A 57,371-nucleotide genomic window follows, 5' to 3' on the forward strand; every position below is an offset into this window, starting at 1 on the left:
GTGTTTTGAATCGGTTTTTTTTCGTACCTTTCGCACCCCAAGGGTATTTCCTGCGGGGCATGTTTTTCGTGGACTCAATTTTCGCAGTTTTAAGGAATCATTGAATGTTAGGTTTTAAGTTGGCGGTAGTGGTTTTGGCGTTGGGTTTGAGCGCTGTGGTTGGTGCTACGGTGAGTGTGAAGGACGATGTGGGCGCAACGGTGACATTGCTGCAGCCTGCTAAACGCATCATTAGCCTAGCGCCGCATGTGACCGAGGATTTGTTTGCGATTGGCGCGGGTGATTTGATTGTCGGTACGGTCAATTACAGTGATTATCCATCAGCGGCGAATCAAATCGAGCGCATTGGCGGTTATAACGGTTTTGATTTGGAGCGAATTCGCGCACTTAAGCCTGATTTAATCATCGGCTGGGCGACGGGCAATCCGCAGCGGCAATTGGATCAAATCAAAACTTTGGGTATCCCGATGTTTTTGACTTTTTCCAAAAAAATGAGCGATGTACCCGGTGTGTTAGAGCGCCTTGGCGAATTGACAGCGCAGCCTGCGGGCGCGGCTAAAGCGGCAAAGCAGTACCGCGAGCAGTTAGCAATATTAGAAAAAACCTACGCAGGCCGCAAGCCGGTGCGGGTGTTTTATCAAATCTGGGATAGACCCCTGATGACGATTAATAACACGCAAATTATTTCTGACGTAATGCGCACGTGTGGTGCGGTGAATGTGTTTGGCACGCTGCCCGATTTAACGCCGAAAGTGGATGTTGAAGCGGTGCTGGCGGCGAATCCCGATGCGATTATGACCAGCGGCGAGCCTGGCGTGAAAAGCGATGCATTGGCGAGCTGGCAGCGCTGGAAAAATCTATCAGCCACAAAAAACAATAATTTTTATCTATTGCCCAAAGACAGTGTGAATCGCATGGGACCACGCTTGGTCGACGGCGCACGCGCGATGTGCGAAGCAGTAGAAAAAGCCCGCCGTTGATTTTTTTTAAGGTCAAAACCTTGGATCACAAAAGGCACACCGCAGAGCAAACCCAAGTCTTGAAACACGGAGAACACAGAGAAGACGGAGTTTTACGGAGAAAAACCGGGGTTTTCTCCGCGTGCCTCTGTGTCCTCTGTGGTTCAAGGTTTAGGTTTTAAGTCGCCAGCTGAAACGTAATTAGGCTCTATTTTGCTTTTTATTTGTGTATTTCGTGATCCTGTTTGTTAAATAAATGGAAATGTTATGACGCTATCTCGGCTTACGCCGCAAAAAGCGCTGGCTACTTTGGCTGTGTTGTTGCTCGTGCTGTTGTGTGCGGTGTTGACTAGTCTGTGCGTTGGAAGTACGTCGCTTAGGCCTTGGCAGCTTTGGAATGGTAGCCCTGAAGCGGCGCTGGCGCGTGACGTGGTGTTGGAATTGCGCTTGCCGCGCACGCTGGCGGCATTGGCGGTGGGTGGCTTATTGGCATTGGCAGGTACTTTGCAGCAAGTGCTGCTGCGTAATCCGTTGGCTGATCCGTATATCTTGGGTACTTCTGGCGGAGCCAGTGTGGGTGCGCTGTTGGCGCTATTACTGGGGGTGGGTACTTTGGGCGTCAATGCAGCGGCGGGAGCGGGCGCTTTGTGCAGTATTTTGATCGTGTTTTTGCTGGCAGGGCGCGATCATTCGGCGACGCAAACGCGTTTGCTGTTGACTGGTGTTGCACTGGCGGCATTTGCGGGTGCGTTGTCGTCTTTATTGCTGAGCATGGCGCCCGATGGCTTGCTGCGCGGCATGGTGTTTTGGTTGATGGGTGATTTGGCGGGCGCACATTGGCAGTCGGCTGCCGTGGTTTTGGTGGGTTTGCTTTTGCTGATTTGGCCTTTGGCGCGTGAGCTCAATATTATGGGGATGGCTGCAGAATCGGCGCATTCGCTGGGTTTGAATCACCGTGTGCTGCGTTGGGTGCTGTATTTTGCTTCGGCCTTAGCCAGCGCTTTGGCGGTGACGACGGCAGGGATGATTGGCTTTGTGGGTCTGATTGTGCCGCATGCTTTGCGGCTAATGCTGGGGCAAGATTTGCGCTTGTTGTTGCCTGCCGCGGCTTTGGCTGGCGGGATTGTGTTGCTGCTGGCCGATATCATTGCGCGTACTTTGATTGCACCACAGCAGTTGCCAGTCGGTGTCGTTATGGCATTGCTGGGCGTGCCAGCATTTTTGTATTTGCTTAGTAAAAGGGCGCGTTGATGTCGCAATTATCAATAAACCCACAATCCACTGCGGCACCGCAGCTGAGTTTGAAAAACTTCAGCATTGCTCAAGGCGAGCGGGTGCTGGTGAAGGACTTAAATTGGTCAATTGGCGCAGGTGAAGTGTGTTTGGTGCTCGGTGAAAATGGTTGCGGCAAAAGCACTTTGCTCTCGGCGATGGCAGGTTGGCATCAGCCCGTGCTTGGTGAGTTGATGTTGCAACAGCGTGCATGGCGCAGCTGGCCAAGCCGCCAACGCGCGCAAATGCTGGCATGGCAAACGCAGCACGATGAATGCCCGTTTCCGTTGACGGTATTGGAAAAAGTACTGACGGGTCGCCACCCGCATTTATCCCGATTTGAATGGGAAAGCGCGGAGGATGTCGCGCTGGCGCGGCAGCAATTGGCGCGCGTGGATTTGGCGCATTTAGAAAGTCGAGATTTAGCGACTTTATCGGGCGGCGAGCGCCGCCGCGTGGCGTTGGCAACTGCGTTGACGCAGCAAGCGCCCGTGCTCTTGCTGGACGAACCGCTATCGCAACTTGATGTACGGCATCAGCAGCAAGCTTTGCAGGTGCTGGCCGAGGAGGTTGCTGCAGGGCGTTCGGTAGTGATGGTGAGTCACGATCCAAATCACGCGCAGCGCTTTACCGCAGAATCTTGCCGCGTTCTACTGCTGTTTGGTGATGGCCGCTATTTGGCGGGGGCAAGTCGTGACGTATTGACTGCGGAGAATCTCACTGCGCTTTATCACTATCCCGTGCGCGAAGTGAATGTGGATGGTCTTCCGTGGTATATCCCTGCGTAGCTTATTAAATAATGGCTAGAAGCCAATACATATCCGCATCATCAACTTATAAATCTGAATGAGTCGCAAACATGCCCACTCTAATGATTCAAGGCTGCACGTCTGATGCAGGTAAATCGACTTTAACTGCAGCTTTGTGCCGCTTGCTACATCGGCGCGGTATTTCGGTGGCACCGTTTAAACCGCAAAATATGGCGCTCAATTCGGCGGTGACGCAAGACGGTGGCGAAATTGGCCGCGCGCAGGCGGTGCAAGCGTTTGCTTGTGGCCTCACGCCGCATACCGATATGAATCCGGTGTTGCTCAAACCATCCAGCGATTGCCGCGCGCAAGTGATTATTCAGGGTAAATCGATTGGTAATTTGGATGCGGTTGATTATCACGCCTACAAAAAAACCGCCAAAGCGGCGGTGTTTGAATCGTGGCAACGTTTGGCGACGCAGTACGATTGGGTGCTCGTCGAAGGGGCGGGCAGTCCCGCCGAAGTGAATTTGCGCAAGGGCGATATTGCTAATATGGGCTTTGCCGAAGAGGCTGATTGCCCGGTGTGGCTGGTGGGCGATATTGATCGCGGTGGCGTGTTTGCGCACTTTATCGGCACGCTGGCGTGCTTGAGCGAATCAGAGCAGGCGCGGGTTAAAGGTTTTATCATTAATCGTTTTCGCGGCGATATTGCGCTACTGCAGCCTGGTTGTGATTGGCTGGAAGCGCAAACGGGCAAGCCAGTGCTGGCTGTTGTGCCGTATTTGCATGGGCTGGATATTGCCGCTGAAGACGCCGTGCCGCGCGCCGCCAGTGGCGTGGATGGCGATTTTAAGATCGTTATTGCCACGCTGCCGCATATTTCCAATCACACCGATTTTGATCCGCTGCGGCGGATTGTGGGCGTGAATTGCCTCTTTGCGCATCCGCATCAGCCATTGCCTAGCTGCGACTTGCTCATTTTGCCTGGCAGTAAAAACACGCAAGGCGATTTGGCATGGCTGCGCGAGCAGGGCTGGGACGCGCAAATTGCGCAGCATCTACGTTACGGCGGTAAATTACTGGGGGTTTGTGGCGGCTATCAAATGCTGGGCGAAGAGATATTCGATAGTGAGGGTATTGAGTCACAGCAATCATCCAGTAAGGGATTGGCTTATATACCTATGGTGACGCGTTTAGAGCCAGAAAAGCAGCTGCGCAATGTGGTCGGTCAGTTTATTGCTGGCGGCGCGCCTGTGGTGGGTTATGAAATTCATTTGGGGCAAAGTGAAATTCATGGCGCTGAATTTGCACCGTTATTTCAATTGGCCGATGGGCGCTGCGATGGCGTGGTGTCGCCTGATGGGCAAATCATCGGCACCTACTTGCATGGCCTATTCGATCAGCCAGAAGCTTTGGCGCAGTTAATGCAATGGGCTGGGTGGCACGGCGCAGGAGTGGGGCTGCCGGATGCCGATGAAATCCTAAATCGCGAGATCGACCGCCTTAGTGATGCGCTGGATGCTGCAATGGATTGGGAAAAGGCGAGCGCGGCGGGCTGGCTTTAATCAAAATTTGCAGGTGCTGCGCGAGTCATTGCCTCGTGTAGCCCTTATTTAGCTGGATTAATTTGATGTAAAAAAGCAAAAAGCCCTGATTTCTCAGGGCTTTTTGCATAATAAGATGGTGCCGATGGCAGGAATCGAACTCGCGACCCCCTGATTACAAGTCAGGTGCTCTACCAACTGAGCTACATCGGCAACAGGCGTGCATAATACCTAGCAACTGCGCGGGTTGCAAGGGTTTTTTTCGCTGAAATCAGATATTTTTAGGTGTCTTGTATTTTGCCTTGATTTCAAAGAGAAAATACTTGAGGTATTGCAGGTGGTGGGGAGTCTGCATGCAGCATGCTATGAGGATTGGCTGTTGCTAGAGATTGTGTTTTTTTGCTGAAATGAGGGCTTTTATTTGTTTGGCGGTCTTTTTTGAGGCTGTTGGGCGGGTAGGTTTGGCCTGAGTCGTGACGATTAATGAAACAAAATTTTATTTTTACTTGTTGCCTTGGCTTGCAGGGACGGGTTTGCGTTTTATTTTTTGATGAAATCAGTGATTTTTATACTTATATCAGCAAGGATGCGTGCTGGTCTGATAAAATCGACCTCTAGTATTTCATACCGTATTAAGGAAGTTTGATGACGACCGCTGATTTGCAGCCTGCTTCACCGATAAGTGCCCCGGCATTGTTGAGAGAATTACAAAAAAATAACCCAGTGTTTCGGGATTGCTTGCCGCTGGCGATTGGGATTGATAAGCAGTTGTTTGCCGCCAGACCAGAGCTAAGCCATCGTGTGTTGCGCCAAGCCTTGGCGATGCACACTCGCTCGCTGCGCTATATGAAAGCGATGCAGGTCGCTAAAATGCGATTCAATTTGGATGGTAGTCCAGCTGATGAAGTGACGGAAGAGCAGCGCGTGTTTGCAGCCAATAGTCTGCACGAATACTTTAAGAAGGCTGCAGTTCAGCGTAAAGAGAAAGAGGCGGCAGAGGCTGCGAAAATCGCTGAAGAGCAAAAGCTTGAAAAGCTGAATCAACTGGCGGCGAAGTTCGCGCGCGGTTAATTTTAGCTCAGCATTGATTTTGCTTTGATCGATAATAAAAAAGCCCACTACGATGTAGTGGGCTTTTTCGTGTTCGCTTTAATTAAGCAAGCAAGTGTTTTACTGCATCACGTTCTTCAGACAATTCTTTGGCCGTTGCGTCCATGCGTGAGCGGCTAAATTCGCTGATTTCCAAGCCGTTAACGATGTTGTATTTGCCATCTTTGCAGGTTACTGGGAAGCCGTAGATCAAATCATCGTAGCCATATTCGCCGTTCGCAGGAACGCCCATGGTCACCCAGTCGCCTTCCGGTGTGCCCAATACCCAGTTACGGATATGGTCGATGGCGGCGTTGGCAGCAGAAGCTGCTGATGACAAGCCGCGTGCTTTAATGATCGCTGCGCCGCGTTGTTGTACGGTAGGGATGAATTCAGCTTCTAACCATTTTTGATCGTTGATCAAAGTCGCTGCATTCGCGCCTTTAACTTCGGCGTGGAATACATCTGGATATTGAGTTGCTGAGTGATTGCCCCAGATGATCATTTTTTTCACGTCGTTGATCGTAGTACCAGTTTTTTGGGCAACTTGCGTCATCGCACGGTTGTGATCCAAGCGCATCATCGCAGTGAAATTGGCTGGATTGAGATCCGGAGCGTTTTTCATTGCGATGTAAGCGTTAGTGTTTGCTGGGTTGCCAACCACCAATACTTTAACGTCACGGCTAGCCACTTCGTTCAACGCACGACCTTGTGCAGTGAAAATAGCGCCATTGGCTTCGAGCAAATCTTTGCGTTCCATGCCTGGGCCACGTGGACGTGCGCCAACTAGCAAAGCAATATCCACATCTTTAAATGCTACTTTTGGATCGTCGCTTTGGATGATGCCTTGCAAGAGTGGGAATGCGCAGTCATCCAATTCCATTACAACGCCGTTCAGCGCTGGTAATGATGGTGTGATGTCAAGCAGTTGCAAAATGACAGGTTGGTCTGCGCCAAGCATCGCGCCAGAGGCAATACGGAACAATAAGCTGTAGCCAATTTGACCGGCAGCGCCAGTAACGGCAACGCGAATAGGTTGTTTCATCGAGCACACTCCAAGTTAGTGGCGATTGATCGCCATCAAGCAAATAATCTTTTTTACTTTATTAAGAAGTACAAAAGTTTTATAGCAAGGCGTCGAAGTCACAGGCAGTACATGTAGTACGGCAAGGCAAGACAACGATGCAAGAAAGCTTTTGCGTAACTACTTATTGCGGTTAAAGCGTCATTTTTCGATGCTTTACCGACTAATTTTATCACGATGGCGCTAGGGTGCGTAGTGCGTTGGCAAAAACAAAATTGAGAGTTATATCTTTTGTCTTATATAAGACTGTAGTAGACTCCGCTTCGACAACATGATAAAAAGACAAGGTTTAATGAAAAAGCTAGCGGCACAGCCTTTATATAAGCAAGTTATCCGTGAAGTGATGACCGCTGTAGAGGCGGGCGAATGGCACGATGACGAAAATCTACCCAGTGAAGTTGAGTTGGGGGTTCGCTTCGGCGTAAGCCAAGGGACGGTGCGTAAGGCGCTAGATTCTTTAGTCAACGAAGGCGTTTTATATCGCCGCCAAGGTGTAGGTACTTTTGTAGCTGGAATGAATGATTTTCTCGCGCGCGGGCTTTTTCAGCCTTTAACGGGCGAAGATGGCTTAACACCAAAAATCGAATTACTCGGCTGCGTGCGGATTCATGCGGGTGAGCAATTAGCAGATATTTTAGGTTTACGCCGTGGTGCGGCACTGTGGCAAGTACGGCGTTTGTTGCGTGTGGCGGGCAATGTGATTGGTTTGGAAGAAATGCTCTTGCCTGAGGCAGGCTTTCCCAATTTAGACATTCGGCGAATTCGGGAATTAAAAGGTAATCTGCGTGAGTTATGCTGGCGAGATTTTGGAATTCGCTTGCGAGATGGTGAAGTTAGGTACCGCGCGGTGGCGGCAAGCCAGAGCGAAGCCAGATTGCTGATGGTGGATTTGAATGAGCCACTGTTGCAGTTGGTGCGTTTAGCGCGAGATTTCGAAGGCAAGCCGCAGGTGTGGAGTGTGGCTTGGTTAAAAACCGATACTTTGGCGTTTGAACCCGCACCTTTTGCGTGATTTTAATTTAAAAACGGTTAGTGGCATTTGGCATTAATCAAACACCGCAAAGTTTTCGGACTTTGCTTACTTACCAGAGGAAATGAGCGCATGCAAAAAGCACGCCCAAAGCATCTGAACTTAGCGGTCATCAAGTTTCCGTTGCCCGCTATTGTTTCAGGTTTGCACCGCATTAGTGGTGCACTGTTGGCTTTATCAATCCCTTTTATGCTGTACGCCTTAGAAGGGTCCTTATCGAGTGCAGAGCGCTTTGCTGCATTCAAAGACTGTATCGCTCATCCCGTGGTTAAATTATTTTTACTTGGCGTGCTGTGGGCTTATTTGCATCACGCCTGTGCGGGGACACGCTTTTTGTTTTTAGATATTCATAAAGGCTTGGATTTAAAAACTGCACGCCTTACTTCTTATTTGGTATTGGCAGTGAGCTTGAGCTTGACCGTTGTTATTGGAGCGATCACATGGTAAATCGTCATGTTGTAGGCGCGCACTACGGTTTGCGTGATTGGCTGGTTCAGCGCGTGACTGCGGTCATTATGTTGGCTTACACCTTGGGTGTTGTGGCATTTATTCTTTTCGCCAACGGTGCTTCGTTTGAAGCTTGGCAAGCCTTGTTCGCCTGTACTTGGGTGAAGATTGTTACGACGATTACGATTTTTGCTTTGCTTTGGCATGCTTGGGTTGGTATTCGCGACATCTGGATGGATTACGTTCAGCATATCGGCGTAAAGCTGACCTTGCACGTGCTGACGCTGCTTTGGCTGATTGGCAGCTTGATTTACATGATTAAAGTTGTATGGGGTGTTTTATGAGCCAAGAATCTACTAAACGTCCGATTCCAGTTCGCAAGTTTGACGCGTTAATCGTCGGAGCGGGTGGTGCGGGTTTACGCGCTGCATTGCAATTGTCAGAAGCTGGCGTAAAAACCGCAGTATTGTCTAAAGTTTTCCCAACGCGCTCGCACACGGTTGCCGCACAAGGTGGCGTTTCAGCTTCATTGGGTAATTCTGAGCCAGATCATTGGACTTGGCATATGTACGACACCGTAAAAGGTTCGGACTGGCTGGGTGATCAAGACGCAATCGAATTTATGTGCCGTGAAGCGCCAAAAGTGGTCGTTGAGCTTGAGCATTTCGGCATGCCGTTTGACCGCAATGCGGATGGCACGATTTATCAGCGCCCATTCGGCGGCCATATGAGTAACTTCGGCGAAAAACCAGTTCGCCGCGCCTGTGCTGCCGCTGACCGTACCGGTCATGCGATGTTGCACGCTTTGTATCAACGTAACGTTCGCGCCAATACCCAATTCTTCGTTGAATGGATGGCGCTGGATATGATCCGTGATGAAAACGGTGTCGTACAAGGCGTTGTGGCGATGGAGATGGAAACATCTGAAATCGTGATTTTCCAAGCTAAAGCAACGCTGTTTGCTACTGGCGGTGCTGGGCGTATTTATTCGTCTTCAACCAATGCCTTTATTAATACGGGCGATGGTTTGGGCATGGCGGCGCGCGCGGGTGTGCCGTTGGAAGATATGGAATTCTGGCAGTTCCACCCAACGGGTGTGGCGGGTGCGGGTGTATTGATTACTGAAGGCGTACGTGGTGAGGGCGGTATTTTACGCAACGCCGATGGCGAACGCTTTATGGAGCGTTACGCGCCAAACGCCAAAGATCTCGCTTCACGCGACGTGGTGTCACGCGCGATGGTGACTGAGATTAACGAAGGCCGTGGCTGTGGCCCGAATAAAGATCACGTTTTGCTGGATATTACGCATTTAGATCCAGAAGTGATTATGTCGAAATTGCCAGGTATTCGCGAAATTTCGATTAAATTTGCGGGCGTTGATCCAATCAAAGCGCCGATTCCAGTTGTGCCAACTTGCCATTATCAAATGGGCGGTATTCCGACCAATTACAAAGGTGAAGTGGTAGTGGGCGACGCCACCGTGCCAGGTTTCTATGCTGCCGGTGAATGCGCTTGCGCTTCGGTACACGGCGCAAATCGCTTGGGTACTAATTCTTTGCTCGATTTGCTGGTGTTTGGTAAATCGTCGGGCAATTCGATGATTGATTACATCAAGTCACATCATGAATCCTTCCCAGAAATCACGATGAAAGACGTTGAGCGTTCGGTTGCGCGTGTGGCGCGTTTGGACAATCAAACCAATGGCACCAATGTCAACGAAGCGCGTTTGGCAATGCAGCGTACGATGCAAGCGCATGCTGGCGTATTCCGCTTTAAAGACATGCTTAAAGAAGGCGTGAAGAAGATTCTCGAAGTCGAAACAATGGTGAAAACCATCATGATCGCCGACAAATCGAAAACCTTTAACACCGCTCGCCTTGAAGCACTTGAGCTGGAAAATCTGATTGAAGTGGCCAAAGCGACAATGATTTCTGCCGAAGCGCGCAAAGAATCTCGTGGTGCACACGTTCGTGACGATGCGCTCGACGTGCCAGAAACGCCGAATGGTCGTGACGATGCAAACTGGTTGAAACACACCTTGTGGTATCGCGAAGACAATCGTCTTGAATACAAACCTGTCAATCTACAGCCACTGACCGCGCCGTCAGTTGCGCTGAAGACTCGCTCGTACTAAGGGGCCGTTATGACTACCCAATCCGTCAAATTCCGCGTTTATCGTTACGATCCAGATAAAGACGCTAAGCCTTACATGCAAGACATCAGTGTTGATGTCGATACCACGACTGAGCGTAAACTGCTCGATGCGCTGGTGAAACTCAAAGTCGTTGATGAATCTTTGTCATTCCGCCGTTCATGCCGTGAAGGTGTGTGTGGTTCGGATGCGATGAATATCAACGGCAAAAATGGTCTGGCCTGTATTACTGATATCGATACGCTCAAACAGCCTATCGAAGTGCGTCCATTGCCAGGTTTGCCAGTGATTCGTGACTTGATCGTCGATATGACGCAGTTTTTCAAGCAATATCACTCGATCAAACCATACGTGATTAACGACAGTCCAGCGCCCGATCGTGAACGCCTGCAAAGCCAAGAAGATCGTAAAGAACTTGATGGCTTGTATGAGTGTATTCTGTGCGCTTGCTGTTCGACCTCTTGCCCATCGTTCTGGTGGAATCCGGATAAATTCGTGGGGCCTGCTGGTTTGCTCGCAGCGTATCGCTTTATTGCCGATACTCGTGATGAAGCCACCAGCGCACGTTTGGATAACCTCGAAGATCCATACCGTTTGTTCCGTTGCCATAGCATCATGAACTGCGTTGACGTTTGTCCGAAAGAGCTGAATCCGACCAAAGCAATTGGTAAGATTAAAGACTTGATGGTAAAACGCATTAGTTAGAGGTATTGAGCTGTAGGCATTTATGGTCAATGCCTGCAGTCAAATACCCATAGAAAGGGATTAAGATGGATGAAGTAGAACTCAAGCGGATTATCTGGCGCTCACGTCGTGGATTGTTGGAATTGGATTTGCAATTAGAGCGTTTTGTAGCCGATGTTCTACCCACTTTGTCTGAGTCTGAGCTGGCGGTGTACGAGCAAGTTTTGATGCTGCCAGACTGGGATTTTTTAGAGTATGTCAACGGTAAGTCGGTGTGTCCCGATGCACAGCTTGCCGTAATCATAGAGCGCATCAGCGCCGCAAACAGTAAATAATGGCTTACGCCGAATTGTTTAACAGGAGTCTATAGATGGATAAGAAAGTCACGCTGACGTATAACGACGGACAAAATACCCTCGATTTCCCAATCTTAGAGAGCACTTTGGGTCCTGACGTTGTCGATATCCGTAAATTTTCGCAAACGGGCATGTTTACATTTGACCCAGGCTTTTTGGCAACATCAAGCTGCGAATCAAAAATCACTTTTATCGATGGCGACTTGGGCCAGTTGTACTACCGTGGCTATCCAATCGAGCAGCTTGCTGAGGATTCTGATTACCTCGAAGTTTGCTACTTGTTGATTAATGGCGAATTGCCAAACGCAGCGCAAAAAACTGAGTTTGAAACGACCGTCATGAGTCACACGATGATTCACGACCAATTGACTCGCTTCTTTAACGGCTTCCGCCGTGATGCGCATCCAATGGCGATGATGGTTGGTGTGGTTGGCGCATTGTCAGCGTTCTACCAAGACAGTTTGGATATTAACGATCCAGAACATCGCAAAGTGGCGATTTTCCGTTTGATTTCAAAAATCCCAACGATCGCGGCGATGTGCTACCGCTACAACCAAGGCTTGCCATTCGTTTACCCACGTAACGATTTGAGCTACACGGCGAACTTTATGCACATGATGTTCTCTACGCCTTGCGAAGAATACAAACCAAATCCAGTATTGGTTCGTGCGCTGGACGTAATTTTCACCTTGCACGCTGATCACGAACAAAACGCGTCGACTTCGACCGTTCGTTTGGCTGGCTCGTCAGGTGCGAATCCATTTGCTTGTATCGCAGCGGGTATCGCTTGTCTGTGGGGTCCATCGCACGGTGGCGCTAACGAAGCCGTATTGGTGATGTTGGATGAAATCGGTTCAGTTGAAAACGTACCGGCCTTTATGGACGGCGTGAAAGCGAAAACGCATAAATTGATGGGCTTTGGTCACCGTGTTTACAAAAACACGGATCCACGCGCCAATGTAATGCGTCGCATTTGCCACGAAGTTTTGAATGAAATGGGTCTACAAAACGATCCTAAATTCAAATTGGCAATGGAATTGGAAAAAATCGCGCTGGAAGATCCGTACTTCATCGAGCGTAAATTGTATCCAAACGTTGATTTCTACTCAGGCATCGTGCAATCGGCCTTGGGCATCCCAGTACCGATGTTTACGGTGATTTTTGCTTTGGCGCGTACGGTTGGTTGGATTAGCCATTGGAATGAAATGATTTCTGATCCAGGCATGAAAATCGGTCGTCCTCGCCAGCAGTACACTGGCGCAGAAAAACGCGATTACGTAGCAATGGACAAACGCGGCTAAGACCCCGTTCCTGCGCCCTTATGTGACAACATAAGGGCGTAGCTGCATTGACCGGCCTTGCTGCTTGCAGCGAGGCGGATAAAAACTGGAATACACGGCAATGATGAAAGAACTAGAAACGAATTCTCAGCTATTTGGTGGGAATGCTCCGTTCGTAGAAGATCTTTACGAACAATATTTATTTGACCCGACTTCGGTTGCTGCCGAATGGCGTGCTTATTTCGATAAGCTGCAAATGACCCCAGGCTCAGTAGTGCGTGATATCGCACGTGCGCCGATTGAAGAGTCATTCCGTCAGTTGGCTAAACAGCCGATTCGCGCTGCGGGCGTGATCGACGAAGTCGCGATTGAGCGCCAAGTGAACTTGCTGCGTTTGATTTCGGCTTACCGCATTATGGGTAGTCGTGGCGCTCAGCTTGATCCATTAGAAAGAATGGATCGAGAACCAATGCCGCAATTGGATCCAAAAACGCACAACCTATCCGATAGCGATATGGCGGTGAAATTGGGGACTAATATTGTTGGCCTTGAGCGCGCAACACCGGCTGAAGTATTGAGCTTTTTAAAGCAAACCTATTGCGGCAATATTGGCTTGGAATACATGCACGTTACCAACGCGGAAGAGCGCGCTTGGGTGCAAGAATTCTTTGAATCGCGTCGCTCGCAACCGAGCTTTAACGTTGAAGAGAAAAAACGCATTCTGAAGCAAGTCACTGCGGCAGAAACGTTAGAGCAATACCTGCATAAAAAATACGTCGGTCAAAAACGCTTCTCTCTCGAAGGCGGCGATTCGATGATCCCTGCTGTGGATTATCTGGCGCAAGCAGCGGGAGCGGCTGGCGTGCAAGAAATCGTCATCGGTATGGCGCATCGTGGCCGTCTGAATATGCTAGTGAATATTCTTGGCAAACAACCACGTGATTTGTTTGGCGAGTTTGAAGGTCGTTACGACACATCGCTGGCTTCGGGTGATGTGAAATACCATATGGGCTTTAGCTCGGACATTCCAACTGCGGGCGGCCCATTGCATTTGACTTTGGCGTTTAACCCATCGCATTTGGAAATCGTGAATCCAGTGGTTGAAGGTTCAGTCCGTGCGCGTCAACATCGCCGTAAAGATTTGACTGGCGCGCAAGTGTTGCCGCTGCTGATTCACGGTGATTCTGCGTTTATTGGTTTGGGTACCAACCAAGGTACGTTTAATCTGTCGCAAACTCGTGGCTATGGCACGGGCGGTACAGTGCATTTGGTGATTAACAACCAAGTGGGCTTTACCACATCGGATATTCGCGACAATCGCTCGACGATTTACAGTACCGACATCGCCAAAATGGTTGAAGCGCCGATTTTCCATGTGAATGGCGATGATCCAGAAGCCGTCTGTTTGGTGACCGATGCAGCGTTAAAATACCGTCAATTGTTTAAGAAAGACGTCGTTATTGATCTGGTTTGCTACCGCAAGCACGGCCACAACGAAGCGGATGATCCATTTGTAACGCAACCGATGATGTACCGCCAAGTGGCGAAGCATCCAGGTGCGCGTCGCAAATATGCTGATCGTTTGATCGCTGAAGGCGTCGTGACTGCGGCAGAAGCCGATGGCATGATTCAAGCGTATCGCGATGCTCTGGATCGCGGTGAGCATGTTGAAAAAACGACGCTCACTGATTACAAGCGTTCACACGCGATTGATTGGAGCAAATACCTCGGTACTCACTGGCGTCAGCCCGTCGTGACTGCGGTACCACAAGCTGATTTGGCGCGCTTGACTGACAAATTCACCGCAATCCCTGAAGGTTTCAAACTGCGTGCCAACGTAGAAAAAATCATCAAGGAACGTAAAGCAATGGTTGCCGGCGAAGTGCCAGTGGACTTCGGTATGGCCGAACATTTGGCTTACGCAACGCTATTGACTGAAGGTCATGGCGTGCGCTTGTCGGGTGAAGATTCAGGCCGTGGTACCTTCAATCACCGTCATGCAGTTTTACACGATCAAAATCGTGAGAAATGGGATCACGGCGTTCACGTTCCATTGCAAAACCTGTCGGATAATCAAGCGCCGTTCCGCGTGATCGATTCGATCTTGAACGAAGAAGCGGTATTGGCGTTTGAATACGGTTATGCCTGCTCTGAGCCGAATGAATTGGTGATTTGGGAAGCGCAATTTGGTGACTTTGCCAATGGCGCACAAGTCGTAATCGACCAGTTTATTACTTCCGGCGAAACCAAATGGGGCCGTTTGTGCGGTCTGACGATGATCTTGCCGCACGGTTACGATGGTCAAGGTCCTGAGCATTCTTCTGCACGTGTTGAGCGTTACTTGCAAATGTGTGCTGAGCACAATATTCAAGTGTTGATGCTGTCTGAAGCGGCGCAAATGTACCATGCGCTGCGTCGTCAAATGCTACGTCCTTATCGCAAGCCGTTGATTATCATCATGAGCAAAAAGCTCTTGAAAGCGAAAAATGCGGCCAGCCCAATTGAGCAATTCACGACTGGCGAATTCCGCTCAGTGATTGGTGAAGCGCAAGAATTGGATGCCAAAAAAGTAAAACGCGTGATCTGCTGTTCAGGTCAGGTGTACTACGATCTATTGGCAGGACGTGCCGAGCGCGAGATCAAAGACATTGCGATTGTGCGGATCGAGCAGCTTTATCCATTCCCAGCGGATGAGCTTAAAGCTGAATTGAGCAAATTCCCGAACGCAAAAGAAATTATGTGGGCACAAGAAGAGCCACGTAACCAAGGCGCTTGGCATCAATTGCGTCATCGTTTGGAAGATGTACTCGAAAGCAAGCAAACATTGCAATACACAGGCCGTCCATCGTCAGCTTCACCGGCCGTAGGTTATATGAGCAAGCACAATGCACAGCTCAAAGCCTTGGTTGAAGAAGCGATGAAACTGTAAATCCAACGCGGCGCGCATCGGGTGATGCGCGCTGAGTCTTGTTGAGTCACGACGCCAAAAGAACTCTGGAGATAAAAATGATTGTAGAAGTCCTAGTACCGCAACTGCCTGAATCTGTGTCTGAAGCGACGCTTGTTTCTTGGAAGAAAAAAGTCGGCGAAGCTGTTGCTCGCGACGAAAATCTGATTGATCTTGAAACCGATAAAGTGGTTTTAGAAATCCCTGCACAGCAAGCCGGTGTATTGGTTGAAATCGTTGAGCAAGATGGTGCGACTGTTGGTAGCTTGCAAGTGATTGCACGTATCGACACGACTGCCGTAGCTCAAGCCGCACCTGCGGCAGCACCTGCCGCTGTAGCTTCTTCAGCAGCAGCTCCAGTTGCGGCGGCCTCCGCTGCAGTGGGCATGCCAGCTGCGAAAAAACTTGCAGCCGATGCGGGTGTCAATCTTGCTGATGTTGCCGGTACTGGCCGCGATGGGCGTGTTCTGAAAGAAGACGTACAAAATCACCTGAGCAAACCAACTGCTGCGCCTGTTGCTACAGCAGCGCCAGTTGCTGCTCCAATTGGTGCTCGCGCTGAGCAACGTGTACCGATGAGCCGCTTGCGCGCTCGCGTTGCTGAACGTCTGCTGGAATCACAGCAAACCAATGCCATCCTGACTACGTTCAATGAAGTGAACATGAAACCAGTGATGGACTTGCGTAATAAATACAAAGACAAATTTGAAAAAGAGCACGGCGTTAAGTTGGGCTTTATGGGTTTCTTTGTTAAAGCTGTTGTTGCTGCACTGAAAAAATACCCAATCGTGAATGCATCGGTAGATGGCAAAGACATCGTGTACCACGGTTACTTTGACATCGGTGTAGCAGTCGGTAGCCCACGTGGTTTGGTCGTGCCAATTATTCGCAATGCCGATCAATTGTCTTTGGCGGATATCGAAAAAACCATCGCTGACTTCGGCAAACGCGCACAAGAAGGCAAATTGGGCGTTGAAGAATTGACGGGTGGTACGTACACGATTTCTAACGGCGGCACGTTTGGTTCGATGATGTCGACGCCAATCATCAACCCACCGCAATCTGCGATCTTGGGTATGCACGCTACGAAAGAGCGCGCAATGGTGGTGAATGGTGAAATCGTTGCCTTGCCGATGATGTACCTCGCACAATCTTACGATCACCGCATCATTGATGGTCGCGAAGCGGTTCTGGCTTTGGTGGCGATTAAAGATGCGATTGAAGATCCAGCTCGCTTGTTGCTAGATTTGTAATATTCATGGGTATATGGTGCTAGGCCATATATCCAAATGTTTGCATTGAAATACCCTTATGGGTTAAAGATGGAATTTAAAATGTCGAAATCTTTTGACGTTGTCGTGATTGGTGCTGGCCCTGGCGGCTATGTAGCAGCAATTCGTGCGGCACAGCTCGGTTTTAATACTGCGTGTATCGACGAATTTAAAAACAAAGAAGGCAAAGCATCGTTGGGCGGTACTTGCTTAAACGTAGGCTGCATCCCATCGAAAGCTTTGCTGGAATCATCAGAAAATGTCGAGCGCATCGAGCATAAATTTGCGGCGCACGGTATTACTGTTGAAGGCATGAAATTTGACGTTGGCACGATGTTGTCACGCAAAGACGGTATCGTGACCAAGCTGACGCAAGGGATTGCCTACTTGTTCAAAAAGAACAAAGTCGAAAGCTTGCACGGCCACGGCAAAATTATCGGCCGTGTTGGCGATGTGTGGCAGCTTGAAGTCGCCAATGGCGATCAAGTTGAAGTGGTTGAAGCCAAGCATGTGATTATCGCGACGGGCTCTACGCCGCGCCAATTGCCGCAAGCGCCAGTAGACAATGTTCTGGTTCTGGATAACGATGGCGCTTTGTCGATTCCAGCGATTCCAAAACGTCTGGGCGTCATCGGCGCTGGCGTGATTGGCCTAGAAATGGGCTCAGTCTGGAAACGTTTGGGTTCAGATGTAACGATTTTAGAAGGTGCACCGGGCTTCTTGCTGGCGGCTGACGAAGCAATTGCCAAAGAAGCACATAAGATTTTCACGAAAGATTTGGGTTTGAAAATCCAAACTAGCGTCAAAATCGGCGATATCACCAAGGGTGACAACGATGTTAGCGTTGCATTCGTTGATGCGGCTGGCGTGGCACACACCGAAGTGTTCGATAAATTGATCGTATCAATTGGTCGTTTGCCAAATACATGGAATCTAGCGGCTGAGACCGTGGGCTTGGCTTTGGACGAGCGTGGTTTTGTGAATGTCGATGGCGATTGTCGCACGAACCTGCCTAACGTTTGGGCGGTGGGCGATGTGGTGCGTGGCCCGATGTTGGCGCATAAAGCGTCAGAAGAGGGCGTTGCTGTGGCTGAGCGTATCGCTGGCCAGCATCCACACATCGATTTTAACAATGTGCCTTGGGTGATTTACACGAGTCCAGAAATGGCTTGGGTCGGTAAAACTGAGCAAACATTGAAAGCTGAAGGCATCGAATACAAGAAAGGCCAATTCCCATTTGGCCCGAATGGTCGTGCACTGGGTTTGGGTGAAACCGCGGGTTTCGTTAAAATGCTGGCTTGCGCGAAAACGGATCGTATTTTGGGCGTGCATATCATTGGCCCATTTGCTTCAGAATTGATTACTGAGGCGGTGGTGGCGATGGAATTTAACGCGTCAAGTGAAGATATCGCGCGCATCGTTCACGCGCATCCGTCATTGTCTGAGGCGATGCACGAAGCGGCGCTGGGCGTTGATAAGCGCGGCCTGCATTCGTAATTAAATAAGCAAAAGTTTTCTTGCATCGTTATCTCGTCTTGTCGTACTTGATGTACTGTCTGCGACGTCGATGCCTTGCCATAAAACTTTTGCACGATATTTATTTGTTGGCGGCTGTTGTTTGACAGCCTCCGGTGGTACCTAAAGAGGGTTACCTCAACCCTCGCTATAACACTCTCCTCAAAAAGGATTAATAGAGATGAATCTGCACGAATACCAAGCCAAGGAATTATTGGCTAAGTACGGTTTGCCAGTACAACGTGGCATTTTGGCGACAACTGGCGAAGAAGCGGCTGCGGCGTATGATGCGCTGGGCGGTAAATTTGCTGTTGTTAAAGCGCAAGTTCATGCCGGTGGCCGTGGTAAATCGGGTGGCGTCGTTGTGGTGAAAAGCCGCGAAGAAGCTGCTGCTGAAGCCACTCGTTTGATCGGCACTAACTTGGTGACTTACCAAACTGATGCGGACGGCCAGCCTGTTCACAGCGTATTGGTGTGCGAAGATATGTACCCAGTACAACGCGAGTTGTACCTTGGTGCCGTAGTGGATCGTGGTTCACAACGTATCGTATTTATGGTTTCAACCGAAGGTGGTGTTGAGATCGAGAAAGTGGCTGAAGAAACACCAGAAAAAATCATCAAAGTAACAGTTGATCCTTTGGTTGGCATGCAACCATTCCAAGCGCGTGAATGCGCGTTTGCATTGGGTCTGGAAGGCAAGCAAGTTACGCATTTCACTAAAATGATGTTGGGCGCGGCTGAAGCATTCATTGCTAACGACTTCGCTTTGTTCGAAATCAACCCATTGGCACTGCGTGAAAACGGCGAATTGTGCTGCGTGGACGCCAAAATCGGTTTGGATTCGAACGCTTTGTACCGTCATCCAGCATTGCTCGCACAGCGCGACAAATCACAAGAGAACGAGCGCGAAGTGAAAGCTTCTGAGTTCGAACTCAATTATGTGGCTTTGGAAGGCAATATCGGCTGCATGGTGAACGGCGCTGGTTTGGCTATGGCGACGATGGACATCATCAAACTCAAAGGTGGCCAACCGGCTAACTTCTTGGATGTGGGCGGCGGCGCAACGAAAGAACGCGTAATCGAAGCATTCAAATTGATCTTGGCTGATTCTTCAGTGCACGGCGTGTTGATCAACATCTTCGGTGGTATCGTGCGTTGCGATATGATCGCTGAAGCGATTATCGCCGCAGTAAAAGAAGTGAACGTGACTGTGCCTGTTGTGGTTCGTTTGGAAGGTAATAACGCTGAACTTGGCGCAAAAATCCTCGACGAATCTGGCTTGAAACTCGTTTCAGCTCAAGGCCTGAACGACGCAGCTGAGAAAATCGTTGCTGCTGTTGCAGCTTTGTAATCACGGCACAAAGGAAAAAAAATGAGCGTTTTAGTAAATAAAGACACCAAAGTGCTGGTGCAAGGCTTCACGGGTAAAAACGGTACTTTCCACGCTGAGCAAGCGTTGAAAGTAGGCACTAAAGTCGTTGGTGGTGTAACACCAGGTAAAGGTGGTTCAACTCACCTTGACTTGCCAGTGTTCAACACCATGCGCGATGCTGTGTCCCAAACTGGCGCGGATACGTCTGTTATCTACGTACCTGCTGCGTTTGCCAAAGATTCAATCTTGGAAGCCATTAGTGCTGGCGTTCAATTGATCGTTTGTATTACTGAAGGCGTGCCAACGATTGACATGCTGTACGTGAAAAAAGCGATTGATGAAGCGGGCATCCGTTTAATCGGTCCTAACTGCCCAGGTATCATCACGCCGGGCGAGTGCAAGATCGGTATTATGCCGTGGCACATCCACAATCCAGGCCGTATCGGTATCGTTTCACGTTCTGGTACATTGACTTACGAAGCAGTTGCACAAACAACAGCACTCGGTTTGGGTCAATCGACTTGTATCGGTATCGGTGGCGATCCTATCCCAGGCTTGAGCCATATCGACGCATTGAAACTGTTCCAAGATGATCCTGATACCGATGCCATCATCATGATCGGTGAGATCGGTGGTTCGGCTGAAGAAGAAGCGGCTGAATTTGCTAAGTCTTATGTGACTAAGCCAGTTGTGGGCTACATCGCCGGTGTGACTGCGCCAAAAGGTAAACGCATGGGCCACGCTGGTGCGATTATTTCTGGTGGTAAAGGCACTGCAGAAGAAAAATTCAAAGCGTTTGAACAAGCTGGCATCGCGTACACACGCAGCCCAGCTGAAATCGGTAAAACAATGTTTGAATTGCTGAAATCAAAAGGCATGATCTAAGCTTTTTAGATCAAAGTCTAAATCAAGCCACTCTTCGGAGTGGCTTTTTTATTGGCCGAGCTTGAACTGGCTCTCTGGCTTTTGAAGTGGGAAGTAAAGATAGACCTAGCTTCATTCTGGGCTATAAATTTTACAGACTCATCTGAAATCAAACGGGGGTGTTTATGCTAAAGCTGATCCAGTATTTCTTGCTAATTGCGCTGTTTACGCCGATTGCTCAGGCTGAAACCATTGTTATTAATGCTGAAGACGATTGGGCGCCATTCTCATCAATCAGTGCCAATAAGCAGGGCGCGGAAGGGCTTTCAGTGGATTTGGTGCGTGCCGCATTTGCTACCCAAGGAATCGAAGTGCGATTTATGCCGGTGCCTTTTGCACGGTGCCTGTATGAAGCCGAGCATGGTCAAGTCGTTGCTTGCTTTAATGCATCTAGAACAGAAGAAAACAAAGACAAGTTTCTTTGGCCTAGCCAACCTTTATTCACTGAAGGGTTATCGATTTTGGCTTTGAATGAGTCCAAATTGAAAAATCTCAGCCCAAAAGATTTAGAAGGTCACATTGTCGGCATCACCAATGGCTACACTTATCCAACGTCATTTATGAATAATAAGAAAATTATTAAGGATGTTTCGCGAACGGATGCGGTCCAGCTTAAAAAAATATTAGCAAAACGGATTGAGTATGGCGTGGTCAATACAACGCCTGCAACATTGATGATTAATGCAAACCCTGCGACTCGCGGAAAAATTAAAATTGTGGGGACCGTTGAACTTAGTCTTTTGTATTTGAATTTTTCTAAGAAGCACCCTGATGGTCAGCGTTTACTTGGTATTTTTGAAAAAGGCTTAAAAACGATTCAATCTAACGGCACTTATGCGCGCATTCAGCATGATTTTAATGTACGGCATGGCTTACTGCCACGAGCGGTAAAATAACGGTGAATTACAGTAGTATTTTTCAACTGTATATATTACCTGTGCAAGGCGAAGTTCTCCTGCTAGTATTGTCTTTCGATTTCCATATCTAATTAGGAGTTTCTTATGTCACAAGTTGAATCGGTGTTAATTGATGAAACCAAAGATGTTCTGCGTGAAACTGCTGAATTGATTGAGGCTGCAGCCAATGCAAGCCCCGAAGAATCAAAACGCATCTATGCCAAAATTGCAGAAAATCTGCAAGGCGCAAAACATCGCTTAGTTGAAATTGAGTCCGTTGCAGTAGAAAAGGCTAAAGTTGCAGCGAAAAAAACAGATGAATACGTGCAAGCTCATCCTTGGCAAGCCGTTGGTGTTGGCGCTGCTGTTGGTTTATTGATTGGCTTTTTGGCGGCGCGCCGCTAAATGAGTTCGACCATCCGTGATGCATTGGGTGGCCTTATCGCCACCCGTTTTTCATTATTTGGCCTTGAATTTCGCGACGAGCTTGATCGACTTGCGCTGATGATTGCATTTGCGATTGGGGCGGCATTTTTACTGGTGATGGCTTTAGGCTTTCTTGGGTTGAGCGTTTTATTTGGCTTTTGGGAGTATCGAATCGCCATTTGTGCTCTGTTTGCTGTGCTTCTTGCTGTGCTCGGCGGTTTTGCTTGGTGGAAACTCAATGCATTAATGACGTGTTTAAGCTCGCCTTTCCCATTAACCAGTGCAGAGTTTTCTCAAGATAAAAAACTAATCAATGCCGCATTTTCAGCGCCCGCTACTGATCGAGAATCGACCTAATGGAACCTAGTTAATGAACCCAATTCGCGAGCAAAAAAAACAGCAGCTGGTGTTTCGTTCGCAATTGCATCGTTTGCAGTTAGAAACCAAATTGCTTGAATCTAGACGGCCTTTAAGTATTGCCAGCTCCTTTATGGGAGGCATGGCTTCTTGGGGCTTCTTTACCAGAATGGCAGAAGGTTTGGGTGGTGTTCATCCAGCCTTAGGTCGCTTGGCACGAGGGGCTAAGTTTGTTAGCGTCTTGGTAGCAGTTGCTCGATTATTGCGTAACAAATAAACTCAATGCCATGGGCTTGCGTATAATCATGCGACCCATGGAGTGATAGTATGTTTAAGTATTTAGAAGATTTTGTCGGCAATACGCCGCTCGTTAAGCTCAAGCGAATCCCCGGTGAGACCAGCAATACAATTCTTGTGAAGCTAGAAGGTAATAATCCGGCAGGTTCTGTCAAAGATCGACCCGCACTGTCGATGATTCAGCATGCACAAAATCGGGGCGATATTCGTCCTGGCGACACCCTTATTGAAGCGACCAGCGGCAATACCGGTATCGCTTTGGCAATGGTTGCTGCGATGATGGGTTATCGCATGGTGCTGCTACTTCCCCAAAATTCGAGTATCGAACGCGTTCAAACGATGAAGGCGTACGGAGCAGAAGTGATTCTGACCGATGGTATGGAAGCTGCACGCGATCAAGCCGAAGCAATGGCCAAAGCAGGGCAGGGTTTGATTCTGGATCAATTCTCCAATCCTGATAATCCATTGGCGCATTACGAAACAACGGGTCCTGAAATTTGGCGCGATACGGCGGGAACGATCACCCATTTTGTTTCTAGCATGGGAACGACCGGTACGATTATGGGAACGCGGCGTTTTTTGAAAGAACAGAACGCGAACATTCAAATCATTGGCGTACAGCCTTGTGATGGTGCGCAGATTCCGGGTATTCGTAAATGGACGCCTGAATACGTGCCGGCGATTTGCAATTTTGATTTGATCGATCAAATGATGGAAGTGAACCAGCCTGATGCCGAAGAAATGACACGTCGATTGGCGCGTGAAGAAGGCATTTTTGCGGGGATTTCTTCCGGCGGTGCTTTGTGTGCCGCGCTGAAGTTATCACAAAAAGTTGAAAATGCAGTGATTGTCAGTATTGTTTGTGATCGCGGTGATCGTTATTTGTCGACTGGCGTTTTCCCGGCATGAGCCCTGCTTTAATTGAGATGTTGGGATTGCTCGCTGGCGGACTCACCACGTTTGCTTTTGTGCCGCAGGTGTATCAGGTGTGGAAAAGCAAATCGGCCAAAGATATTTCGCTAGGTATGTACAGTATTTTTGTTGCGGGCATTGCACTTTGGTTGGTGTATGGTGTTCTAGCCCAGTCACTACCTGTTGTTCTAGCTAATACCCTAACATTGATTTTGGCCAGCATGGTTTTGCTGATGAAAATCGTTTTTGATCGAAAAGATAAGCAGAAAAAACTATGACCCCCGTTGATTTGCACTGTCATTCGAATATTTCCGATGGCCTCTTGCCGCCTGATGAAGTGGTGCGTAAAGCGCATGCACGTGGCTGCCAATTACTCGCGCTGACTGATCATGACGATGTTCGCGGCCTACCATTAGCGCGGCAAACCGCTGCTGAATTAGGCTTGCAGTTTATCAATGGTGTTGAGATTTCAGTGAGCTGGGGTAAGCATACTTTGCATATCGTCGGCCTCGGTTTTGACGATCAGAATCCCGAGCTACTTGCTGGTTTAGCTAGCGTTCGCGCGGGGCGCGCCGAGCGGGCCGAACGGATGGCAGCGGGTTTAGAAAAACTCGGTATGACGGGCGTGCTGGAAGGCTCGCAAAAATTCGCCACTAATCCGGAAATGATTAGCCGTACGCACTTTGCGCGATTTTTGGTTGAATCGGGTCGTTGCAAAGACACCAAATCGGTGTTTAAAAAATACCTTGTGCGTGGGAAGCCGGGCTATGTCGAGCACGAATGGGCGCGTTTGCACGATGCGATTGATTGGATACGGGGTGCGGGTGGCGTGGCCGTTTTAGCGCATCCGAGCCGTTATGATTTGGGCAATGAAACGCTGCGCGTATTGCTGATTGAATTTCAGCGCATGGGCGGCGAGGCGATTGAAGTGGTTTCTGGCACGCATAGTATCGCCGATACTGCACGTTTTGGCCGTATAGCGCAAGATTTTGGCTATCTGTGCTCCAGCGGAACGGATTATCACGCTACCGGCGAAGGCTCGCGTGAGCCAGGCTTAAATGCCAACCTGCCGATTGGCTGTATGCCGGTCTGGGAGCGTTGGCTTAGTACTCCTTTAGTGGATGTATTGCCACCTAAGCTAAATTGAACAATGCCTGCAGAGCAATACTGGCAATTTAACGTTATTACTGGACAACAATGTCGCAATTTTTCTCGATTCATGCTGAGAATCCACAAGCCCGCCTCATTAAGCAAGCGGCCGATTTGATTCGTAAAGGCGGTTTGGTGGTATATCCCACCGATTCTTGCTATGCGATTGGCTGTGCTTTAGACAATAAAGATGGAATTGATCGAATTCGTAAAATTCGTCAGCTCGATGATAAACATCATTTTACTTTGGCCTGCCGCGATTTATCGCAGCTGGGTAATTACGCCAGAGTCGACAATCAAGCGTTCCGACTACTGAAAGCTGCCACGCCGGGCAGTTACACTTTTATTTTGCTCGCGACCAAAGAAGTGCCGCGCCGCGTGTCGCACCCGAAAAAACTGACCATCGGCCTGCGTGTACCCGATCATCCGGTGGCGCTGGCTTTGCTGGAAGAATTGGGTGAGCCTTTATTGTCGAGTTCCTTGCTGCTGCCGAATGAAGAATACCCAATGACTGATGCATGGGAAATTCGTGATCGACTAGAGCATGAAGTGGATCTGGTGATTGAAGGCGGCTATTGCGGCACCGACCCAACCACCGTGGTGGATTTGTCGGGTGATATGCCCGTGCTGATCCGTGAAGGCAAGGGCTCATTGGCCTTATTTAGTTTTTAAAGTTTAATTATTCGCCAAGGTCGATATGGAACTCAATACAGTACAAACAATTGCCATCTGGATTTTACCGGTTTTGTTTGCAATTACAGCGCATGAAGCGGCGCATGCTTATGCCGCCAAGAGGCTGGGTGATCCAACCGCATTTTTATTGGGTCGGATGACGTTTAATCCGATTAAACATATCGATCCAATTGGTACGGTTTTATTACCATTATTGTGCGTGATGTTGCCCGGTGGATTTTTATTTGGCTACGCTAAACCCGTTCCGGTCGATTTTCATCGCCTTAATAATCCAAAGCGAGATATGCGCTGGGTTGCCGCGGCAGGCCCGCTGGCTAATTTAGTGATGGCTTTTATTTGGGCCTTGTTGTTTCGATTTGCAACGGGCTCGCTCGATGGAAATGCTTTTCAATTGCCACTGGCTTTAATGGCGCAAGCGGGCATTCAAATTAATGTTGTGCTCATGGTTTTGAATTTATTGCCAATTCCACCATTGGATGGCGGGCGAATTATGATTTCTGTTTTGCCGCCGAATCTAGCGCGTACGTTTATGAAGATTGAACCGTATGGCTTTTTTATTCTGATTGGTTTACTGGTTAGTGGCTTGCTGAGCGTAATTTTAAGACCGCTGATGGCGATGGTGATGCGACTCATTCAAGTCGTTTTGTAGGGGGGCAATATGCGTGGCATTGTATTTCCAGTTATTCTGATTGTTATTGGTGCGGGATGGTTGCTTAATGAAATCAATTACTTTCCCAGCGTCAGTTGGATTGTCATTGTAGGTTTATTGGTCGCGGGTATTGCCGTGCTGGCGCTGGAAGGGGTAAACAAATCCACCATCGTGCTCGGTCCCATGTTGATTGCTGGCGCGATCACGACATTTTTACGTCAGCAGTACGGCTTGGCATTGTCGGTGCAATGGCCGGTCTTGCTGATGTTGTGCGGTTTTTTAATGTTATTGGCGCGCTCTAAGTTGATTGCACCTGCGCCGCCCAAACCTTGGGAAAAGCCGCAGTCATCATCGTCGCGACAGGAATGATTGCACTGATTGATGGTGCAGCGCTAGACACGATACCCGCCAGCCAAGTGCTGGCGCATGTGTTTGGCGAGCCGGTGCATCAATTTCCCCACGATTTATATATTCCGCCAGAAGCATTACGCGTTTTGCTGGATGAATTTGAAGGGCCGCTCGATTTGCTGCTCTATCTGATTCGTAAGCAAAATATCGACATCTTAGATATTCCGATGGCGCAAGTCACCAAGCAATACATGGCCTATGTACAGGCCATGGAGGCAAGCCACATCGAGCTTGCAGCCGAATACCTCTTAATGGCCGCGATGCTGATTGAAATCAAATCGCGACTTTTAGTGCCACGGCAGGCTGAAGTTGCTGATTTTGATGTCGAGCCAGAAGATCCCCGCACTGAGTTAATGCGTCGCCTGATTGAATATGAACAAATGAAACTTGCCGCACGGGCGCTCGATGCTTTGCCGCAAGCAGAGCGAGATTTTACATGGGTCAATGTGTGGTTTGAGGTGGATGCCGCCCAAGCTTTGCCAGAGGTTAATGGTGCCGACTTAAAAAATGCGTGGTTGGGTTTATTAGCACGCAATAAAAATCATCAGCATCACGTGATTGCGAACGAACAATTGTCCGTCCGTGCGCAAATGGCACATATCCTGCGCGTTATTGCGAATGGGCGTTATTACGAATTTAACGAATTATTTGACCAACTTAAAGGCATTCCTTTATTGGTTGTGACGTTTATTGCGCTACTTGAATTAGTGAAAGAGAAAGTGATTTCAGTCACGCAATACGAGCCTTTATCCCCGGTCTATGTGCAATTAATTCGTTAAGCAAAAACCTTCTAGCGTCGTTGCCTCGCCTTGCCGTACTCTATGTACTGTCTGCGGCTTCGCGCCTAGCTATAAGATTTTTACCCATTTAATTCGATTTGATGGTGAACAATGAATCAAGACGAATACTGCAAAATTATTGAAACCTTGCTTTTAGTGAGCCAAGAAGCGCTTACATTGCAGCAAATCAAAAAAATATTCCCTGAGGAATTAACTTCTGCATTTGTGCGGCAATGTTTTCAGCAAATTAGTTTGGATTGGCAAGATAAAGGCGTTGAATTGCTGGAATTAGCGAATGGCTGGCGTTTTCGCGCCAAACCCGAAATGCAAGTTTATTTAACGCGTTTAAATCCTGAAAAACCGCCGCGCTATAGTCGGGCGGTGATGGAAACTTTAGCGATTATTGCGTACAAGCAACCTGTCACTCGCGGTGAAATTGAAGAAATTCGTGGCGTTGCCGTATCGAGTCATATTATTCAATCCTTAAAAGACCGCGGTTGGCTGGATGTGGTCGGCCATAAAGAAGTGCCGGGACGGCCTGAGTTACTTGCTACCAATGCGAATTTTCTTGCCGATCTTGGCTTAAAAAACATGGCTGAATTGCCGTCTTTAGCTGAATTAAGTAGCGTTCTTTCCGCCGTTTAATACGGCGATCAGCGTAATGCATATCCTTTTGCAAAACGCCGTTGTTGGTAGTGCGTCGCATTTCACTACATCTTGTAGACATCCATAGTAGAAAAGCCTTATTTTGATGCTCGTCTTGTTTCAGTGATGCGCGCGATCTACATGGCTTTGCAGAATAAAAATCACTGTTTATTGGCGCTGGCATATACATTGGCGGTCGTGCTGGATCAATGTTTTATCTCTGGCGGCGCTTGGTTTGGCGCGTTCAACTCGCAATTAGGCGTTGCAGTCGTTGGCTTGCTATTGCTTGGCCTGCGCGCCACTCCTTATTTGTTGCCTGGCGCATTGCTGCTTGCGCTTTGGCAAACTCAAACGCTACCCCCGTGGTTGGCGATCTTGCTGGCACTGATCCATGTCGCACAGGCGCTGTGCGTATTTAGCTTATTGCCTTATTTTGCACCGAATCGTCAAATTCGTATTCGCGATAGTAATCGCCTCTTATTGGCTGGCCCTGTGGCGGGAAATGTATTATTCGCCAGCATCTTAGTGTTTCTCCAACAATATTTTCTACCGCAAGCCGATGTTTCAGCCGCATGGCTGATGGTGTGGTTGGCGCAATCGCTCAGTTTGCTGATTATCGTTCCAGGCGTGTATGCCATCCTAGGCGATCCAGGTGGAGTTAAGGCCAACTGGTTGATTGAATTAACCTTAGTCGTTTCCATCGCCGCCGCAGGTGGCATGCTGCTATTGCGCGGGCGTGATGCGCTGACTTTAGAAGCGGCTTATTTAATGTTTCCACTTTTGATTTGGTCATCTTTACGCTTAGGGCAAATGGGCAATAGCATTGTCGCGCTGATTATTTTTATGCTGGCCGGTACGCAATATGCTACGGGGCAAAGCTCGGTCACGTATATCAATAGCGTACTCATTTTGCTGGGCATTGCTTTGCAAACCGCAATATTTTTGACTGCATCGCACCGTGAAAATCGACTGGCCGTCAATGCCTCCAAAATGGCGGGAAAGATTTTTGATTACGCCAGCGAGGGGATTTTACTCACCGATGCCGATGCGAGAATCATCGCCACCAATCCGGCATTTAGCAAAATTACGGGCTTTTCCACTCAGGAAGCTATCGGCAAAACGTCGCGAATTTTCGGCACGCATCGTGGCCATTACTCGACTTTGCAAGCGACTCAGCTTGCCGCGCTACATTCATCAGGGCATTGGGAGGGCGAAGTACAAGATAAACGCCAAAATGGCGAGCTATATCCTGCATGGTTATCAATGAGCGCCGTACGCGATGAGCATGGGTATATCTCTAATTATGTCGGTGTTTTTTCTGATTACACCGCGCGCAAAGAGTCTGAGCAACGCATGCGCCATTTGGCGCAGCATGATGCTCTGACTGGCTTGCTCAATCGCAGTGGCTTACACGATGCATTAAATGCGGTTCTGGTGCGCGCTAGCACCAAATGCCGCTCTTTTGCCTTGCTGTTTATCGACTTGGATCGTTTTAAAACGATTAACGATACGCTAGGCCATGATGTGGGTGATGAACTACTAAAAATCGTCGCACATCGCTTACAGAGCCATCTAAAGCAACATGATACGGTGGCTCGGCTGGGTGGTGATGAATTTACCGTTTTGCTAGAAAACATCATTCACAACGAGCAAATCATTCAAGTTGCCGAGCGCATTCTGCAAGCATTGGGCGAAGTGTATTTAGTGAGTGGTCACGAATTGTTTGTGACTGGATCGATTGGAATCAGCCTTTATCCGCATGATGGCGGGCAGGCTGCACAGTTGATGAAAAATGCGGATATCGCCATGTATCGCGCCAAAGAGTTGGGCAAAAATACCTACCAGTTTTATTCAGTCGATATGAATGTAGCGCACCACGTCTCACACCTGAGCCTAGAAAATGCACTGCGCTACGCGCTGGAGCGCAAACAATTGCAACTGGTGTATCAGCCGCAATTTAATCTAGTCAGTGGCGAATTGGCGGGAATGGAGTGCTTAATTCGCTGGCATCATCCCGAGCTAGGTTTGATTTCCCCCGCAGAATTTATCCCGATTGCCGAAGAAAATGGTTTGATCGTCGCGATGGGTGAGTGGGTATTGAACGAAGCTTGCCATACAGCGCAACAATGGCGATTGGCTGGTTTAGATGTGCCGCGTATTGCGGTGAATTTGTCCGTCAGGCAATTTAAGCCCGTGTTACTGGTGAATCAAATCAAACAAGCGCTCACTGCCAGCGGTTTGCCCGCGCACTTGCTGGAACTCGAAGTAACTGAGAGTTTGATTATGAAGCGCGTGAACGAGGCGGTTGAGATTTTGCGTGAGCTGAAATTACTGGGAGTTCAATTGGCGATTGATGATTTTGGTACGGGTTATTCATCGCTTTCGCAGCTTAAAATTTTGCCGTTAGATACACTAAAAATTGATCGATCTTTTATTGAAGGGATTCCAAGCAATCAAGATGATGTCGTGATCGCTGAGACGATTATTATTTTGGCGCGCAAAATCGGCATGAGCGTGATTGCCGAAGGCATTGAGACGCAAGAGCAAATGCAGGCCTTGCAAGCGATGGGCTGTGATGTAGGGCAGGGCTATTTTTATAGCCGCCCGATACCCGCTTTGGAAATGCAGGCCTTACTCAAGCCAATACTGACAGGTAAAAATATATTGATTGAAGTATAGCGCTGTAGTGCTTATTGGGTAATGGCTACAGCGCTATACATCGCTATTTCTTTTTAGCTTTGCTGGCGATAGGCTTTAAATCATCACCACGCTGGAAAGCCGCTTGAATTTCATCGGCCAATTGCAGTACTGCGGTTGCGTACAAGGTGCTCTTGTTGTAACGCGTAATCACGTAGAAATTATTAAATCCCAAGAAATGTTGCGTAAAGCCCGGCTCAGTTTCGAGTGCAAACAATACCGCAGGCTGCTTGGTATTGATTTCAGAAATCGGCGCCACGCCTTTGGCGATCAATTCGTCGACGGTAAAGTGCAGATTGAATTTATCAGCTAATAAAGGCGCAGGATCGGCATTCATATTAACCGCAGTAAACGTGTCGCCTTGATCGATCCAGCCGTGTTTATTTAGGTAATTGGCGACTGAGGCCAGTGCATCACCGGGATTGTTCCAGATGTCGTGCCGGCCATCGCCATCCCAATCTTGCGCGTATTGGCGGAACGAAGAAGGCATAAATTGCGGCCAACCCATTGCGCCGGCGTAACTGCCTTTAAAGCTGGCAAAGTCTTGCTTTTCATCTCGTGCGAGCAAGAAAAACTCGGTCAATTCTTTTTGAAAGTAATCAGCGCGGCGTGGGTAATTAAACGCAATTGTGCTCAGCGCATCAACAATCCGAAACGAGCCGGTATACGCGCCGTAATTGGTTTCTGCACCCAAAATTGCCAGCATAACGGCTGGGGAAACTTGGTATTTCTTGCTGACTGCATCAACGAGCTCAGCATTATTGCGCCAAAATTTTGCGCCATTGTTAATGCGGGTTTTATTGACGAAATTGGCTTGAAATTCATGCCAAGGCCGACCCGTTGACGGCTTATCCAAAATCGTAATGATATTGCTTTTGGTCTGCGCGCTTTGCAGTGCGCTAGTTAGATATTCTTCGCTAAAACCATGCGTAGCGGCGGTGCTGCGGATGTATTCTTGTACATCAGGGCGGCTAATGAGTTCATCATCGGCCACCGCAAAGGTCGATACAGCGGCAAGGAGTGCGAGAGTGAGTTTTTTCATGGTGTCGTTTTTAGTTTGATTGGGTTAGCGCGCTGGAAAGCAGTTGGGCGGTGATATTAACGATCGGAATTACGCGATCGTACGCCATGCGGGTTGGACCAATGACGCCGAGCGTGCCGACAATTTCATTGCCAAGCCGGTAAGGCGCAGTGACCACCGAGCATTCGTCTAGCGTCGCAATGCCTGATTCATTGCCGATATAAATTTGAATGCCGGTTGCTTGTTGTCCGAGCTGCATCAGCTGAAGTAGAGCCGTCTTCTGTTCAAAAAGTTCAAATAATTGCCGCATTCGCGCCATATCACCGCCGAAATCATTCAAGCCCAAGAGTTGATGCTCACCCGCAATCACCATTGAGTCGTGGCTGAAATCGCTGCCGATATGTACGGCGGCATTCATCAGCTCGAGCAAATCCCGCTTCACGCGGCCTAAATCCCCTTGCAACAAGCTCATTAAATTACTAATGGTTTTACCTGCGCAGTGCTTATTGAGGAAATTCGCCGCTTCAATCAGTTCGGTACTAGAGAGGTGTTGCTCGGTTTGCACAATCCGATTTTGCACTTCGCCGTCGGCAGTCACCAGGATCAGCAGAACGCGCTTTTCTGAAAGCGGCAAAAATTCAATCTGCTTTAAGACGATTTCACGCCGTTTCGGCGTAATCACGACACCGGCAAACTGCGTTAGCTGCGACAATAATTGCGAAGCCGCAGCAATACTGTGCTGCGGATTGTCGGTGGGTAATTCTGCGCGTTGTAATTCGCCCAGTGACTCTGGCAATTCAGGCGCACTAAGCAGACTATCCACAAAGAGTCGATAACCTTGTGCGGTCGGAATTCGCCCTGCGGATGTGTGCGGACTGGCGATCAGGCCGAGCTGTTCTAAGTCGGCCATCACATTGCGTATGGTGGCTGAACTGACGTCGAGACCCGAGTATTGCGACAGCACTTTGGAGCCGACAGGGTGACCATCGGCGATATAGCGTTCCACCAAGGTCTTAAGCAGGATATGGGATCGATCATTGAGCATCATAGCGCTGGATTTTAACCTGTCTGGCGTGTTATTAATGCGTTCTGTGATTTAATTTGGTGTAAAACCACACGTCATGCATAGCTTATTCAAAACCATCGCCCTCGTTGGCCGTCTGAACACTCCCGCCTTGGGCGATCCTATCCGCCGCTTGGCCGCCATGCTCGAAGTCGGCGGCATCAAAGTGCTGGTCGAGCAAGAAATTGCCAAAGAGCACAGCATTGATGACTATCAAAAAGTCACTCGCGATCATATCGGCAAATTGGCCGATTTGGTGGTCGTGCTGGGTGGTGATGGCACGATGCTGTCGGTGGCGCGTTTGCTTGCGCCGTATCGCATTCCACTGATGGGAATTAACCAAGGTCGCCTTGGTTTTATGACCGATATTCCATTGCATGAAATGGAAGCGACTGTTAGCAATATGATTGCCGGGCAGTTTATTCCCGAAGAGCGCATTTTGCTGGAAACGACGATTTTGCGCGATGGTCAGCCAATTTCTACTTCGTTGGCGTTTAACGATGTTGTGTTTAGTCGTGGCTCGATTGGTTCGATGATTGAGTTTGAGATTTTTGTCGACAATCAGTTCGTGTATAGCCAGCGCTCGGACGGTTTGGTCGTGTCAACGCCGACTGGGTCAACGGCATATGCGCTCGCGTCGGGCGGTCCGATTTTGCATCCGGCCTTGCCTGCCATCACCTTGGTACCGATTTGCCCGCAATCCCTATCGAATCGCCCGATTGTCGTGTCCGATAATGCGCAAGTGGCGTTTTTATTAACGCGCGGGCAGGGCGCTCGCGTGCATTTTGATAACCAATCCGATTTCGAACTGCACGAAATGGATAGAGTCATGATCCGCCGCTATACCAATTCGCTACGCATCCTGCATCCGCACGGCTACAGCTATTACGACATGCTGCGCGCCAAACTGCGCTGGGGCGAAAAGCTGCTTTAAGCTTTTGGCAGGTTAAAGGCTGGATCACGAACGGCACGAAAATAAAAGCAAAAATGTCGTCATTCCGGCGAAGGCCGGAATCTAGTTGCAATGTTGGCAGGACTAGGGGGCTTAGGCTTGCGTTAATATCTTTATCTTGAGGATTTACTGAGATTGTTAAAAGAATTGGCGAAGTTCGAAGTTATTTTTCTTTGGTGTATTTCGGCCTTTTTTCGTGCCTTTCGTGTTCCGATTGTGCAGTTTGTTTTTATCTACTCGCCAACCATATAGAACGAATGTACACTTTGAGCTTGTTCCTAGCTTTTCTTAGGTGAGACCATGCTGGCTGCGCTGCATTTACGTGATTTTGTCATTGTTCGTGAATTGGATTTAGATTTCTCGCAAGGCTTAACCGTGTTGACGGGTGAAACGGGGGCGGGTAAATCGATTTTGATCGATGCGCTCGGCCTTTTGCTCGGCGATCGTTCTGACGCTGGCGTGGTGCGCCACGGTGCAGAGCGCGCTGAACTTTCTGCTGAATTTATCTGCGATAAAATCCCGCAAGTCGCGCCATGGTTGGCTGAGCAAGGCTTGTCTGACGAGGGCGAGCCGCTGATTATTCGCCGCATTATCGATGCCAGTGGCAAATCCAGATCATTTATCAACGGCAGCCCCGTTACGCTGGCGCAGCTCAAAGGCGTCGGCGAATTCTTAGTCGATATCCACGGTCAACACGCACACCAATCCTTATTGCGCCACGATGCGCAGCGCGATTTGCTCGATGCCTATGCTGGCACAACGCAGCAAGCGCGTGAGATTAGTAAGAAATATCATGCTTGGCAAACCTTGGCGCAACAGCTTAATGATGCAGAGCAAAATGCTGAACGCTTTGAAACCGAGCGCGAACGCTTGCAATGGCAGATCGACGAAGTCGCGGCGCTGAATATTCAGGCCGGTGAATGGCCCGAGTTGCAAGCCGATCATAAGCGCTTGCATCATGCGGCTAGCTTAATTGATGGCGTGCAAGAGGGCTTGTTGGCGCTGAGTGATGGCGACGACAATTGCCAAAGTTGGCTCGCCACCGTCGCGCATCGCTTAAGCCAATTGGCCGATTTCGACCCTGCGATCAACGAAACTTTAGAGCTTATCGCAGGTGCAGAAGCGCAGTTGGCTGAATCAGTGAGCTCATTGCGCATTTACGCCGATCGCCTCGAATTAGATCCTGAGCGCTTGAGCGAAGTCGAAAGTCGCTTGGACGCGATGTATAAAATGGGCCGAAAATACCGCGTCGATCCGTCGCAATTGCTAGAGCAACTGCAAGAGTGGCAAGCGCGTTTGGCCGAGTTGGGCGGTGCAGAAGGCTTGGATGCGCTACGCAAACAAGTGCTGGCGGCCGAAGCGCAATATCGCAAACTGGCTGGCGTTTTATCCAAACAACGCGCTACAGCGGCAAAAAAACTCTCAAGCTTGGTCACCGAGCAAATGCAAGTGTTGGCCTTGTCGGGCAGTCGTTGCGAAGTGGTGCTGCAAGAATTAGCGCACCCAGCGGCGTATGGCTTGGAGCAAATCGAATTGCAAGTCGCCAATCATCCGGCCTCGCCATTGCGGGCGATGGCCAAAGTGGCTTCGGGCGGCGAATTATCGCGGATCAGCTTGGCGCTGCAAGTGGTGACCAGTCAAGTGGCGAATGTGCCTACCTTGATTTTCGACGAAGTGGATGTCGGCATTGGTGGCCGTGTCGCAGAGATTGTCGGGCGTTTATTGTCCGAATTAGGACAAACCTGCCAAGTGCTGTGCATTACACATTTACCGCAAGTTGCCGCTTGCGGCAATCAGCATTTACAAGTGGCGAAGCAGCAAGGCAAAGAGGGCGTGATTAGCTCGATTGAAATACTTAGCCATGAAGCCCGAATTGAAGAAATTGCGCGGATGTTGGGTGGTTTGGATATAACTGAAACGACTCGGCAACACGCGGCCGAGATGTTAGCTTGAGGTGGATAGTTGTAATTAGTAAAGTTGCCTGTGTGAAGGACTGCGATGTTGAAGTATTTTTATGCTGGTTTCTCCATATTGTTTTTATGGGCGGGGTTACTCTGGGAAAAAACACCTGTTCCAGACGTTAATGGGGAGGTTTTTGAAGAACAAGGTGTTTTGAGTTGTATCGTGGGATCAAAATCAAATCCGATGCACATAATGCAATTGCGACATTACACGACAGGATTTGCAGCTCCTTATGGCGTTGTGGGGGTGTGCGGTTTAGGTAATATCGAAGTTGGGAAAAAGGTTGCGTTGAAATGGGTTCGCGTTCCTACTACGAATGTTCGCTACATTATTTCGGTTCGGGATCTGCAATCTAATCAACTCTATGTAACAGAGCCTACGCAACTTGCAAAAATTGCTGCTTTTGCTGAAGACTTCAAAATATATAAAGTGATGTTTCTTGTGGCTTTTCTGATTTTTCTTTATATGGCAATTCAAGAGTGGCGTAAAAAATGATGATGGAATTAGAGTCTTCTGACTTCATTTTTATGCAGGCTGCGCTCTCTGAGGCACAAAAAGCGGCTGATATTGGTGAAGTGCCAGTAGGTGCCGTGGTCGTGCATCGTGGTGAAATCATTGGTCGCGGCCACAATCAGCCTATCAGCAGTCACGATCCGAGCGCCCACGCTGAAATGCAGGCGATCCGCCAAGCTGCGCTGCATTTGGGCAATTACCGCCTGCCTGAGTGTGAGTTGTTTATTACGCTCGAACCTTGCTTAATGTGCAGCGGCGCAATTTTGCAGTCGCGCATTGCGCGTGTCGTGTATGCGTTGCCCGAGCCCAAAACGGGCGCAGCAGGCAGCGTCTGCAATCCCTATCTTGAGCCACGTTTAAATCACCATACGCAGATCGAGCAAGGCCCTTGCGCGGCAGAGGCCAAGCAATTACTGCAAGATTTTTTTGCGCAAAAACGTCAAGCAAACGAGATCGCGAAACTTCTATCTATTGACGGACTAGCTAATTTTCGTGACTTCGGTGGCATGAAAACCGCCGATGGTCGGGTCATTCGATCCCATCTACTCTTTCGTTCAGATCAATTGGCTGGATTAAAGGATCAAGCGACATTTGAAGCTTTAGCGATCAAAACCGTTTGGGATTTTCGCTCGTCGGCTGAAATCGCGCAGCATCCCGACCCAGAATGGCCGCAGATTCGCTATGTATTTGGCGATGTGCTGATGGAATCCATGCAGCAATCTGCGCTGCACTTAGAAACCCTATTGGCCGATCCGCAGCAATTAGATTTGCACTTGGGGCGAGGGCAGGCGGCGGTTATGATGATGAATCTGTATCGAGATATGGTTAGTAATGCACATGCACAAGGGGTAATGACCCGCTGGCTGCAGAGCCTAAGCGTTGCCGAGCAATACCCAGTCCTATTTCATTGCACCGCAGGCAAAGATAGAACCGGCTGGGCGGCGGTTTTATTGCTAACCATCTTGGGCGTGCCGCACGAGCGGATTTTGCGCGACTATTTGGCGAGTCATGAGCGTGTATTGCAAAAATATCAGCCCATGATTACCCGTTGCGTCGCCAATGGCGCGGATGAGGCGATTTTGCATGCTATTTTCGGCGTGCAAGCAGAATATCTTAAAGCTGCGCTGCACGAAGTCAAAAAAGTCGCCGGCACTTTGCCGCGCTATATCGAGCATATTTTGGGTATAAGCCCCCAGCAGCAGTCCGCCATTCGCGCGAATTTGCTGAATTAAGTCGTCTTAATAGCCTACGTCGCCCTTTTGGCGGCTGATGGCGTTTCTTATGCATTGCTTCACGCGCATGAAGATCATACTAATAGGATGGTTTTTATGCCAAGGAGTGCATTATGAAACGCCTCATCATCGCCGTGTCTTTAGTTTTGAGCGCTGGAGTGTTCGCCGATAGCTTGGACGACAGCGCTCAGCAAACCAATCAACTGAGCAAGCCACAAAGTTCAAAACAGGTGAGCGCCTCACTCGCAAATACGTATACGTCCCTCGCAGGCTCACCAGAAAATGCAGCGCAATTGGCGAGCGCATTGCGTACAGGGCAAAGCACAACGATTACTGCCGCCGATGGCAGCCAAACGACGCTAACTGGATCGGGCAAGGTGATGGGTTGGGGCAATGTGAACAATACCTTGGCTTTGACCAGTGCAATGATGCAGCAAAACCCCAGCTTGAGTTTGCAGCAGGCGCTAACTTCGGTAACGACACAGCGTAGTTTGGGTATGGGTTGGGGTGAGATTGCTCATTCCTTGGGGCTCAACTTGGGTAGTGTTGTCTCTAAAAGTCATCAGGCCAATCATGATTTAGGCGTGCATCAAGGTCTTGCAAAAAACAGCAATAAAGCGCATCAGCAGTCTAGCAAGTCAAATGTGCAAAATGCAGAGTCGCGCGGTAAATCAGATAGTTCAAATGGCTCGAATACCGGCAAACAATCTGGCCAGAACTCAGGTGGCGCTCATTCAGGTGGCGCAAGTGCGGGAGGGAGTGGTGGCTCTGGTGGTAAAGGGGGAGGAAAGGGCGGAGGAGGTGGCTCTAAGTAGTATATTGCCCAAGGTTTTATTGATAAACGCCTAGGGCAATATACCTAGCATTATTTGTAAATTGGATCAAATAATGCGCTCAAGCCTTGCCCTGGTGAAGCTTGGCGCATAAACGCTTCGCCGACCAAGTAAGTATGTACGTCGTGATCGTGCATCAATTGCACATCGCTCGGCGCGTGAATACCGCTTTCGCAGACGGCAATCCGATTGCCTCCCGCATCGACAATGCGCGGTAGCAAGTCAATGGTCGTTTGTAGGCTCACTTCAAACGTGCGCAAATTTCGGTTGTTCACGCCAACGAGCGGCGTCGTTAATTGCAAGGCCGCATCGAGTTCTTCGCCGTTATGAACTTCAACCAACACCGCCATGCCCAAGTTGTGCGCCAGTGCTTCAAAATCACGCATTTGCGCTAAATCCAGCTCCGCCGCGATCAGCAAAATGCAATCGGCGCCCCAAGCGCGCGCTTCATAAAATTGATATTCATCGACCATAAAGTCTTTACGCAGCGCAGGTAAAGCGCAAGCCGCACGCGCCGCTTTCAAATAGTCTGCATGGCCTTGGAAATATTGCACATCAGTCAGCACCGACAAACAAGCCGCGCCATTGGCGGCATAATCAGCAGCAATTTCCGCTGGCACAAAGGGATCACGCATCACGCCCTTGCTTGGACTGGCTTTTTTGATTTCGGCAATCACGCCCGCTTTGCCCGCTGCATGTTTCGCGCGAATTGCCGCAACAAAATCACGATGATCTGTGTTTGCTTCCGCCTGTGCGCGAATTTCGGCGAGCGGGATTAGTTTTTTAGCAGCAGCGACTTCTTCAAACTTCGTCGCCCAGATTTTTTTTAGGATGTCAGACATATACTCTTCTTAAAATAAATATGAAATTCGTTTTTGATTGACGGATATTTTTTTATTTTGCTTTAGCAGGTTAAAAATTGCCGTTGGATTTAAGTCAGATTTTTTCTTAAGGTATTGAGCATTAATGTGATTTACTAAAGTGGTTTCAGTTCTTGGTCTTTTTAGTTTTTCAACTTTACCTAAGTTTGAAATCAAATGTTCTAGTATCTCTGTGTTTGATAATTTTTTAGGTGCAGGTGCAGGTGCAGGTGCAGGTGCAGGTGCAGGTGCAGGTGCAAGTTCGTTTCGAGTATTTAGTATTGCTGGAGCATTGTGCTCGGTTATTTGAGCTTGAACACCCGTTGTATTATCGCTTGGACTAAAAACAGGCGGAATGTTCTGAACTCTTTCGCAGTGATGGCCTTGGCTTATTATGTGTTTTATAAGAACATCGTAATCGTTGTCGCCAGAGGCAATGTAAATTTTACATTGAACAGAAGTATTTTCTTTTGTTGCAATAAAGTAGCCAAGGTAATAGGCAATGTGGAAATCAAGAGCATTCCGGCCATTGCCACCCATTTGAATCCACTCAACTGCCTTGCCCAGTTTTTGAGTCTTCTTAACAATTTCTAGATTTATCTTGGATTGTGAGTGGCCCACAAAAATAACAACCATGTCATTATTTGGATCAATCTCTTCATAAGATAAATTTTGTAGATTTTCGAAATCAACAAAAAATAATTTATTCATTAGTATCTCTATCGAGGGTGAATTACACCTTGCTCAATTTATGGGTGAACGTGATCAATGCATCCAATTTCGCTTTCGCCGCACCACTCGCAATCACTTCGTGTGCTGCGTTGATGCCGTCTTCTAACGTCACCGCTAAATTGGCGGCGTAAATCGCAGCGCCCGCATTGAGTAGTACGATGTCGCGGCAAGGGCCTGTTTCGCCGTTCAGAATGCCTTCGATAATGGCTTTTGATTCGGCGGCGTTGCTGGCGTGCAGCGTTTTAATATCGGCAAATTCAAAACCGAAATCACGTGGATCGAGTTCATATTCGATAATCTCACCATCTTTGAGTTCGGCAATCAAGGTCGGCGCGCTGATCGAGATTTCGTCCATGCCATCTTTGCCATGCACGATGAGTATATGCTTGGAGCCTAGTTGCTTTAACACTCGCGCTTGAATACCTACTAGGTCGGGGTGAAATACACCCATAACTTGATTGTCGGCAGCGGCGGGGTTCGTTAACGGGCCAAGGATATTAAAAATCGTCCGTACGCCCATTTCTTTGCGCACAGGCGCCACATATTTCATTGCGCTGTGATGATTGGGGGCGAACATAAAGCCCAGACCCACTTCATCGATACACTGGCCGACTTGTTCGGCAGTCAGATTCAAATTCACGCCAAACGCTTCCAATACATCGGCTGAACCTGAGCTGGACGACACTGAGCGGCCGCCATGTTTGGCGACTTTTGCGCCCGCTGCAGCAGCAACAAACGAGGCGCAAGTTGAAATATTAAATGTATGCGCGCCATCGCCGCCCGTACCACAGGTGTCGACCAAATGACGGCGATCTTGCACGGCGACTTTGGTTGAAAATTCGCGCATCACCGTTGCGGCAGCGGCGATTTCAGACACGCTTTCCACTTTGGTGCGCAGACCCATTAACAGCGCAGCAATCTGAGCTTGTGTCATTTCACCGGACATAATTTGCCGCATCAGATACAGCATTTCATCGTAAAACAATTCGTTATTATCAATTAGGCGATTCAGTGCTGCTTGTACGGTAATCATTTTTTGCAATCCAATTTATTTGCCAGTGCCCTGCGGCCTTGTGAGCAGTGCTGCGGCTTGGTGTTTCGTGCGGCACAGGGGAATTTGTCGGCAGGTAGTTTTAGCGTAAAAGAAGCCGACTCAAGGTCGGCTATGTTTACGCCCATTCGCGCAGGAAGTTATCCAGCATTTTATGTCCGTGCTCAGTCAAAATGGATTCAGGGTGAAATTGCACGCCTTCAATCGCCAAGGTTTTATGGCGCACGCCCATGATTTCGCCGTCTTCCGTCCATGCAGTAATTTCGAGGCAATCAGGTAGCGTTTCGTTTTCAATTGCTAATGAATGGTAGCGCGTTACCGTAACGGGTGAGGGTATGTCCTTGAACATCCCGACGTCATTATGAATAACGGGCGATACCTTGCCGTGCATCAATGTTTTGGCGTGTAGTACAACACCGCCAAATGCTTCGCCAATCGCTTGATGCCCAAGGCAAACGCCCATAATCGGTAATTTGCCGGCGAAATGTTTGATCGCGGCGACCGAAATACCGGCCTCAGCAGGCGAGCAAGGACCGGGGGAAATCACTAAATATTTTGGATTAAGCGCTTCGATTTCTTCGATGGTGATTTCATCGTTGCGATGAACCTGCACCTCTTGGCCCAGTTCGCCAAAATATTGCACTAGGTTGTAAGTGAAGCTGTCGTAATTGTCGATCATCAATAGCATTTTTGGCGTAACCTCTTAATCTTACTGGTTTTTGTTTGTTGCGCCGCCAATTGATACCCGCATTAATACCCGCTTTATGATTTGCTGGTTGTGGTCTCGGTGCAGACGGCACCGTTGATGTGGGTAAATTATGGCGTGTTGCTGGAATGGCGTCTAGCAAAACGCAGAAAAGTAGAGGTCAGGTAGCGAGCCAGTAGGAGGCGGCAATGTGTGAAACAGAAAATCAACGTTACACAGCTGAATTTAGAATTAAAGCTGTGAGTCTGGGCAACTCCGATGAGAGGCTTGGCTTGAGCGACATCAATCGCCGACAAAGCCTACTGTTTCAAATCTAGGCAACGAGCGCATCCTCGATGATTGTCATCCTTGACTCACCAATCGCATCGCCAACCAGAATAATCGCTGGGCTGCCTATTCCGGCTGCGGTGGCGTCAAACGCTAGTTTACCCAGCGTGCTGAGTAAGCAGCGCTCTTGTGGGGTGCTGGCCCATTGCACCACGGCGGCTGGGGTACTATCTGGCAGTATTGCCAGCAAACCCTTTGTAATATTAGCAATTCGGCTCATACCCATATAGATTACCAAAGTCGTTCCTGTCGCTGCCAGTGCTGACCAATTTGGCTCGCTATGGTCTTGCGCATGCGCGGTGACAAAAGTGACGCCTTGGCAGTGTTCGCGATGGGTCAGTGAAATGCCTAGCGAGGTGGCTGCTGCGAGGCCAGAACTGATGCCATTGATAATCTCGACCTGCACGCCAGCGGCTTGCAAAAAGGTGATTTCTTCGCCAGCGCGGCCAAATAGCAGCACTTCACCGCCTTTGACGCGAACGACGATTTTGCCTTGCAGCGCATAGCGGCGCATCAGGCGCTGGATGAAATCTTGCGGTGTTGATTTGCAACCGCCACGCTTGCCGACGCGAATCAGTTGCGCTTGCGGCGCAAGCTCAACAATTGCCGGATTGGCTAAATCATCAAGCAGCAATACCTCGGCACTCGCCAAGGCTTTAGCGGCTTTGAGCGTTAGTAAATCCAAATCGCCTGGGCCCGCGCCCAATAAAATCACTTTGCCTGCTGTCATTTTTTATCCCCTGTGTACTACAAAAACGGATCACGAAAAACATGCCCCGCAGGAAATACCCTTGGGGTACGAAATAAGGGCAAAAAGCACGAAGTTAAGGTTTGTTTGAGAATAGTTATTCGCTTTAGGATCTGGATCGAAATAACTTATCGAAATATCACACTCAATCAGATCGTCATCCCCGAGTGCTCTTATCGGGGATCCAGCCGCGCAGCTGGATTCCCGCCATAGACACGCGGGAATGACGAGACTTTGGAAAAGAAGTTAATGTGAACCACATCCTCAGGCCTATGTTCGTATTTTTTCGCACCCCAAGGGTATTTCCTGCGGGGCATGTCTTTCGTGATCCAAGCATTAAACCACCGTCGTTTGGCAGAGGCGATTCAGTTCCGGCATGCAGGAGCCGCAGACGCTGCCGCAGCCGAGTTTGGCTTTTAATTGGGAGACGTTTGCGCCCATCGCAATTTCTGCACGTATCGTCGATTCACGGATATTGATGCAATTACAAATCACGCGATCTTTGGGCGCGGCTAGTCTTGGCGCGAACACGCTCATTCTTGGGCCTGTCCATGGCAAACCGATTTGTGCAATCAGCGCTTCATTGCCGGCAATATCCCCAGCCAGCACGAAGCCCCGCAGCACATTCGGATTCATCACGTCTACATCGCCAGACCATGCGACGCGCTTGATGAGGCCGCGCTTAGCATCTTGGTATTGCAATACATCCGCGCCGGGCTGTAGGTTTAGCGCTGCAAACAGGCGCTCCAGCCAAGCCGTTGAATTCCTTGAATCAGTTGGCGCAGCCACATCGGCGACGCGCAGTACCAGCATTGGATTTTCGCGGCCTTGCAAAGTGATGCTGGCGTAAGCGCACTCTTGCAATAGCGGCTGCACGGCGGCGTGTAGCGCGAGAATATCGCCCTCCGCGTCCCCTGCCATCGACATTGCGGCGACCAATCGCCATGGTAGCTCGGCTTTTTCGACGCGAACCGCCGCGTGTTTTAGTTCGGGCTGCGCGGATTTGCCGTCCACCGCGCTGCTACATACTTCATTAATCCCGCCACTATTTAAAAATTGCCCGTTCCAGTGCATCGCGGCAAACACCGTACCCGACGCGACAGAGTCCGACACTTCTAAAGGCAGGATCAAGTTACCGCGCTTGCTGGCGACTTTTAGTAAATCACCGGCTTTGAGGCTGCGCCGCTCGGCGTCGAGCGGATGCATCGTTAATGAGGGTTCGGCGCTGTGCTCGAACAGTTGCGGCACACGGCCGGTACGGCTCATGCCATGCCATTGGTCGCGCAAACGGCCAGTGAGTAAATGGAAAGGAAAGCGTGAATTGGTCGCCTCAGCAACAGGTAAATATTGCACCGCATGAAACCGCGCTTTGCCGTCTATCATCGCAAACACGCCATCGGTATAACGCCGTGCTTGGCCTTGCGTCGCTCCAGCGGGGAAGGGCCATTGCTGCGGGCTTTGCTCTAATTTTGCATAAGTCAGGCCGCCAATGTCCAAGTCACGACCCATCGTGAGTAGGCGATGCTCGTTGAAAATCATTTCGACTCCCGTGGAAGCGGGCTTGCCCGCGAAGGCCATTTCGCGAGCAAGCTCGCTCCCGCCAGCATACGGAAACAGCGTTGCCTTATCAGGGCGCAGCCGCGCCTCAATCCGCCTTGCGACTTCAACGGCGATTTCCCAATCGGCCTTGGCTTCACCCGGTGTGGCCACCGCTGCGTTAACGCGCGAAATACGTCGCTCGGAATTAGTCACCGTACCCGATTTTTCGCCCCAGCTGCTGGCGGGCAATAACACATCGGCAAACGCCACCGTGTCGGTATTGGCAAATGCGTCTTGCACCACCACCAGCTCGGCGGCCTCTAAGGCGAGGCGCACGTTGGCTAGATCGGGCAAGGAATGCGCCGGATTGCTACAGACAATCCAGACGGCTTTAATCTTGCCGGCTTTGATCGCATCAAACATCGCAATCGCGGGCAGGCCAGGCCGATCAGAAACCGAATCAACGCCCCAGAGTGCGGATATTTCAGCGCGGTGTGCGGCATTGCCAATCTCGCGGTGCGCCGCCAGCATGGTTGCCATGCCGCCCACTTCGCGCCCGCCCATTGCATTGGGTTGGCCGGTGAGCGAAAAAGGCCCCGCGCCCGGTTTGCCGATTTGCCCGGTCGCTAGGTGCAGGTTAATCAGCGAGAGGTTCTTATCTGTGCCGTGGCTCGATTGATTGAGCCCCATGCAATACAAGGACAGCGCCGCAGGGCTAGCGCCAAACCATTCGGCGGCGAGGCGCAGGTCTTCTTCCAGAATGCCGCAAATCTCGGCGACCATTTTCGGCGTGTAATCACGCACCAGCGTTTTTAGCTCGGCAAATCCCACCGTGTGCGCGGCGATAAATTGCGTATCGGCCAAGCCTTCCCATAGCAAGTGGTGCAGCATGCCGTTGAACAGCGCAACGTCGGTGCCGGGCTGAATTTGCAGGTGTAAATCAGCCATCACGGCGGTATCGGTACGGCGTGGATCGATGACAATCCATTTCACCGCCGGATTAGCGGCTTTGGCGGCTTCTAAACGGCGAAATAGCACCGGATGCGCGTACGCCATATTGCTACCAGCAAACAACACCGTTTGAGCGAGTTCTAAATCGTCGTAACACGTCGGCGGGCCGTCGGCGCCGAGTGCCATTTTGTAGCCCGTCACCGCGCTCGACATACACAGTCGCGAATTGGTATCAATATTATTGGTGCCAACCAAGCCCTTGGCGAGCTTGTTAAACACGTAATAATCCTCGGTCAGCAATTGGCCGGATACATAAAACGCCACAGCATCGGGGCCGTGTTGCTCGATGATATCGGCAAAACGCTCTGCCACCGTATCGAGCGCCATAGACCAATCAACGCGTTCACGCGGCGCATCGCGCGTCAGGCGCAGCTCAGGATACAGCGCGCGATTGGTGAGGCTGGCCGCGCTTTTCGCTAACGACAAACCCTTAGTACACAGGCGGCCAAAGTTGGCCGGATGCTCAGGATCGCCCTGAATCCCGGTGATGCGCAAGCCGTCCGATTCAATCAAAACCCCACAGCCCACGCCGCAGTAACAGCAAGTCGAACGGGTGATGCTCATGGTAGCGCTCCTAGCGAATGAATCTTTAAACAATATACCTAGTATATCTATTGGCATGTAGCCATTTTAAATAAATGGCTACAATCATATACCCATAGATAAAAACACCTGACCCGCCTCAAGCTTGGTCGGAAAACGCCGTGCACAGCCTTGATCGGGAGCGCGGGCTTCGCCGGTTTTTAGGTCGATATTCCAGCTATGCAGCGGGCAAGTGACCGATTCACCGTGCACGATACCTTGCGACAGCGGTCCGCCTTTGTGCGGGCAATGATCGAGCAGCGCAAACACTGTATTACCTGCGGTACGAAACACCGCGATATTGCCGCTAGGGTGCTCAACGACGCGGCTGCCGAGCTGAGGGATTTCGTCGATATGGCACACAGAAATCCATGTTGGATTGGCTTTCATATTCATTTTGCTGTCCTTTTTTAAAAACAAACCCGCTTGTCCACGAAAAGCACGAAAAAATACACAGCTAAGGATTAAATCGTCATTCCCGAAAGCTTTTATCGGGAATCCAGCAGCGCCGCTGGATTCCCGCCAACGTCACGCGGGAATGACGGGGATTGGTTTTGTTCGTGTCTTTTCGCACCCCAAGGGTGTTTCCTGCGGGGCATGTTTTTCGTGGACAAATAGGTTTTGGCTTTTACGCAATCACTTTAATCGGAATAAATTCCTGTTTCGCTTTACCAGCAATCCGTTCCGCCCATGGGTCGCGTAGGCCGTCGAGCGAGTACAGCAGCCGCTCAAGCAGCGCTTTGCGATTTATTGCATCGTCGACGACTTTGGCTTTGACATAATCAAGGCCAACGCGGGCGATGTAGTGCACGGTGCGATCAAGGTAATAGGCTTCTTCGCGGTACAGTTGCAAAAATGCGCCGCTGTATTCTTTGACTTCATCAGCAGTTTTTACTTTGCAGAAAAATTGCGCCACTTCGGTTTTGATACCACCGTTGCCGCCGACATACAGCTCCCAGCCGCTTTCAACTGCAATTACGCCAACGTCTTTAATCCCGCTTTCGGCGCAATTTCTTGGACAGCCACTCACCGCTAGTTTGACCTTGTGCGGCGACCACATATTGGCGAGCATCGTCTCCAAATCAATCCCCATTTGCGTACTGTTTTGCGTACCAAAACGGCAAAATTCGCTGCCAACACAGGTTTTCACAGTGCGGATCGACTTGCCGTAAGCGTGACCCGATTGCATGCCCAAATCCGCCCAGACATTGACCAGATCTTCTTTTTTGATCCCTAATAAGTCGATACGTTGTCCGCCGGTGACTTTGAGCAGCGGTACAGCGTATTTGTCGGCCACATCGGCAATGCGGCGCAGCTCAGACGCATTAGTGACGCCGCCTTTCATTTGCGGAATTACCGAGAAAGTGCCGTCTTTTTGGATATTGGCGTGCACGCGCTCATTCACAAAACGGCTTTGCGGATCGTCAACCGCTTCGTGCGGCCATGTTGAGAGCAGGTAATAATTCACCGCTGGGCGGCACGTCGCGCAGCCATTGGGCGTGCGCCATTCCATAAACTCATACACCTCAGCATGGTTCAGCAAATGATGTTGCTTAATCGCTTGCCGCACTTGCGCGTGCGTGTGATCGGTACAGCCGCAGACTGCTTTCGTTTTCGGGGATTCCTGGAAACTACCACCTAGCGTATTCATCAAAATTTGCTCGACCAGCCCAGTACACGAGCCGCACGAGCTGGCGGCTTTGGTGTGTTTTTTGACGTCGTCGACGGTAAATAAACCTTGCTCATTAATGGCTTTAACGATGGTTCCCTTGCACACGCCGTTACAGCCGCAGACTTCGTCTTTGTCTTGCATGCCACTGGCGCGGCTTTGTCCGGCAACACCGGCATCGCCAACGCTGCTCTCGCCAAACATTAGCGTGTCGCGCAAATCGCTAATCGTGCGGCCTTCGCGCAGCAATTTGAAATACCACGCGCCATCCGTCGTATCGCCATAGAGACAAGCACCGATTAGTTTGTCGTCTTTGATGACCAGTTTTTTGTACACGCCACCAGCAGGATCAGACAAAACGATTTCCTCGCTGTCATCGCTGCCCATAAAATCACCGGCCGAAAACAGATCGATGCCGGTGACTTTGAGTTTGGTCGACAGCACCGAGCCTTTGTATTGGCCATAACCCATCAGCGCCAGATGATTGGCGGCGACTTTGGCCATTTCAAACAGCGGCGCAACCAGCCCATACGCCGTACCGCGATGGTTGACGCATTCGCCGACGGCATAAATGCGCGGATCGTAGGTTTGCAGCGCGTCAGAGACGACAATGCCGTTTTTGCAATGCAGGCCAGCGGCTTCAGCGAGTTGCGTATTCGGGCGGATACCAACGGCCATGACGACCAAATCGGCGGCGGCTTCAGTGCCATCTTTAAACCGTACGCCGACGACTTCGCCCGCTTCGTTACCTAAAATTGACGCCGTTGCATGGCCGAGTAGAAATTTCAGGCCGCGCTCGACGAGTGAGTTTTCGAGTAATTTTCCCGCCGTTACATCCAGCTGGCGGTCGAGCAACCACGTTCCCAGATGCACGACGCTCACTTCCATACCGCGCAACATCAGGCCATTAGCCGCTTCCAGCCCCAATAAGCCACCACCGATGACGACAGCGGTTTTTTTGACTTTGGCGGCGTTAATCATTGCTTCGGTATCGTAAATATCGCGATAACTAATTACACCGTTTAGCTCCGCCCCTGGAATCGGCAGCATAAATGGTGTTGAACCGGTCGCCAGCAGTAGGCGGTCGTACGGCGCTTCTGTGCCATCGTCGGCAATCACCACGCGGCGAATCCTATCGATTTGCGTGATCGCTTTGCCCATGTGCAAAGTGATGTTGTGCTCCGCATACCAATCGATGGTGTTGAGCACAATTTGATCGAATGTTTGCTCACCGGCTAGCACGGGGCTGAGCAAAATGCGGTTGTAATTGGGATGCGGCTCGGCACCAAACACGGTGATGTCGTAACGATCTGGCGCGAGTGCCAGCAATTCTTCCAAAGTCCGAATCCCGGCCATGCCGTTTCCGACAACAACAAGTTTGGGTTTAGTCATGGTGGTGTTCCTTTATAAAAACAAAATCTTTGGATCACGAAAAACACGAAAAAACCAACAGCCCGTCATTCCCGCGTGACGTTGGCGGGAATCCAGCGGCGCGGCTGGATTCCCGATAAAAGCATTCGGGAATGACGGTTTAATTTTTCGGTTTGTATTTTTTCGTGCTTTTCGTGTCTTTCGTGGACAGCCGTTTTTAAATCCGCGCTTGCGCCAAGCCCATGCTGCTGCGCCAACGCACTTTGACCCCCGATAAACCGTACCAAGCGCAGAGCGAAAGCAGCGCAAACGCCCACAATCCCAGCGAATAATTCCCGGTCCCTTGTTTCACTACGCCCAAACCCGCAGCCAGCGCGAAACCACCCACACCACCGGCCATACCAATCAATCCAGTCATCACACCAAGATCTTTGCCAAAGCGTTGTGGCACCAATTGAAACAAAGCGCCATTGCCTGCACCCAAGCACAGCATCGCCGCAATAAAGAGCGTTACCGCCACGCCAGAGCTGCCCAGCCCAAATCCCGCCAGACCGATCAGCGCGCTAGAGGCGATATACACCATCAATAGTGTGCGAGTGCCGCCGAGTCGATCCGCAATTGCGCCGCCAATCGGCCGCATTACTGATCCGGCCAACACGCAGGCGGCGGTGTACCAACCAGCGACTTGCGGTGTGAAACCAAATTGATCGTGGAAATAGCCCGGTAGCGCGCTGGCAAAGCCAGAAAAGCCGCCGAAGGTGACTGCGTAAAAACCCATAAATAGCCAAGCATCGCGGTTATTGAGTACTTTGGCGTAGGCTGCAAAGTTTTTCGGGCTACTCGCGCCAGGTGCATCTTTGGCCATCAGGCAATACAGAATAAAAACAATGAAGAGTGGAATGAGTACGATGCCAAACACGTTTTCCCAGCCAAAGGCCACCGCGAGCATAGGGGCAAATAGTGCGGCAAACACCGTGCCTGAATTACCCGCACCCGCAATACCCAGCGCCGTGCCTTGGTGCTCGGGCGGATACCAGCGCGAAGCCAGTGGCAAAGCCACCGCAAACGCGGCACCCGCAAAACCCAGCATCACGCCGAGCAGCACTGCTTGATTAAAGCTATGAATGCCCAATTGCCATGCGGCCAGCAAGCTCGCCATGACGATCATTTGCGCTATCGTTCCAGTGCGTTTAGCGCCGATATGATCGACCATCACACCGAGCACCAGCCGTAAGAGCGCGCCAGCCAGAATCGGCGTCGCCACCACCAAACCACGCTCTTGAGTGCTTAGGCTAAGCGCCGTCGCAATTTGAATTTGCAGTGGGCCTAATAAGTACCAGACCATAAAGCTCAGGTCGAAGTAGAGAAATGCAGCTAGTAAAGTCGGAGTATGTCCAGCGCGCCAAAAATTGCTTTTCATGATGTTGTACCTCGCAAGCGTTGTGTCTATCGCTAGCGCCTGCTGAGTGCGTGTTTTAAAAATGGAGCATTCGAATACTTGCAACTTTTAAAACATATTCTCAGAAGTGCACTGCACTATAAAAGACCGCCGTTGGCCCAAATCACTAACACGTCATTGCATTAGCCATTCACATACAGCAAGCTACGTGCCAATGGTGTGAAATATATTTTTATCCATACATATCAATTACTTAGCTGTATTTTCGTGCTATTTACTTTGTGATTGCATCAATGTGACGCACCACATTGATGCAATGCAGCATGACTCGCACTGACATCGCACAGCACTACAAAAAAGATTCGCCCAATCAGGTGCCAAGCAATTTTTCCAATGCCACGATTTGCCGAGCGACATCGCCCAACTTGATGCCTTGATTCATGGCCTGATTGCGCAACGTAGCAAAGGCTTGCGCTTCGCTCATCTGGCGCTTTTCCATTAGTAATCCTTTGGCATGGTCGATGATTTTTCGATCAGCTAACTGTGCTTCTAGCTGCAAAAAACGTACACGCAAGTCGTGCTCAAGATCAAATTGCAACAAGGCGACGGTTAATACGCTAGCGAGCTTCTCAGTGCACCAGTCGTCAACGACATAAGCATTTACGCCCGCTTGCAAAGCGGAACGAATCAAAATGGGATCAGCAGAAGTGGCAAACATAAGTACCGGTAGCGGCATAGAGGTGTGCAACAAAGCTAAAACGTGCAGCATTTCGGGGGAGGGGGCGGCACTACGGATCAGCAAAATATTGGGATGGTGCTGTTCAATCGCACTGAGTAAATTGCACGGCGTTGCCACTTCAGCAATCGCCTCATAATTTGCGGGCAGTGCTAATCGATCGAAAAGATCGAAAAAGGGCTCGGGGCAGTCATTGATATAGAGGAGTCGTAACATGAGCTTGGCCTAGAGTAACTTGAACCTCTTATCCCGCAAGAGTCATGCCACCCTTCAATCACACGGCTTGGCTTGGTTTTTACTACGACGGGCACCTCACTGGTGCATTACGCATTCTGTTTTAATAGAAAAGAAAATCAATTTTCATCATCGCTCCATTCTCTGATTCACGCCTTACATGGGGAGGGTGACGATGGTGAACTCGCAGGCCACATGCACCTTTAATATTCTGCACCTCATTGCGCAGCTTTGGGATCATCTAGATGTCACCGAGCCAAGTTATAATCGTTCATTTAATTCTAGGGAGCTGTGTGAGTGTCGTTGATAAAAAAAACGCCCAAATGGCAATCGATTGCCAGCACACTGGCATTAGAAATCAATCAGAAGCATCTACTTGGGCAACTGCCGATTGAGCCGCTGCTCGCTGAGCGTTTTGCGGTGAATCGCCACACGGTACGGCGGGCATTGCAAGAACTAGAGGCGCAAGGCTTGGTGCGGATTGAGCAGGGGCGGGGCACTTTTGTGCAAGAAGATTTAATCGACTACCGCATGGGCAAAAAAGAGCGCTTTTCGCATAGTTTGGCGGCGCAAAGCTTAAGCGGCGAAAGCAAAATTCTCAGCAGCCAAACGATACGTGCCAACGACGATATTTGCAGCCTACTCGGCATCGCCAAAGGCAGCGAAGTGCTGCAAATCGATGCGTTAGATTTCGTAGAAAACCAAATCGTCGGCGTATGTACCGAATACCTACCGCTGCCACGGTTTGCCGGATTTACGCAGCGTTTGGTCGAGCAAGGCGTAATGAGCGAAGCGCTACGCGCCGCTGGCATTTGCAGCATCACCCGAAAATTTTCCCGCATCACCGCACGCATTCCCCGCCCCGAAGTCGCGGTGCAGTTAGGTCAACCCAAAAGCCAGCCCGTGCTGTATGTGGAAAGCGTCTACCAAGACGAAAATGGCCAAGTCATCGAATACGGCATCACCCGCTTCGCCGCCAATGCGGTGCAATTATTGATTGAGCCTGAGCTGTGAAAATTAATATTACGCAATTCTACCTTCAGGTTGATGTTACATACCCATTTACTTATATATTTCAAAGGTATTTATCTAGAAAAGTAGAAGCGCTGATTGAAGAAAAAAATGATTTTTTATATAAGTACCCAGATTATGATTATGTATTTTATATAAGTGCGAAGAAGGAGATTATAGCTCCTGAGACGAAAGGCCCAAAAATATCAAAAAAAGACAAGAAGGTTATGTTTTCTATATTTCTTTGCGCTCCTCTAGCTGAAATTTCTATTGAAGAAAACTGTAGAAATGCTCTAGTGCAGCTGTTGGGTTGTATGTCAATTATATTAGAGGGGCAGGGATACAATATCCAGAAGCTACGAACTGAAGTGAATAGTATTTTGAGTGAAGTAATGAGTAATTCAGAAATGTTCGAATTTAATTGTGCTCCTGACTTACCGGTTAAATAACAGGTAAATAATATACTTCATTTCACCCATTTATTGATCGGTATCGCCGTTGCATTTACTTATTGAACTCGTAAACCGCAATTTGTAGGGTATTAATAAGCGAAGCGCATTACACCGGCTTTGGCGACGCGGTGCAATACGCGCAGCTTTGGCACCCTACAAGCCACTTCCGCTTTGGGTCGACAGTAGACATGAGTGAATGTAGGGTGCATTGAGCGTAGCGAACTGTGCCGTATGAACGATGATGGGTATATATTTGTAGTCTTCTTTAAATAAGGGCTACAAGCATATACCCAATGTAGTTTTTCAGCCAAGCAGCGTGCATAAATCCTGATTTGCGCGAGCGGTACAGCGCTATATTTTCCCCGTTGCGTATTTTAAACCGTTCGTTAAAGGTGGTGCGCAACGCGTAGCGTTTCGCACCTTACGCTTTATTAGCTGGCTGCTTCATCGACCAATATGCCAGCGTCCAAATGCCGTACATCGCGATCAAATAGCCGCTGGCGAGCCTGAGTAAGAGCACCAAAGTCGGTGCGCCGTCGATTAAACTGATTAACGCAAATGCGCCCAGTGCTAGTAAAAATTTGATGAGATAAATCAGCCGATAGGGGATTTGCTGCGCGTTGCAATAAGCGTAGGTCAAAGGCTCGGCTTGCTGGACTGCTACATGCGCGGGGATGACCAGATACCAGAAAATCTGGCGGATCAGTGGTTTATCCCAGTTGGCGATTATGGTTTTGGCGGTCGCGAGATTCATCGTCGATTCGATCAAAAAATAGAGACGCCAAGTTTGCCACAATTGCTGCGTGCGGCTTAGGATTAAGTAACATGGTGTCATGCGCTGTGTTTATTAGCTCCCTACGAGAATATGGCTTATGAGTTAACTGAGCAGATTTGAAATTAGGAAAATATTAAGGAGAACCAATGAATCCTATCGAGTGGCTTTGCAGATACGAACAGGAATTTAATCACTTATCTCATGAAGAACGGGATGCGATTATGCATTTTTCTTTGTTATGGAGTTTATTTGAGTGTAAAAAACTCGGTATGGGGGCAAACACACAAAAAATTAAGGCTCTCGCAGAAAAATGGGTGGATATGGGCCAAAACCCAGAAGCATTTGTACAAAGTCTAGCTTATTTCCAAAATCGCTATCTTCAAAACAACAATTTCACCGATAATTTAGGCCACTTACATCCACGCCAAAATGCTGATCTCGAATTGGTTAAGGCCGTTCTTTGTGCTAAAAATGGAGCGCCAGCAGATATCATTGCTGCGCTTTTTATAATTATCTATCGTCTACGTAATAATCTATTTCATGGGGCGAAATGGGCATATCACTTTAGAGATCAACTTGATAATTTCAACCATGCAAACATAGCACTCATGGCGGCATTGGAAATCCAAGGTGATGAGTAAAGATTAAATTTCTCACCTATTTAAATCAAATTTGTAGGTGTTCAATAAGCACCGCGCATTTCACCATATAAATTATATGATAAAGGTATGTTGATGAAGGCGATATTTATCAAAGCCTACATTAATATACCCAATAAATACCTTATCCCCCCTTATCCGACTTCCCCGCCGCAGCCGCAAACTTTGCTAAGTAACGATCAATCACACTTGGTGTTTGCCCTTGATCTTCGCAAGCTTCTTTGCGGCGAATCGCGTTGCGGATGATGATGCTGCCTAGCCAGCGTATCGGTTCGGGTGGGAAGTAGCCCAGTGGCCCACTAACAAGACCGCATTGCGCCCAGCCGTCGGTTTCTTTCAGAACCATACTGCTTAAAATCTGCCCGCCCAAATAGCAGGTGCTGACGCCATTGCCTGAGTAGCCAAATCCGTAGCAAATATTGGGCTGTTGATCGAGTTGGCCAAAGAACGGAAGGCCAGTCACAGAGCGATCCGAGGCGCCATTCCAAGACCCGGCAATTGGTATGCTAGCTAAACGCGGAAAAAATTCGTGTAGGCTTTGCGTCAGTTGCGGCAGGTAACGGCTGGGCCGATCGAACTCGGCCAGCATCTTGCCGCCAAAGGCAAAGGTGTTGCCGCCTTTACCGAACATCAATCGACCATCGCTGGTACTGCGATAATAATGCACAAAAATCCGCGAATCGCAAACCGCCGCGCCGTGCTGCAAACCCAGCTCGGCCAGCAGCTCAGGGCAGGGCTCGGTGATGAGCATATCGGATGAAACAATCGCAATACTGCGCTCAAATTGCCGAAATTGGCTCGCCATCCACGCATTCATCGCCAGCACGAGCTGTTTGGCAATCACTTCGCCGTCTGTGGTTAACACGCTGGCGGGTTGGCCGTAGTGCAGATTTTTCATTGCGGTATTTTCATAAATGAAGACGCCCAGCTTTTCTGCCGCACGAACTAGCCCACGCACCAATAGCGCTGGATGCACGCTGCCAGCAATCGGCGAAAAATGCCCTTCGATATGTTTTTTTGATCCCGCCATTGCTTGCACGTCGCTGGGGGCGAGCGGGTTCCAGCTATTAATGCGCGCTTGGCTTAAGGCATCAACAACAGCATTCATCGTACCGTTTTGTGCGATATTAGTTGATGTATACAGCGCACCGTCAATATGTAATTGGGCTGCAATCTGATACTCATTGCAAAAATCACGGATCGCAAATGCCGCTGCTTCTGAACCCCGCACGATTTTGATCGCCTCAGCCTCACCAAATAGCCGTTTCAGCGTCAAAAATTTTGGCGCCAGCGTGAGCACACAACCGCCGTTTCGCCCCGATGCGCCGCTGCCACACTGGCCTTTTTCAATCAGTACGATTTTAAGCTCAGGCTGTTTTTGCTTGAGCTGGATCGCCGTCCACAAACCGGTATAGCCGCCGCCGACGATGCAGACGTCAGCGGTAATCGTGTCGTTCAGCGACGGGCGCGGCGCGGCGTTTTCTTGCGCTAGCGCATCGGCAAACCACCAAGGTTGAAATTCAGCCTCTTTCATGGCTGCTCGCCGCGTGCGAGCGCCGCTTCGATTTCGCTGATCACCGCAGGCAAATCGGCAATGCTATCGATGACAAAATGTGCACCTGCTTGTGCCAACTTAGCACTGGCGATGTCGCGCAACTTGGCTTGTTCAGTAGGGCTCAGTGCATTCCATTCAGCCTCGGTCAGGCCAACTTCATTGCCGCTAACCGCTAAACCGACTGTCCACATTCCGGCGCTGAGTCCTTCTGTAATGCCGGGTATTGTGTCGTCGACCTTGATGCACGCCGCAACGTGGCTAATACCCAGCTCAATCACATTGGCTAGCGCCATCCATGGGCCTGGGCGAGCGCCGGCTTTTAGATCGTCGGCGGCGACGATGTAATCGGGTACAAAGCCATATTGCGCGGCAATCGGTTGCAAAGTATTCATCACCGCGCGCGGATAGCCGGTGCAACTGCCGATTTTTAGTCCACGTTCGCGCAGCGCATTAATCGTGTCTATAGCGCCAGTGATCGGCTGCGAAAATTCGCCAACATGCGCGATTTGCAGCGGCATAAATAGCGCATAAATTTGATCGACATCGGCGTCGTTCATAGTGCGGCCAAATTGATCTTGCCAGCGCGCCGCCACCGATTCCATTTGGCCAACCGCCTTGATGTGATCCCATTTCGCCAAACCCATAGGGCCACGTGCTTCCGCCAAGGTCAGCGTGATGCCGAGTTGTTTGAACGCTTCAACTAGCACTTGCGTCGGCGCGAAAGAGCCAAAATCGAGCACAGTGCCAGCCCAATCAAAAATAACAGCTTGCAGAGGGCCGGTGTACGCGCGGTGAGTGTTGTTGAGCATGGTGTTTCCTTTGAGGTAAGCAGTGATTTGTTGTTTGAAAAAAGCAGAAGATGGATCACGAAAAATACGAAAAAAAACAGCAAAAAAAAGGCAATTTGAGCAATCTTATTGAGCGCTTTGGCGTGGTTTGAATCGCAAGAATGCGTTAAATCAAATTCATCAAAAGAGCTTTGAATCTCGCAAGGCGCATGTAGGTCGGGTTTTAACCCGACTGCAATATCGGGTTAAAACCCGACCTACGGATCTACAACTGAGTAATTCGTTTCTTTTCGTGCGTTTTGTATTTTTTTCGTGCCTTTCGTGGACTAATTGTTTGGTTTTAGCGATCCAACCAGCCAAAGCCAGTTAGCACATCCACAATCGCATGGGCGGCTTGTTCGAGTTGAGCGCTGTTGATCGCGCCGATGCAGCCGACGCGGAAAGTTTCAATTTGCGTGAGTTTGCCCGGATACAGCACAAAGCCGCGCTCGCGCATCGCGTTGTAAAACGCCGTAAATTGGTAATCGGGATGCGCTGGAGCGTGGAACGTCAGGATGATTGGTGCTTGCAGTTTTTCATCCAAAAACAGTGCTAATCCGGCTGACTTTAAGCGATCAATCAGCACTTGAGCATTAGCGGTATAGCGCGCCAGCCGAGCAGGTCTGCCGCCTTCAGCGAAATACTGATCGAGCGCAGAACGCAGCGCTGCGACAACGTGCGTTGGCGGCGTAAAGCGCCATTGCCCAGTACGCTGCATATAGTCGTATTGATCCGCCAAATCGAGCGCAAGCGATGGGCTATTGCCATTCGCCAGAGAAACAGCAGCGGTTTTGGCGATGACAAAACCCATACCCGGCACGCCTTCCAAACATTTGCCCGAAGCCGCAATCACCGCGCAAAGATTGAGCGCCTGCACATCAATTTCGAGTGCACCAAATGACGACATTGCATCAACAATCAATTCGCAGCCTGCATTGCTGGCAACATGGGCGATCTCTGAGAGC

55 protein-coding genes and 1 tRNA gene (1 of these 56 only partly in view) are annotated in these 57,371 nt (G+C 49.6%); 38 read left to right on the forward strand and 18 right to left on the reverse strand.

The window, feature by feature from the left end:
- Positions 1-104 precede the first annotated feature (104 nt).
- The 4 genes from Q320_RS0100260 to Q320_RS0100275 all read left to right on the forward strand — a co-directional run bounded on the left by Q320_RS0100260 (position 105) and on the right by Q320_RS0100275 (position 4,548).
- Entirely contained in the window at positions 105-980 is an 876-nt protein-coding gene (locus Q320_RS0100260; RefSeq protein WP_027467325.1) for a cobalamin-binding protein, read from the forward strand.
- A 246-nt stretch (positions 981-1,226) separates the two neighbouring features.
- On the forward strand, positions 1,227-2,210 hold the full coding sequence (locus Q320_RS0100265) for a FecCD family ABC transporter permease (RefSeq protein WP_051534339.1): 984 nt from the start codon (positions 1,227-1,229) through the stop codon (positions 2,208-2,210).
- Positions 2,210-3,019, forward strand: a complete 810-nt coding sequence (locus Q320_RS0100270) for an ABC transporter ATP-binding protein (RefSeq protein WP_035851541.1) — start codon at positions 2,210-2,212, stop codon at positions 3,017-3,019. Before Q320_RS0100265 ends, Q320_RS0100270 begins: the two co-directional genes overlap by 1 nt.
- 71 nt (positions 3,020-3,090) lie before the next feature.
- Entirely contained in the window at positions 3,091-4,548 is a 1,458-nt protein-coding gene (locus tag Q320_RS0100275) for a cobyric acid synthase (RefSeq protein WP_027467328.1), read from the forward strand.
- A gap of 116 nt (positions 4,549-4,664) precedes the next feature.
- Here Q320_RS0100275 and Q320_RS0100280 read toward each other — a convergent pair.
- Positions 4,665-4,740: transfer RNA gene (locus tag Q320_RS0100280), tRNA-Thr, on the reverse strand.
- A 432-nt stretch (positions 4,741-5,172) separates the two neighbouring features.
- Here Q320_RS0100280 and Q320_RS0100285 point away from each other — a divergent pair.
- Complete coding sequence (locus tag Q320_RS0100285; protein ID WP_027467329.1) at positions 5,173-5,598, forward strand: ProQ/FINO family protein; 426 nt, start codon at positions 5,173-5,175, stop codon at positions 5,596-5,598.
- 82 nt (positions 5,599-5,680) lie between these two features.
- Here the strand turns inward: Q320_RS0100285 and Q320_RS0100290 are convergent, their stop codons facing one another.
- Positions 5,681-6,661 carry a malate dehydrogenase gene (locus Q320_RS0100290; RefSeq protein ID WP_027467330.1) on the reverse strand — a complete coding sequence of 327 codons (981 nt, stop codon included), beginning with the start codon at positions 6,659-6,661 and terminating at the stop codon, positions 5,681-5,683.
- A 331-nt stretch (positions 6,662-6,992) separates the two neighbouring features.
- Between Q320_RS0100290 and Q320_RS17840 the strand changes: the two genes are divergently transcribed.
- The 25 genes from Q320_RS17840 to Q320_RS17855 all read left to right on the forward strand — a co-directional run bounded on the left by Q320_RS17840 (position 6,993) and on the right by Q320_RS17855 (position 30,568).
- Complete coding sequence (locus Q320_RS17840) at positions 6,993-7,712, forward strand: GntR family transcriptional regulator (protein ID WP_051534340.1); 720 nt, start codon at positions 6,993-6,995, stop codon at positions 7,710-7,712.
- Between the two features lie 90 nt (positions 7,713-7,802).
- Positions 7,803-8,177 (forward strand): succinate dehydrogenase, cytochrome b556 subunit, encoded by a 375-nt coding sequence (gene sdhC / locus Q320_RS0100300; RefSeq protein ID WP_027467331.1) that lies wholly within the window; start codon positions 7,803-7,805, stop codon positions 8,175-8,177.
- Positions 8,171-8,521 carry a succinate dehydrogenase, hydrophobic membrane anchor protein gene (gene sdhD, locus Q320_RS0100305; protein WP_027467332.1) on the forward strand — a complete coding sequence of 117 codons (351 nt, stop codon included), beginning with the start codon at positions 8,171-8,173 and terminating at the stop codon, positions 8,519-8,521. The genes sdhC and sdhD overlap by 7 nt, the downstream gene beginning before the upstream one ends.
- Positions 8,518-10,311 carry a succinate dehydrogenase flavoprotein subunit gene (gene sdhA, locus Q320_RS0100310; protein ID WP_051534341.1) on the forward strand — a complete coding sequence of 598 codons (1,794 nt, stop codon included), beginning with the start codon at positions 8,518-8,520 and terminating at the stop codon, positions 10,309-10,311. Before sdhD ends, sdhA begins: the two co-directional genes overlap by 4 nt.
- A gap of 9 nt (positions 10,312-10,320) precedes the next feature.
- Positions 10,321-11,034, forward strand: a complete 714-nt coding sequence (locus Q320_RS0100315; RefSeq protein ID WP_027467334.1) for a succinate dehydrogenase iron-sulfur subunit — start codon at positions 10,321-10,323, stop codon at positions 11,032-11,034.
- A gap of 65 nt (positions 11,035-11,099) precedes the next feature.
- The gene (locus Q320_RS0100320; RefSeq protein ID WP_027467335.1) at positions 11,100-11,348 is read left to right on the forward strand and encodes an FAD assembly factor SdhE; all 249 of its coding nucleotides are present in this window, start codon (positions 11,100-11,102) and stop codon (positions 11,346-11,348) included.
- Positions 11,349-11,383: 35 nt separating this feature from the next.
- A complete protein-coding gene (gene gltA, locus Q320_RS0100325; protein WP_027467336.1) occupies positions 11,384-12,670 on the forward strand; it encodes a citrate synthase in 1,287 nt (428 codons plus the stop codon).
- Positions 12,671-12,770: 100 nt separating this feature from the next.
- Positions 12,771-15,578 carry a 2-oxoglutarate dehydrogenase E1 component gene (locus tag Q320_RS0100330; protein WP_027467337.1) on the forward strand — a complete coding sequence of 936 codons (2,808 nt, stop codon included), beginning with the start codon at positions 12,771-12,773 and terminating at the stop codon, positions 15,576-15,578.
- 77 nt (positions 15,579-15,655) lie between these two features.
- Positions 15,656-16,849 carry a 2-oxoglutarate dehydrogenase complex dihydrolipoyllysine-residue succinyltransferase gene (odhB, locus tag Q320_RS0100335; RefSeq protein ID WP_027467338.1) on the forward strand — a complete coding sequence of 398 codons (1,194 nt, stop codon included), beginning with the start codon at positions 15,656-15,658 and terminating at the stop codon, positions 16,847-16,849.
- A gap of 81 nt (positions 16,850-16,930) precedes the next feature.
- Positions 16,931-18,364 carry a dihydrolipoyl dehydrogenase gene (gene lpdA, locus Q320_RS0100340; RefSeq protein WP_027467339.1) on the forward strand — a complete coding sequence of 478 codons (1,434 nt, stop codon included), beginning with the start codon at positions 16,931-16,933 and terminating at the stop codon, positions 18,362-18,364.
- 199 nt (positions 18,365-18,563) lie between these two features.
- A complete protein-coding gene (gene sucC, locus Q320_RS0100345; protein ID WP_027467340.1) occupies positions 18,564-19,733 on the forward strand; it encodes an ADP-forming succinate--CoA ligase subunit beta in 1,170 nt (389 codons plus the stop codon).
- Positions 19,734-19,754: 21 nt separating this feature from the next.
- Positions 19,755-20,639 carry a succinate--CoA ligase subunit alpha gene (gene sucD / locus Q320_RS0100350; protein ID WP_027467341.1) on the forward strand — a complete coding sequence of 295 codons (885 nt, stop codon included), beginning with the start codon at positions 19,755-19,757 and terminating at the stop codon, positions 20,637-20,639.
- Positions 20,640-20,803: 164 nt separating this feature from the next.
- Positions 20,804-21,574, forward strand: coding sequence for a substrate-binding periplasmic protein (locus tag Q320_RS0100355; RefSeq protein WP_035851545.1), 771 nt, complete (start codon positions 20,804-20,806; stop codon positions 21,572-21,574).
- 105 nt (positions 21,575-21,679) lie between these two features.
- Positions 21,680-21,979: an ElaB/YgaM/YqjD family protein gene (locus Q320_RS0100360; RefSeq protein ID WP_027467343.1), complete on the forward strand. Its 300-nt coding sequence runs from the start codon at positions 21,680-21,682 to the stop codon at positions 21,977-21,979.
- On the forward strand, positions 21,980-22,357 hold the full coding sequence (locus Q320_RS0100365) for a phage holin family protein (RefSeq protein WP_027467344.1): 378 nt from the start codon (positions 21,980-21,982) through the stop codon (positions 22,355-22,357).
- 13 nt (positions 22,358-22,370) lie between these two features.
- Positions 22,371-22,634: a hypothetical protein gene (locus tag Q320_RS0100370; RefSeq protein ID WP_027467345.1), complete on the forward strand. Its 264-nt coding sequence runs from the start codon at positions 22,371-22,373 to the stop codon at positions 22,632-22,634.
- A gap of 50 nt (positions 22,635-22,684) precedes the next feature.
- Positions 22,685-23,563 (forward strand): cysteine synthase CysM, encoded by an 879-nt coding sequence (cysM, locus tag Q320_RS0100375; RefSeq protein WP_027467346.1) that lies wholly within the window; start codon positions 22,685-22,687, stop codon positions 23,561-23,563.
- A complete protein-coding gene (locus Q320_RS0100380) occupies positions 23,560-23,844 on the forward strand; it encodes a SemiSWEET transporter (RefSeq protein ID WP_027467347.1) in 285 nt (94 codons plus the stop codon). The genes cysM and Q320_RS0100380 overlap by 4 nt, the downstream gene beginning before the upstream one ends.
- Positions 23,841-24,713 carry a 3',5'-nucleoside bisphosphate phosphatase gene (locus tag Q320_RS0100385; protein WP_027467348.1) on the forward strand — a complete coding sequence of 291 codons (873 nt, stop codon included), beginning with the start codon at positions 23,841-23,843 and terminating at the stop codon, positions 24,711-24,713. The genes Q320_RS0100380 and Q320_RS0100385 overlap by 4 nt, the downstream gene beginning before the upstream one ends.
- Before the next feature lie 50 nt (positions 24,714-24,763).
- Positions 24,764-25,387: an L-threonylcarbamoyladenylate synthase gene (locus Q320_RS0100390; protein ID WP_027467349.1), complete on the forward strand. Its 624-nt coding sequence runs from the start codon at positions 24,764-24,766 to the stop codon at positions 25,385-25,387.
- A gap of 25 nt (positions 25,388-25,412) precedes the next feature.
- A complete protein-coding gene (locus Q320_RS0100395; protein WP_027467350.1) occupies positions 25,413-26,057 on the forward strand; it encodes a site-2 protease family protein in 645 nt (214 codons plus the stop codon).
- 9 nt (positions 26,058-26,066) lie between these two features.
- Entirely contained in the window at positions 26,067-26,426 is a 360-nt protein-coding gene (locus tag Q320_RS17845; RefSeq protein ID WP_051534342.1) for a hypothetical protein, read from the forward strand.
- A complete protein-coding gene (locus Q320_RS0100405) occupies positions 26,423-27,244 on the forward strand; it encodes a segregation and condensation protein A (protein WP_027467351.1) in 822 nt (273 codons plus the stop codon). The genes Q320_RS17845 and Q320_RS0100405 overlap by 4 nt, the downstream gene beginning before the upstream one ends.
- Positions 27,245-27,355: 111 nt before the next feature.
- Complete coding sequence (gene scpB, locus Q320_RS17850; RefSeq protein ID WP_035851549.1) at positions 27,356-27,889, forward strand: SMC-Scp complex subunit ScpB; 534 nt, start codon at positions 27,356-27,358, stop codon at positions 27,887-27,889.
- Between the two features lie 126 nt (positions 27,890-28,015).
- Positions 28,016-30,568 carry a bifunctional diguanylate cyclase/phosphodiesterase gene (locus Q320_RS17855; protein WP_051534343.1) on the forward strand — a complete coding sequence of 851 codons (2,553 nt, stop codon included), beginning with the start codon at positions 28,016-28,018 and terminating at the stop codon, positions 30,566-30,568.
- 43 nt (positions 30,569-30,611) lie between these two features.
- Here Q320_RS17855 and mltB read toward each other — a convergent pair whose 3' ends face one another.
- Together mltB and hrcA are read right to left on the reverse strand one after the other, a co-directional pair.
- The gene (mltB, locus tag Q320_RS0100420; protein WP_027467352.1) at positions 30,612-31,628 is read right to left on the reverse strand and encodes a lytic murein transglycosylase B; all 1,017 of its coding nucleotides are present in this window, start codon (positions 31,626-31,628) and stop codon (positions 30,612-30,614) included.
- Between the two features lie 10 nt (positions 31,629-31,638).
- Positions 31,639-32,655, reverse strand: a complete 1,017-nt coding sequence (gene hrcA / locus Q320_RS0100425) for a heat-inducible transcriptional repressor HrcA (RefSeq protein WP_308417132.1) — start codon at positions 32,653-32,655, stop codon at positions 31,639-31,641.
- A gap of 73 nt (positions 32,656-32,728) precedes the next feature.
- Here hrcA and Q320_RS0100430 point away from each other — a divergent pair, with 73 nt between their 5' ends.
- The 5 genes from Q320_RS0100430 (at position 32,729) to Q320_RS21435 (ending at position 38,144) form a co-directional block, all read left to right on the forward strand.
- A complete protein-coding gene (locus Q320_RS0100430) occupies positions 32,729-33,604 on the forward strand; it encodes an NAD kinase (protein WP_027467354.1) in 876 nt (291 codons plus the stop codon).
- 318 nt (positions 33,605-33,922) lie between these two features.
- The gene (gene recN, locus Q320_RS0100435; RefSeq protein WP_027467355.1) at positions 33,923-35,575 is read left to right on the forward strand and encodes a DNA repair protein RecN; all 1,653 of its coding nucleotides are present in this window, start codon (positions 33,923-33,925) and stop codon (positions 35,573-35,575) included.
- A gap of 45 nt (positions 35,576-35,620) precedes the next feature.
- Positions 35,621-36,079 (forward strand): hypothetical protein, encoded by a 459-nt coding sequence (locus tag Q320_RS0100440; protein WP_027467356.1) that lies wholly within the window; start codon positions 35,621-35,623, stop codon positions 36,077-36,079.
- A complete protein-coding gene (gene tadA / locus Q320_RS21130) occupies positions 36,076-37,329 on the forward strand; it encodes a tRNA adenosine(34) deaminase TadA (protein ID WP_084282224.1) in 1,254 nt (417 codons plus the stop codon). The genes Q320_RS0100440 and tadA overlap by 4 nt, the downstream gene beginning before the upstream one ends.
- A 113-nt stretch (positions 37,330-37,442) precedes the next feature.
- A complete protein-coding gene (locus Q320_RS21435; RefSeq protein WP_027467357.1) occupies positions 37,443-38,144 on the forward strand; it encodes a hypothetical protein in 702 nt (233 codons plus the stop codon).
- 50 nt (positions 38,145-38,194) lie between these two features.
- Here Q320_RS21435 and trpC read toward each other — a convergent pair whose 3' ends face one another.
- The 10 genes from trpC to Q320_RS0100505 all read right to left on the reverse strand — a co-directional run bounded on the left by trpC (position 38,195) and on the right by Q320_RS0100505 (position 51,109).
- Positions 38,195-39,004, reverse strand: coding sequence for an indole-3-glycerol phosphate synthase TrpC (gene trpC, locus Q320_RS0100455; protein WP_027467358.1), 810 nt, complete (start codon positions 39,002-39,004; stop codon positions 38,195-38,197).
- Positions 39,005-39,013: 9 nt separating this feature from the next.
- A complete protein-coding gene (locus Q320_RS0100460) occupies positions 39,014-39,733 on the reverse strand; it encodes a PIN domain-containing protein (protein WP_027467359.1) in 720 nt (239 codons plus the stop codon).
- Between the two features lie 22 nt (positions 39,734-39,755).
- Positions 39,756-40,787, reverse strand: coding sequence for an anthranilate phosphoribosyltransferase (gene trpD / locus Q320_RS0100465; protein ID WP_027467360.1), 1,032 nt, complete (start codon positions 40,785-40,787; stop codon positions 39,756-39,758).
- A gap of 136 nt (positions 40,788-40,923) precedes the next feature.
- Positions 40,924-41,493, reverse strand: a complete 570-nt coding sequence (locus Q320_RS0100470) for an anthranilate synthase component II (RefSeq protein WP_027467361.1) — start codon at positions 41,491-41,493, stop codon at positions 40,924-40,926.
- 331 nt (positions 41,494-41,824) lie between these two features.
- Positions 41,825-42,568 carry a uroporphyrinogen-III C-methyltransferase gene (gene cobA / locus Q320_RS0100480; protein ID WP_027467362.1) on the reverse strand — a complete coding sequence of 248 codons (744 nt, stop codon included), beginning with the start codon at positions 42,566-42,568 and terminating at the stop codon, positions 41,825-41,827.
- 354 nt (positions 42,569-42,922) lie between these two features.
- Complete coding sequence (locus tag Q320_RS0100485) at positions 42,923-45,700, reverse strand: nitrate reductase (RefSeq protein ID WP_027467363.1); 2,778 nt, start codon at positions 45,698-45,700, stop codon at positions 42,923-42,925.
- An 84-nt stretch (positions 45,701-45,784) separates the two neighbouring features.
- Entirely contained in the window at positions 45,785-46,114 is a 330-nt protein-coding gene (gene nirD / locus Q320_RS0100490; protein ID WP_027467364.1) for a nitrite reductase small subunit NirD, read from the reverse strand.
- Positions 46,115-46,346: 232 nt separating this feature from the next.
- Complete coding sequence (gene nirB, locus Q320_RS0100495) at positions 46,347-48,779, reverse strand: nitrite reductase large subunit NirB (protein ID WP_027467365.1); 2,433 nt, start codon at positions 48,777-48,779, stop codon at positions 46,347-46,349.
- A gap of 196 nt (positions 48,780-48,975) precedes the next feature.
- The gene (locus tag Q320_RS0100500; protein ID WP_027467366.1) at positions 48,976-50,178 is read right to left on the reverse strand and encodes a nitrate/nitrite transporter; all 1,203 of its coding nucleotides are present in this window, start codon (positions 50,176-50,178) and stop codon (positions 48,976-48,978) included.
- Between the two features lie 349 nt (positions 50,179-50,527).
- Positions 50,528-51,109 carry an ANTAR domain-containing response regulator gene (locus tag Q320_RS0100505; RefSeq protein WP_027467367.1) on the reverse strand — a complete coding sequence of 194 codons (582 nt, stop codon included), beginning with the start codon at positions 51,107-51,109 and terminating at the stop codon, positions 50,528-50,530.
- Positions 51,110-51,424: 315 nt separating this feature from the next.
- Between Q320_RS0100505 and phnF the strand changes: the two genes are divergently transcribed.
- Entirely contained in the window at positions 51,425-52,141 is a 717-nt protein-coding gene (gene phnF / locus Q320_RS0100510; protein ID WP_051534344.1) for a phosphonate metabolism transcriptional regulator PhnF, read from the forward strand.
- A complete protein-coding gene (locus Q320_RS0100515; RefSeq protein ID WP_027467369.1) occupies positions 52,138-52,587 on the forward strand; it encodes a hypothetical protein in 450 nt (149 codons plus the stop codon). Before phnF ends, Q320_RS0100515 begins: the two co-directional genes overlap by 4 nt.
- Positions 52,588-53,011: 424 nt before the next feature.
- On the opposite strand, the gene Q320_RS0100520 is transcribed toward Q320_RS0100515, so the two are convergent.
- Positions 53,012-53,425: a hypothetical protein gene (locus Q320_RS0100520; RefSeq protein ID WP_027467370.1), complete on the reverse strand. Its 414-nt coding sequence runs from the start codon at positions 53,423-53,425 to the stop codon at positions 53,012-53,014.
- 86 nt (positions 53,426-53,511) lie between these two features.
- Between Q320_RS0100520 and Q320_RS0100525 the strand changes: the two genes are divergently transcribed.
- Positions 53,512-54,006: a hypothetical protein gene (locus Q320_RS0100525; protein WP_035851558.1), complete on the forward strand. Its 495-nt coding sequence runs from the start codon at positions 53,512-53,514 to the stop codon at positions 54,004-54,006.
- A gap of 142 nt (positions 54,007-54,148) precedes the next feature.
- Here Q320_RS0100525 and Q320_RS0100530 read toward each other — a convergent pair whose 3' ends face one another.
- The 3 genes from Q320_RS0100530 to Q320_RS0100545 all read right to left on the reverse strand — a co-directional run.
- Complete coding sequence (locus Q320_RS0100530) at positions 54,149-55,558, reverse strand: FAD-dependent oxidoreductase (RefSeq protein WP_027467372.1); 1,410 nt, start codon at positions 55,556-55,558, stop codon at positions 54,149-54,151.
- Positions 55,555-56,388, reverse strand: coding sequence for a phosphonoacetaldehyde hydrolase (gene phnX / locus Q320_RS0100535; RefSeq protein WP_051534345.1), 834 nt, complete (start codon positions 56,386-56,388; stop codon positions 55,555-55,557). Before phnX ends, Q320_RS0100530 begins: the two co-directional genes overlap by 4 nt.
- 319 nt (positions 56,389-56,707) lie before the next feature.
- Positions 56,708-57,371, reverse strand: partial view of a 2-aminoethylphosphonate--pyruvate transaminase gene (locus Q320_RS0100545; RefSeq protein WP_027467374.1) — the 3' portion only. The gene runs 443 nt beyond the window's last position; only the last 664 of its 1,107 coding nucleotides appear in the window; its start codon lies beyond the right edge, outside the window — the gene reads right to left on this strand; its stop codon occupies positions 56,708-56,710.

The sequence above is a fragment of the Deefgea rivuli DSM 18356 genome, assembly GCF_000620145.1.
GTDB lineage: Bacteria > Pseudomonadota > Gammaproteobacteria > Burkholderiales > Chitinibacteraceae > Deefgea > Deefgea rivuli.

Excerpts from the sequence above, each read along its gene's own strand:
- Q320_RS0100440 (WP_027467356.1), top strand. The coding sequence starts at position 35,621 with ATGTTGAAGTATTTTTATGCTGGTTTCTCCATATTGTTTTTATGGGCG.
- odhB (WP_027467338.1), top strand. The coding sequence starts at position 15,656 with ATGATTGTAGAAGTCCTAGTACCGCAACTGCCTGAATCTGTGTCTGAA.
- Q320_RS0100500 (WP_027467366.1), bottom strand. The coding sequence starts at position 50,178 with ATGAAAAGCAATTTTTGGCGCGCTGGACATACTCCGACTTTACTAGCT.
- recN (WP_027467355.1), top strand. The coding sequence starts at position 33,923 with ATGCTGGCTGCGCTGCATTTACGTGATTTTGTCATTGTTCGTGAATTG.
- lpdA (WP_027467339.1), top strand. The coding sequence starts at position 16,931 with ATGTCGAAATCTTTTGACGTTGTCGTGATTGGTGCTGGCCCTGGCGGC.
- nirB (WP_027467365.1), bottom strand. The coding sequence starts at position 48,779 with ATGACTAAACCCAAACTTGTTGTTGTCGGAAACGGCATGGCCGGGATT.
- trpC (WP_027467358.1), bottom strand. The coding sequence starts at position 39,004 with ATGTCTGACATCCTAAAAAAAATCTGGGCGACGAAGTTTGAAGAAGTC.
- gltA (WP_027467336.1), top strand. The coding sequence starts at position 11,384 with ATGGATAAGAAAGTCACGCTGACGTATAACGACGGACAAAATACCCTC.
- Q320_RS0100355 (WP_035851545.1), top strand. The coding sequence starts at position 20,804 with ATGCTAAAGCTGATCCAGTATTTCTTGCTAATTGCGCTGTTTACGCCG.
- Q320_RS0100360 (WP_027467343.1), top strand. The coding sequence starts at position 21,680 with ATGTCACAAGTTGAATCGGTGTTAATTGATGAAACCAAAGATGTTCTG.
- sucC (WP_027467340.1), top strand. The coding sequence starts at position 18,564 with ATGAATCTGCACGAATACCAAGCCAAGGAATTATTGGCTAAGTACGGT.
- Q320_RS0100520 (WP_027467370.1), bottom strand. The coding sequence starts at position 53,425 with ATGACACCATGTTACTTAATCCTAAGCCGCACGCAGCAATTGTGGCAA.
- phnX (WP_051534345.1), bottom strand. The coding sequence starts at position 56,388 with ATGCTCAACAACACTCACCGCGCGTACACCGGCCCTCTGCAAGCTGTT.
- Q320_RS0100275 (WP_027467328.1), top strand. The coding sequence starts at position 3,091 with ATGCCCACTCTAATGATTCAAGGCTGCACGTCTGATGCAGGTAAATCG.
- sdhA (WP_051534341.1), top strand. The coding sequence starts at position 8,518 with ATGAGCCAAGAATCTACTAAACGTCCGATTCCAGTTCGCAAGTTTGAC.
- Q320_RS0100390 (WP_027467349.1), top strand. The coding sequence starts at position 24,764 with ATGTCGCAATTTTTCTCGATTCATGCTGAGAATCCACAAGCCCGCCTC.
- Q320_RS0100470 (WP_027467361.1), bottom strand. The coding sequence starts at position 41,493 with ATGCTATTGATGATCGACAATTACGACAGCTTCACTTACAACCTAGTG.
- tadA (WP_084282224.1), top strand. The coding sequence starts at position 36,076 with ATGATGATGGAATTAGAGTCTTCTGACTTCATTTTTATGCAGGCTGCG.
- Q320_RS0100430 (WP_027467354.1), top strand. The coding sequence starts at position 32,729 with ATGCATAGCTTATTCAAAACCATCGCCCTCGTTGGCCGTCTGAACACT.
- Q320_RS0100405 (WP_027467351.1), top strand. The coding sequence starts at position 26,423 with ATGATTGCACTGATTGATGGTGCAGCGCTAGACACGATACCCGCCAGC.
- nirD (WP_027467364.1), bottom strand. The coding sequence starts at position 46,114 with ATGAATATGAAAGCCAATCCAACATGGATTTCTGTGTGCCATATCGAC.
- Q320_RS17855 (WP_051534343.1), top strand. The coding sequence starts at position 28,016 with ATGCGCGCGATCTACATGGCTTTGCAGAATAAAAATCACTGTTTATTG.
- Q320_RS0100485 (WP_027467363.1), bottom strand. The coding sequence starts at position 45,700 with ATGAGCATCACCCGTTCGACTTGCTGTTACTGCGGCGTGGGCTGTGGG.
- Q320_RS17845 (WP_051534342.1), top strand. The coding sequence starts at position 26,067 with ATGCGTGGCATTGTATTTCCAGTTATTCTGATTGTTATTGGTGCGGGA.
- Q320_RS0100385 (WP_027467348.1), top strand. The coding sequence starts at position 23,841 with ATGACCCCCGTTGATTTGCACTGTCATTCGAATATTTCCGATGGCCTC.
- Q320_RS0100365 (WP_027467344.1), top strand. The coding sequence starts at position 21,980 with ATGAGTTCGACCATCCGTGATGCATTGGGTGGCCTTATCGCCACCCGT.
- sdhD (WP_027467332.1), top strand. The coding sequence starts at position 8,171 with ATGGTAAATCGTCATGTTGTAGGCGCGCACTACGGTTTGCGTGATTGG.
- Q320_RS0100330 (WP_027467337.1), top strand. The coding sequence starts at position 12,771 with ATGATGAAAGAACTAGAAACGAATTCTCAGCTATTTGGTGGGAATGCT.
- Q320_RS0100460 (WP_027467359.1), bottom strand. The coding sequence starts at position 39,733 with ATGAATAAATTATTTTTTGTTGATTTCGAAAATCTACAAAATTTATCT.
- sucD (WP_027467341.1), top strand. The coding sequence starts at position 19,755 with ATGAGCGTTTTAGTAAATAAAGACACCAAAGTGCTGGTGCAAGGCTTC.
- trpD (WP_027467360.1), bottom strand. The coding sequence starts at position 40,787 with ATGATTACCGTACAAGCAGCACTGAATCGCCTAATTGATAATAACGAA.
- Q320_RS0100315 (WP_027467334.1), top strand. The coding sequence starts at position 10,321 with ATGACTACCCAATCCGTCAAATTCCGCGTTTATCGTTACGATCCAGAT.
- Q320_RS0100320 (WP_027467335.1), top strand. The coding sequence starts at position 11,100 with ATGGATGAAGTAGAACTCAAGCGGATTATCTGGCGCTCACGTCGTGGA.
- Q320_RS0100260 (WP_027467325.1), top strand. The coding sequence starts at position 105 with ATGTTAGGTTTTAAGTTGGCGGTAGTGGTTTTGGCGTTGGGTTTGAGC.
- Q320_RS0100270 (WP_035851541.1), top strand. The coding sequence starts at position 2,210 with ATGTCGCAATTATCAATAAACCCACAATCCACTGCGGCACCGCAGCTG.
- hrcA (WP_308417132.1), bottom strand. The coding sequence starts at position 32,655 with ATGATGCTCAATGATCGATCCCATATCCTGCTTAAGACCTTGGTGGAA.
- sdhC (WP_027467331.1), top strand. The coding sequence starts at position 7,803 with ATGCAAAAAGCACGCCCAAAGCATCTGAACTTAGCGGTCATCAAGTTT.
- mltB (WP_027467352.1), bottom strand. The coding sequence starts at position 31,628 with ATGAAAAAACTCACTCTCGCACTCCTTGCCGCTGTATCGACCTTTGCG.
- Q320_RS0100380 (WP_027467347.1), top strand. The coding sequence starts at position 23,560 with ATGAGCCCTGCTTTAATTGAGATGTTGGGATTGCTCGCTGGCGGACTC.
- Q320_RS0100505 (WP_027467367.1), bottom strand. The coding sequence starts at position 51,109 with ATGTTACGACTCCTCTATATCAATGACTGCCCCGAGCCCTTTTTCGAT.
- Q320_RS0100525 (WP_035851558.1), top strand. The coding sequence starts at position 53,512 with ATGAATCCTATCGAGTGGCTTTGCAGATACGAACAGGAATTTAATCAC.
- scpB (WP_035851549.1), top strand. The coding sequence starts at position 27,356 with ATGAATCAAGACGAATACTGCAAAATTATTGAAACCTTGCTTTTAGTG.
- Q320_RS21435 (WP_027467357.1), top strand. The coding sequence starts at position 37,443 with ATGAAACGCCTCATCATCGCCGTGTCTTTAGTTTTGAGCGCTGGAGTG.
- Q320_RS0100370 (WP_027467345.1), top strand. The coding sequence starts at position 22,371 with ATGAACCCAATTCGCGAGCAAAAAAAACAGCAGCTGGTGTTTCGTTCG.
- Q320_RS0100530 (WP_027467372.1), bottom strand. The coding sequence starts at position 55,558 with ATGAAAGAGGCTGAATTTCAACCTTGGTGGTTTGCCGATGCGCTAGCG.
- cysM (WP_027467346.1), top strand. The coding sequence starts at position 22,685 with ATGTTTAAGTATTTAGAAGATTTTGTCGGCAATACGCCGCTCGTTAAG.
- Q320_RS0100265 (WP_051534339.1), top strand. The coding sequence starts at position 1,227 with ATGACGCTATCTCGGCTTACGCCGCAAAAAGCGCTGGCTACTTTGGCT.
- Q320_RS17840 (WP_051534340.1), top strand. The coding sequence starts at position 6,993 with ATGAAAAAGCTAGCGGCACAGCCTTTATATAAGCAAGTTATCCGTGAA.
- Q320_RS0100285 (WP_027467329.1), top strand. The coding sequence starts at position 5,173 with ATGACGACCGCTGATTTGCAGCCTGCTTCACCGATAAGTGCCCCGGCA.
- Q320_RS0100290 (WP_027467330.1), bottom strand. The coding sequence starts at position 6,661 with ATGAAACAACCTATTCGCGTTGCCGTTACTGGCGCTGCCGGTCAAATT.
- cobA (WP_027467362.1), bottom strand. The coding sequence starts at position 42,568 with ATGACAGCAGGCAAAGTGATTTTATTGGGCGCGGGCCCAGGCGATTTG.
- Q320_RS0100395 (WP_027467350.1), top strand. The coding sequence starts at position 25,413 with ATGGAACTCAATACAGTACAAACAATTGCCATCTGGATTTTACCGGTT.